Source organism: Micromonospora sp. Mcm103 (genome assembly GCF_024519755.1).
Lineage (GTDB): Bacteria > Actinomycetota > Actinomycetes > Mycobacteriales > Micromonosporaceae > Micromonospora > Micromonospora aurantiaca.
The window spans coordinates 171,044-217,542 of sequence record NZ_JALJRJ010000010.1 but is presented as its reverse complement, the minus strand read 5'-3'; the positions used below and the strand labels follow the sequence as shown (position 1 = coordinate 217,542).

Below are 46,499 nucleotides of genomic sequence, written 5' to 3'. Positions count from 1 at the left end.
CTGCCGTCGGGGTGTGCGTTTCATCCGCGGTGCCGGTGGGCCGACGTGAACGGCGGCCGGTCCCGTACCGAGGTGCCCGAGCTGCGGGAGGCCGGAGCGCCGGGTCACCTGGTCGCCTGCCATCTGTCGGCGGGGGATCGGGAGCGGATCTACCGCGACGAGGTGGCCCAGGTGGGGGTGGCCCGATGAGTACCGAGACCGAGCCGCTGCTGTCGGTGCGCGGCCTGACGAAGCACTTCCCCGTGCGGCAAGGGCTGCGCACCACTGGTGCGGTGCGGGCGGTGGACGGGCTGGACTTCGACGTGCGTCCCGGCGAGACGCTCGGGTTGGTGGGGGAGTCGGGGTGTGGGAAGACCACGACCGGGCGGATGCTGGTCCGGCTACTCGAACCCACCGCCGGCAGCATCGCGTTCGCGGGGCGGGACATCACCCACGCGAAACGGGGTGAGCTGCGGGGGCTGCGGCAGGACCTGCAGATCATCTTCCAGGACCCGTACGCGTCGCTGAATCCCCGCCACACGGTCGGGCGGATCGTGGCGATGCCGTTGCAGGTCAACCGGATCACCCCATCCGGCGGCGTCAAACACCGGGTGCAGGAGCTGCTGGAACTGGTCGGGTTGAATCCGGAGCACTACAACAGGTATCCGCACGAGTTCTCCGGCGGGCAGCGCCAGCGCATCGGCATCGCCCGCGCCCTGGCGTTGAAGCCGAAACTGATCGTGGCCGACGAACCCGTCTCGGCGCTGGACGTGTCCATCCAGGCGCAGGTCATCAACCTGCTGCGCAGCCTGCAACACGACCTCGACCTGGCGTTCGTGTTCATCGCCCACGACCTGGCCGTGGTGCGGCACTTCTGCCACCGCGTCGCCGTCATGTACCTCGGCAAGATCGTCGAGATCGGCGACCGCGACACCATCTACACCCGCCCCCAGCACCCCTACACCCGGGCACTGCTGTCCGCGATCCCCGACGTCACCACCCTCGGGCCCGCCGGACGGATCCGCCTCACCGGCGACGTGCCGACGCCACTCAACCCGCCGTCGGGCTGCCGCTTCCGCACCCGCTGCTGGAAAGCCACCGACCGGTGCGCCACCGAAGAGCCGGCGCTGACCACGCGGGACGACGGCCGGCAGCTCGCCGCCTGCCACTACCCGGAGAGCGGACCGGTCGGCGTGCCGACCGGCGAACCCGTGGAGGTGTCCCAATGAGCCTGTCGCCGGTCGAGGGCGTCGCGCTCGCCGAGATCGAGTCGCCCGGCGAGGGCGGCGAGAGCGGCAAGAAGGAGTTCGTCGGCCGGTCACCCGGCCAGCTCGCCCTCGCGCGGCTCAAGCGGGACCGCACCGCGCTGATCAGCGGCGGCCTGCTGGCGTTCTTCGTGCTCGTCGCGCTCGCCGTGCCGCTCATCGAGGCGCTGTACGGGGTGGGCCCGAAGGAGCAGTTCCAGAGTCGCCTCGACGGCTACGGCATGCCGTTGGGCTACGCCGGGGGCGTGACCGGTGAGCACTGGTTCGGGCTGGAACCCGGTCTCGGCCGGGACATCTTCATCCGGATGGTGCACGGGCTGCGGACGTCGCTGTTCATCGCGTTCGCCGCGGCCGTGCTGACCGCGGTGATCGGCGTGACGCTGGGAACGCTCGCCGGCTACCTGGGCGGCTGGCTGGACACGGTGATCAACTGGATCACCGACCTGACCCTGGCCATGCCGTTCCTGATCATCGCGCTGGCCCTGATGCCGACCGTCGCGCTGCGCTTCTACGGACAGCGCGAGGCCGTGCCGGCGTACTTCCAGATCGGTGTGCTCATCGCGATCTTCGCCCTCTTCGGCTGGACCGGTACGGCCCGGCTGGTCCGCGGGCAGATCATCGCGCTGCGGGAACGCGAGTTCGTGGAGGCGGCGCGGGCCAGCGGCGCGGGTCTCGGGCACATGCTGTTCCGCCAATTGCTGCCGAACGCCTGGGCGCCGATCCTGGTCGCCTTCTCGCTGGCGGTGCCGCAGTACATCACCAGCGAGGCCGCGCTGTCGTTCATCGGCGTCGGCCTCACCGACGAGACGCCGAGCTTCGGCCGCATGATCTACCGCAGCCTCGACTACCTGCAGACCGACCCGGCGTACGTCTTCTTCCCGGGCATCACCATCTTCGCGCTCGTGTTCGCCTTCAACCTCTTCGGTGACGCGCTGCGCGACGCGCTCGACCCGAAGTCGTCCCGGTAGGAGGCCGGTCCATGACGCGATTCCTCATCCGCCGGCTGCTGTCCGCCGCGCTCACGTTGTTCGCGGTGAGCGTGCTCAGCTTCCTGATGTTCTTCGCGCTGCCCCGGGACCCGGTCACCGGCATGTGCCCGAAGAACTGCAACCCGGAGCGACTGGAGCGGGTCCGCCAGGAACTGGGCCTGCGTGATCCGCTGATCAGCCAGTACGCCGGCTACATGAAGGGCATCTTCACCGGCCGGGACCTGGGCAGCGCCCAGGGCGGCCGGTGCGACGCCCCCTGCCTCGGCTGGTCGTACGTGTCGAACGAGGCGGTCTCGGACACCATCGCCCGGGTGCTGCCGGTGACGCTGAGCATCGTCATCCCGGCGGCGATCCTGTGGCTGCTGCTCGGCGTCGGCCTGGGCATGCTCTCGGCGCTGCGCCGGGGCAGCTGGCTGGACCGGGCCGCGATCGGCTTCTCGCTCACCGGCGCCTCGTTGCAGCTCTACTTCGTCGGCGCGGTGCTGCTCATCGTCTTCGTCTACAACCTGCGCCTGCTGCCGGTGCCGAGCTACACCTCGTTGTTCGACAATCCGTTGAAGTGGACGAGCGGGCTGGTGCTGGCCTGGGTGGCGCTGGCGTTCCTCTTCTCCGCGATCTACGCGCGACTGTCCCGGGCGCAGATGCTGGAGACACTCTCGGAGGACTTCGTCCGGACCGCGCGGGCGAAGGGCCTGGCCAAACGCAAGGTGTACGGCCGGCACGCGCTGCGCGCCGCGATCACACCGGTGGTGACGATCGCCGGTCTGGACGTGGGCGGGGCGCTGGGCGGCACGGTGATCACCGAGACGACATTCGGTCTGAACGGGATGGGGCGTACCGCTGTGGACGCGGTCCGCTCGGGCGACCTGCCGACGATCATGGCGACGGTGCTGATCGCGGCGGTCTTCGTGGTGCTGGCGAACGTGGTGGTGGACCTGCTCTACGCGGTGATCGACCCGCGGGTACGGCTCGGCTGAACCGCGACGAAATTTATCGACAACTGTTATCCAACTCGTAGCTTTTCTTCTTTACGATCCTCGGGACGTCGGCGGATGCGCTCGGCGCACGGGTGGAGGAGGTAGGACATGCGACCACGCGCAGCGGCCGCCGCTGGCGGCGCCATCGCACTGGTTGTGGCACTCGGTGCCTGCTCGGAGAACACGGGCGAGGGCACCAAGGTGGACGGCAACCGGCAGCAGACCGGGGTCATCGCGACCGACCCCAAGGACTCGCAGGGCCCGGCCGCCGAGATCGACGGCGCGGCCAAGGGCGGGACGTTCACCATCATCCGGGAGACCCCCATCTCCCACCTGGACCCGCAGCGGACGTACTCGTTCGCCGGCCTGATGGCCAACCCGCTCTTCGCCCGCTACCTGACCACCTGGAAGGACGACGGCAAGGGTGGCCTGGTCCTCGTGGGTGACCTGGCCGAGACGCCGGGCAAGAACGTCAACAACGACTGCAAGGTCTGGGAATTCACCATCAAGGACGGGGTGAAGTTCGAGGACGGCAGCCCGATCACCTCGAAGGAGATCGCGTACGGCATCGCCCGCTCCTTCGACCCGGACCTCACCGGCGGCCCCACCTACATCCAGGAGTGGCTTGCCGACACCGCGCAGTACGACACCAAGTGGGACTTCAAGAAGAACAAGACGTCGCTGCCGCCGGGCCTGACCACGCCGGACGACAAGACGCTGCGCTTCGAGTTCGCCAAGCCCCGCTGCGACCTGCCGTTCGCGGTCTCGCTGCCCACCACGGCGCCGCTCAAGCCGGAGAAGGACACCGGGGTCAACCTCGATCAGAAGCCGTTCTCGTCCGGCCCGTACAAGATCGCCAAGAACCAGGTCGGCGTCCAGCTCACGCTCGACCGCAACCCGAACTGGGACGCCAAGACCGACCCGGTGCGGCACCAGTACCCGGACCAGTTCGTCTGGACCTTCGGCCCGACCCAGGACGCCGCAAACAACCGGGTGATCGCGGACAACGGCGCCGACCAGAGCGCGCTCGCCTTCAACTCCGTTCCGCCCGCCCTCGTCGCGAAGGTGGCCGGTGACCCGGCGCTGAAGTCCCGGACCCTGCTGTCGCCGACCCCGAGCGCCAACCAGCTCGTGATCAACACCCAGCGCGTCAAGGACCTGAAGATCCGCCAGGCGCTCAACTACGCGATCGACCGCGAGGGCCTGATCAAGGCGCTCGGTGGCCAGACCGTCGCCCAGCCGATCACCACGCTGATGCCGCCGTCGACAATCGGCTACAAGGCGTACGACGCGTACCCGGCCGGCGCCACCGGCAACATGGAGAAGGCCAAGGAACTGCTCGGCGGCCAGACGCCCGAGCTGGTCTTCGGCGCCGCCGACAACACCGACGAACAGCAGATCGCGGTTCAGCTCAAGGGCAACCTGGAGCGCGCCGGCTTCAAGATCACGATCCGGAACATCCCGGACGACGCGAAGCTGGACGAGGTCAAGAAGAAGAACAACCCCTGGGACCTGTACATCGGCAACTGGGCGGCGGACTGGCCCAGCGGCGCGTCGATCCTGCCGGTGCTCTACGACGGCCGGACCATCAAGGCCGAGGGCAACAGCAACTCGTCCTACTTCAACGACGACGCGATCAACGCCGAGATGGACCGCATCCTGGCGCTGCCGCCGTCCGAGCAGGGCCCGGAGTGGGGCAAGCTCGACGAGCGGATCATGAAGGAGCACGCGCCGGTGGTGCCGCTCTACGTGGACGTGGCGTACAACGTGCACGGGTCCAAGGCGGGCGGGGTGTTCATCTCCTCCGTGTTCGGCTACCCGAACTTCGTCAACGCGTACGTCAAGCAGTAGCCCGTAGCTGAAGGAAGGGCCCCTTGTTGACGCCTCGCGTTAACAAGGGGCCCTTCCTCTACCGCAGGCGTTAAAAGGGGGCCCTTCCTTACAAGTAGCGGCGGAGGAAGTCCAGCTCCAGCCGGAGCAGGCGCTCGGACACCCCGCCGGCGGCCAGGTGGCTCGCGCCGGTCAGCGGCAGCACCGCGTGCGGGCGGCCCGTCGCCAGCAGCGCCGCCGACAGCCGCAGCGTGTGCGCGGCCAGCACGTTGTCGTCGGCCAGGCCGTGCACCAGCAGCATCGGCCGGGCCTGCGCCGGGTCGCCCAGCGGCTCGGCGGCCAGCTCGACCAGCGAGTGGTGGGCGTACACGTCCATCCCGTCTTCCGGCATGCCCAGGTAGCGCTCGCTGTACGCGGTGTCGTACAACGCCCAGTCGGTGACCGGCGCGCCCACGATCGCGCACTTGAACAACTCCGGGTGCCGCAGCACCGCGAGCCCGGCCAGCCAGCCGCCGAACGACCAGCCGCGCACCGCCACCCGTTCCAGGTCCAGATCCGGGTGCTTGTCGGCGAGCGCGGTGAGCGCGTCCACCTGGTCGGTGAGGATCACGTCGGCGACCCGCCTGTGGATCGCCTTCTCGAACGACGGCGCGATGCCCGGCGTACCCCGGTTGTCGATGGTGACCACCGCGAAGCCCTGCTCGGCCCACCACTGCCGTTCCAGCCAGACACTGCGGGCCGCCACCACCTCCTGGTGGCCGGGCCCGCCGTAGACGTCCAGCAGCACCGGCAACCGGGTGCCCTTGACGTGCTCGGCCGGGTAGAGCACCGCGCTGGGCAACCGCCTGTCGGTCACCCGGACCATCGTCGGCCGCGGCGCGTACGAGCAGGTGGCGGCGAACGAGCGCAACTCGCCCACCTCGCGGTCGCCGTGCCACACCCGCCAGCGGACCCCCGGGTGCTCCAGCGAGGCGATGCCCACCGCCAGCGTGGACCCGCCGATCGAGGCGGTGTGCCAGCCGGGGTCGCTGCCCATCCGGCGGGCGTCCACGCCGCCGCCGATGGTGGTCCGCACCCGGTAGAGGTGGCGCTGGCTCGGTTCTCCCTCGCTCGCCTCCACCAGCAGGTCCGCCGCCGCGTTCGGGCCGTTCGGCAGCCGTCCGACCACCCGCCGCACGTACAGCGAGGGTGGGGTGAGCAGGGTGCCGTCGGCGAACAGGCAGCGGGCGTCGTACCCGTCGTGGGCCAGCTCGCCGCCGACCAGCACCCGCCCGTCGGGCAGGTGCGCCGGGGTGCCGGGGATCGGCTCCACCCAGCGCGGGTCGGCCAGTTCGGCGTGCACCTGCGTCTCCCCGGTGCGCGGGTCCACCGCGAGCACCAGGCCGTGCTGCTGCGAGCGGCGCAGCACGGTGATGAGCGGCCCGCCCTCGGTCCAGTCCACCGAACTGAGGTACGGATAGGTCTCGCGGTCCCAGTGCACGTCGACCCAGCCGCCGTCGAGGTCGAGCAGGTGCAGGCTGACCTCCGCGTTCGGCCCACCCGCCACCGGGTACGCGAGCGACGTCGGCGGGGTCGCCGGGTCGGCCGGGTCGTGCAGGTACCAGCGTTCCAGGCGGGATTCGTCGACCCGGGCGGCCAGCACGCTGCGCCCGTCCGGCGCCCACCAGTAGCCCCGGTAGCGGTGGAACTCCTCGGCCGCGATGTGCTCGGCCAGCCCCCAGGTGACGCCGTGGTCCTCCCCGGCGAGCAGGTTGTCCGTGCCGTCCGGCTCGACCACCCGCAACTGGCCCCGGCGCACCCCCTCGGCGGCGTCGGTGACGTACGCGAGCCGCTCGCCGGCCGGATCGGGGCGCGGGTCGATCACCGGCCCGATCGCCGCCACCTCGATCACGTCGCCGTGCACCAGGTCGGCCCGGAACAGCCGCCCGGCCAGCGCGAACGCGGCGACCCGGCCGGCCGAGTCCAGCGCGTACGAGCCGATGCCGCCGGAGCTGAGCCGCAACCGCTCGCGTAGCGCCCGTTCGCCGGGGGCGAGGCGGGCCGGCTCGGCGTCGGTGCCCAGCAGCACCGCCGGGTCCGCTACCAGTCGTTCCTCGCCGCTGTCGACGTCGAGCAGCCAGAGCGCGTCGGCCGGGTCCTCCGGTCCCGCGGAACGCAGGAAGATCACCCGGGCGCCGTCGCCCGCGACGGTGACGGCACGCGGCGCCCCGTGGCTGAACCGACGGGTACGGGCGGCCAGCTCGGGAAAGTCCACGCCTGCAGAGTAGGCGGGCGCCGGAGGTGATGTGGCCGACCTGGGCGGACGCATCACCGTCGAGCGGGCAGGACCGCCGGTTAGAGTGACGGGCGTGACGACGCTGCCCGACCGACGCCTCCTGCTGGTCCACGCGCATCCGGACGACGAGTCGATCGGGACCGGCGCGACGATGGCGCACTACGCCGCCACCGGCGCCCACGTCACGCTCGTGACCTGCACGCTCGGTGAGGAGGGCGAGATCCACGTCCCGGCGCTGGCCCAGCTCTGCGCGGCCGAGGCGGACCAGCTCGGCGGCTACCGGATCGGCGAGCTGGCGGCCGCCTGCGCCGCGCTCGGCGTGACCGACCACCGGTTCCTCGGCGGCGCGGGCCGCTACCGCGACTCCGGCATGATGGGCCTGGCCACGAACGAGCACCCGCGGGCGTTCTGGCAGGCCGACCTGGACACCGCCGCCGGGTACCTGGTGGAGGTCATCCGCGAGGTCCGCCCCCAGGTGCTGGTCACGTACGACCCGGACGGCTTCTACGGCCACCCCGACCACATCCAGGCGCACCGGGTGGCGATGCGGGCGGTGGAACTGGCCGCGGCCGAGGGGATCGCCCCGGCGAAGGTCTACTGGACGGCGATGCCGCGCAGCGTGCTCGACGCGGGCCTGGAGACGTTCACCGAGTCGTCGGACAACCCGTTCGCCGGCATCGAGAGCGCCGACGAGCTGCCGTTCGGCACGCCTGACGCGGAGATCGCCGCCCGGATCGACGGCACCGACCGGCACGCCGCCAAGGAGGCGGCGATGCGCGCCCACGCCACCCAGATCCCGGCGAACTCGTGGCTCTACTCGATCGCCGGCAACTTCGGCGGCGAGTTCATGGGCGTCGAGTACTTCACGCTCGCGGTCGGCGAGAAGGGGCCGGGCACCGGCCCGTACGGCTGGGAGGACGACCTCTTCGCCGGCATCGCCCTGGACGACCCGCGGCGGTCCCCGGTCGCGGCGGCCGGTCTCCGGTGACGCTGCCGGCCGTACCCGTGTCGACACTCCCCGAGCAGCCGCCGACGGCCGCGACGCCGAGCCCGGCGGAGCGGGTGCTCGACCGCGCGCTGCGGGTGGCCGGCGGCGTCGTGACGGTCTGGGCCGGCGTCCTGCTGGCGCTGCTCGACCTGATCTTCGCGACCTGGGCCTGGGAGACCGTGCAGGGCCGCTCCGGCGGGCTGCGGGCGCTTCTCGGTATCGGCCTGGTGACCGCCGGCGTCGTCGCCGTGGTGGCGACGACTGTGCTGCTGGGCCGGTTCGCCCACCTGTCGACGGGTACGCGCTGGGCGGTGGCGCTCGGCGCGCTGCCGTGGTTCCTGGTGATCGTGGTGGGGGGTTTCCGGACCGTCGAGGGCGATCTGGCGCTCGCCGGTGACAACGTGCTCGGCCTCGCGCTGATCGTGGCCGGCGCGGTCACGTTCGCGGTGCTGGGCTTCCGGCACCTGGTGACGCCGCCCGACGCACGGTGAGGTGCTGACGCCGCACAGCTCGCGGTGGTAGACATTCCAGCCAAGAGGCCCGCCGAGGGAGCGGGCGGTACGGGCGGGAGGCGTGCGATGGGTCAGCGGTGGCGTGCGGTAGGCGTGCTGGCGGCCGCGTTGTTCGGGGTGAACGTGGTGGCCCGGCTGGTCATCAGATTCGCGTTCCCGGACGACGACACCGCGTCCGGCCGCGTCTCGCTCGCCATGTTCCTGGTCATCGGGCTGATCCTGGCCGGCACCGCGTTCCGGTGGGGTGCCGACCGGCCGCTGGGCCGCTGGGCCGGTGACCTGGCCGCCGCGGTCGCGGTCGCGCTGGCGCTCACCGTGTTCGTCGGTCCGCTGCTGGTCGGGGAGAACCCGTTCGGCGGCGGCGCGGGCCTGTTCTTCGCCCAGATCTGGCTCTATCTCGCGGCCACCGCGGCGGGCGTGCTCGTCGGCTACCTGATCCTGACCGCGCTGGGCCGGGACTACCGGTCCCGCCAGCTCAAGCGGTACGCCGAGATGAAGCGCACCCGGCCTCGCAAGATCGTCCGGCGCTGACCGCTCCGCCGCTCAGGCCGCCGGGGCGACCCGGGTCAGGTAGGTGTGGTGGGTGGTGAAGCCGAGCCCCCGGTAGAGCGCCACGGCGCCGGTGTTGCTCTGCTCGACCTGGAGGAACGCGTGGGTGGCGCCCTCGGCGGCGCCCCACCCGGCCAGGGCGCGTACGACAGCGGCGGCAAGCCCTCGGCGGCGCGCCTGCGGCACCGTCTCCAGCAGGCTGACGCCGAGCCAGCGGCCCCCGCCGGTCACCGTGCCCCGCCCGACCGCGAGCAGCCGGCCGTCCTCGCGCAGCTCGGCGAAGCGGACCCGGGGCGTGCCGGTGAGCACCTGCCGGGCGGCGTCCGGCAGCCCGCCCTTGCGACCGGCGGCGATCGCCAGCCAGTCGTCGGCGGGCGCGTCCGCCAGCGTCACCGGCGGCACCCCGGCGGCGTCGGCCGGCGGCGGTGCAGCGGTCAGGGTGCGCAGCGGGACGGTCTGCACCAGCACCGGCGGCCGGGACGTCCAGCCGCGCGCGTCCAGCTCCGCCCCGACCGGGGCGGCGAGCGGCAGCGGGGTGTTCACCAGGGCGGGCCCGCCGCGCTCGGCGTACCAGCGCTGCACCGCGTCCAGCGCGGCGGGCAGCGGCCGGTCCGGGTCGCCCACCGGCAACGCGCTGTTGGCCCGGCCGGTCCAGCCGCCGGCCCAGCGCAGCCGCCAGTCGCCGAGCCGTCCGCGTACCGGCGCGGGCCACGCCTCGTCGGCGGCCAGCTCCAGCGCCACCACGGCGGCGGCGGTGGGCCGCCGGGCCGGCGGCACCCGCTTGGCCCGGTGCACCTCGGCCACCGGTACGCGCAGCGGCCCGGCGTCGGTGGACAGAGTGATGTGGGTCTCGCTCAGCTCCACGAGCTCACCGAGCGCGTCGGAGAACAGCGTGCGGCCCTCGCGAATCCCCACAATCCGGCGGACCACGATCCGGTGTCCCACGTCCTGCTGTCGGAGCACGATCGACCCCCTCCCCGGCGAGATACTAGGCTCTTACCGTTGCGGTTGATCGCGACGAGTCTTGCGGAGGAGAAGACCGGTGACCTACATCATCGCCGAGCCGTGCGTGGATGTGCTCGACAAGGCATGCATCGAGGAGTGCCCGGTCGACTGCATCTACGAGGGCAACCGGATGCTCTACATCCACCCCGACGAGTGCGTCGACTGTGGTGCCTGTGAGCCGGTCTGCCCGGTGGAAGCGATCTTCTACGAGGACGACGTCCCGGAGCAGTGGAAGGACTACACCGGGGCCAACTACGAGTTCTTCGAGGACCTGGGCTCGCCCGGTGGCGCCTCGAAGATCGGCAAGGTGGAGAAGGACGCCACCTTCGTCGCCGCGCAGCCGCCGCGCGGCGAGGGCCACTGAACCGGCGCTCGCCGGTCTCGGCACGGCTGCCCGACTTCACCTGGGACACCCTGGACGCCGCGGCCGCCACGGCCGCGGCGCACCCGGGCGGTCCCATCAACCTGTCGATGGGCACGCCGGTCGACCCGGTGCCAGAGCTGATCCGCCAGGCCCTGGCCGACGCGTCGAACGCGCCGGGCTACCCGCTGACCGCCGGTACGCCCGCTCTGCGGGACGCGATCGCGGCGTGGGTCGCGCGGGCCTGCGGCGCGGGCGTCGACGGCCTGGGTGTGCTGCCGACGATCGGCTCCAAGGAGCTGGTGGCCTGGCTGCCCACGCTGCTCGGGCTCGGCCCCGGTGACGTGGTGGTGGTGCCGTCGGTGGCCTACCCGACCTACGAGGACGGGGCCCGCCTGGCCGGCGCGACGACGGTACGCACCGACTCGCTGACCGCGCTGGGCCCGGATCCCCGGGTCCGCCTGGTCTGGGTCAACTCGCCCGGTAACCCGACCGGCCGGGTGCTGCCCGCCGCCCACCTGCGCAAGGTGGTCGAGTGGGCGCGCGAGCGCGGCGCGGTGGTCGCCAGCGACGAGTGCTACCTGCCGCTGGGCTGGGACGCCGAGCCCGTCTCGGTGCTCTCGCCCGAGGTGTGCGGCGGCTCGTACGACGGCGTGCTGGCGGTGCACTCGCTGTCCAAGCGCTCCAACCTGGCCGGCTACCGGGCCGGGTTCGTCGCCGGTGACCCGGCGCTGGTGGCCGAGCTGCTCAAGATCCGCAAGCACGCGGGTCTGATCGTGCCCGCGCCCGTGCAGGCCGCGATGGTGGCCGCGCTCGGCGACCAGGAGCACGCCGACGCCCAGCGGGAGCGCTACCGCGTCCGGCGGGAGAAGCTGCGCGCGGCGTTCACCGCCGCCGGCTTCACCGTCGAGCACTCCGAGGCCGGGCTCTACCTCTGGCTCACCCGGGACGAGGACTGCTGGGAGACCGTGGACTGGCTGGCCCGCCGCGGCATCCTGGTGGCCGCCGGTGTCTTCTACGGTCCGGCCGGCGCCCGGCACGTCCGGGTGGCCCTCACCGAGTCCGACGAGCACGTGGACGCGGTGGCCGGGCGGCTCGCCGAGGCCTGACGTGGCGGGCGGGCTGGCGCGGGCGGCGGTGGTCGGCACCGGGCTGATCGGCGGTTCGGTGCTGCTGCGGCTGCACTCCGCCGGGCTCGACGTCGCCGGTTGGGATCCCGATCCGGCGGCCCGCCGGCTGGTACGCGACCGGGGCGTCGACGCGCCCGACACGCTCGAGGAGGCGGTCACCGGCCGGGACGTGGTGTTCCTCTGCGGCCCGCTGCCCACGCTGCCGGCGACACTGGCCCGGGTCGCCGCGGTGACCGACGACGACTGCGTGCTCACCGATGTGGGCAGCGTCAAGGCCGAGGTGAGCACCGCCGCCATAGTGCAAGGGCTCGGGCACCGGTTCGTGCCGGGGCACCCGATGGCCGGCGCGGACCGGGCCGGAGCGGGCGCGGCCGGCCCGGACCTGCTCGACGGCGCCGCCTGGGTGCTCTGCCCGGGGCCGGCCGGCCTGGGCGCGTTCCGGCGGCTGGCGGTGCTGCTGGTGGACGCCTTCCACGCCCGGGTGGTGCCGATGTCCGCCCCGGAACACGACGGCGCCGCCGCGCTCGCCTCGCACGTACCGCACGTGCTGGCGGGAGCGCTGGCCGGCACCGTGCAGCGGTCGGCGTTGCGGGACGCGGTGCTGACGCTCGCCGCCGGCAGCTTCTCCGACGGCACCCGGGTCGCCGGCGGACCGCCCGAACGGACCGCGAACATGCTGCTCGGCAACCGGGACCGCGTCCTCGCCGAGCTGGACGCGCTCGGCGCGTTCCTGAGCGAGCTGACCGAGGCGCTGCGCGGTGGCGACGCCGGTGCGCTGACGGACCGGTTCGCCGAGGGGCGGGACGTCCGCGCGACGCTGCGGGCGCGTACGTTCACCACGCACCGGCGGGAGTTCCCGGCCGCCGCCGACCACGCCGGCGAGCTGGCGTACCTGCGGGAGCTGGGCGCGGCGGGCGGTCACCTGAGCGGGGTACGGGAGACGGCCGGCGCGGTCACCTACATGGGGCACCTGCCGGCCACCCCGCCGTTAGGCTGAGCGGCATGGCTGACGCACCGGTCGTGGCGGTACGCGGTGAGGCGTACCGGGAGGTGGCTCCCGAGTTGGCCCGGTTCACTGTGACGGCGACGGCGCGCGACCGGGACCGGGAGACCACGCTGACCCGGCTGGCCGAACGGGCCGCCGCGGTGCGCGCGCTGCTCGACGGGGCCGGGCCCGTGGTGGAGCGCCGGGAGACCGGCCAGGTCCACGTCCGGCCGGTGACGAAGCGCGCCGGCGAGCGGGTGGTGGCCTATCAGGGCAGCGTGAGCACCACCGTGACGACCACCGACTTCACCGCGCTCGGCGAGCTGATGCTCCGCCTGGCCGACCAGGAGCAGGTCGAGGTGGCCGGGCCGGTGTGGTCGCTGCGGCCGGACAGCCCGGCCTACCGGGAGGCGCGGCAGGCCGCCATCGCCGACGCGCTGGTCCGGGCCCGGGAGTACGCCGAGGCGCTCGGCGCCCGGGTGGTCGCGTTGCGCGAGCTGTCCGACACCGGGATGAGCGCCGCCCCGCCGATGATGGTCAAGGCGGCGTACGCGCGCTCCGGCGAGCCGGAGCGCGAACTGGAGCTGGACCCGGCGCCGCAGCCGGTGCACGCGGCGGTCGAGGCGCGGTTCACCATCAGCGAGCCGGTGCTGGGCTGATGCCGGCGGCGGAGGTGCTCGGGCTCGACGACCTGGTCGCCCGGGCGCGTGCGCTGGCCGAGGCCGGACCGCGTCAGCTGCTCGGCATCGCCGGCGCGCCCGGGGCGGGCAAGTCCACCCTGGCGGAACGGATCGTGGCCGCACTCGGCCCGGTCGCCCGGCTGGTCCCGATGGACGGCTTCCACCTGGCCGGGTCCGCGTTGGCGCGGCTGGGCCGGGCGGGGCGCAAGGGCGCGCCGGACACGTTCGACGTCAACGGCTTCGTCTCCGTGCTGCGCCGGTTGCGCCGGCTGGAACCGACGTCGGTGTGGGCGCCGGAGTTCCGCCGGGACCTGGAGGAGCCGGTCGCCGGGGCGATCGAGGTGCCGCCCGAGGTGCGCCTGGTGGTCACCGAGGGCAACTACCTGCTGCTGCGGGACGACCCGTGGGAGGAGGTGCGCACGCTCGTACACCAGATCTGGTTCCTGGATCTGGACGCGGAGCTGCGGCTGCACCGGCTCACCGCGCGCCACGAGGCGTACGGGAAGTCGCCGGAGCAGGCCCGCGCCTGGGCGCTCGGCAGCGACGAGGAGAACGCCCGGCGGGTGGCCGGCACGGCCGAGCACGCCGACCTGGTGGTACGCCTGGCCGATCCGCCGCAGGCGTGAGGCCGGGCGAGGTCAGCCGCCGGTCCGCTGGCGTGGTGACGGCACGGTGCGGCGCAGCAGCCGGGACACCACCGCGCGCTCGCGGGTGAACTCCACCGACTCGGGATAACCGCTGTGGCTGCGGATGGGCGGGTCGGCCACCTCGCCGCCGGACGGGTGCAGCGCTTCCGGGTCGGCCACCGGCACGTCCCGCTGACCGGCGCTGACCTGCCAGCCCAGCGGGTCGGTGTCCCGCCAGAAGTTCGTCCAGGCCACGTGCCCGCCGGGCCAGGTGAGCGCGCCGGCCAGCGCCCGCAGCCGTTCCGGCCCGAAGTAGGACGGGAAGACCCGCCCGTAGAGCCGGGTGAGCTGGCAGCCGTAGGAGAAGAACCAGGTCCGTAGCCGCCACCGGCGGGGCAGTTGCAGCAGTACCGCGGCGCAGATGACGGTGCCCTGGCTGTGCCCGGAGAGGATGACGCCGTCCATCCGGTCGCCGTGGTGCGGCGGCAGTGCCAGCAGTCCCGCCACCCGGGTCTGGAGTTCCGGTACGGCGCGTTCGGCGTAGCTGGGCGGCGCGAGCGGATGCGCGGCCCGGGGCCAGAACGTGCACACGTCCCAGATCACGCCGACCGAGCGGCGTACCGAGTCGGTGCGGTAGACGAGCAGCCCGAGCGCCGCCATCACCACCGGCAGCCAGCCGAGCAGCGTGTCGCCGCGCTCGGCGGTCCAGTGGATGGCGTTCTGCCAGCCGGACGGGGACAGCGGGCTGGGCCGCTCGCCGGACAGCGCGGCGGCGCAGCAGAGGGTGACCAGGAGGGCGCAGAACGCGGCGTAGCAGCCCAGCAGCCGTACCGCGTGCTCGCCGATCAGCCGGTGCAGCGCCCGGTAGGTGCTGACGTCGCGGCAGCGCCGCAGGTCGTGTGCGGACAGGCCGGGGGTGGCGGCCAGCCGGGCGTACTCCACCCGGCGCAGCCGGTGCAGCAGGACGACGGCCCGGATCAGCATCCCGATCAGCGCGGCCAGGCCGATCGCGCAGGCCAGCCCGGCCCAGAAGACGGCCAGCGGCGGCACGACCCGGCTCGGGCCGCTCGGTTCGGCCGACGCGTCGAGCCGGTCGCTGACCCAGTAGAGCAGCCCGGCGCAGTACGCCACCGCCATCATCCAGCCGAACCCGGCGATGACCGCCGGGGCGCAGCCGCGCCAGGCGAGATCGGTGTACGCGCCGAGCGGCTGGGTCGGCACCGCCGGCCGCAGGCGGGGCAGGAACAGTCCGGCGGCGGCCAGCGCGACGGCCGGACCGACGAGCATCCAGGTGCGCAGCTCGCCCGGCGCGGCGGGCAGCACGGGCAGCCCGCGTTCGATCCACGTCGCGCCGAGCGGCAGCAGCACCATGCCGGCGACGGGGCCGATCAGCGCCCGGCGGCCGGAGCGGTTCGCCGCGGCGATGGCGAGCAGCAACAGCACCTGGTACGCGAGCAGCCACGCGACAGCCGTGTCGTACCCGGGCAGCGACCTGTCGGTGCGGCAGCCGGCGGTGGCCGGCTGCGCCGTGCACCCGTCCGGCGGCCGGTACGCCGACAGCGGCTGCCCGGCCACCCCCTCGGGGAGCAGCAGCAGGGTGAACGCCCCGGCCAGTCCGAGCGCGGTGAGCGCCACGACCGCCGCGCTCCACCGTCCGAGCGGGGTGGCGCCCTGCCGCCGGCTCAGCCACGGCCGGGCGACAGCGATCACGGCGATCACCACCACGGCGGCGAGCAGCGCCACTGTGGGCCAGGCGACGGCGGCCCGCACACCACGCGGCGGGTCCATGATCATCACGGCGGTGACCGGCACGGCGGCGGCGCTGACCGCCCCGGCGCACAGGTGCAGTACGGCGGCCCGGCGCAGTTGCCCCTCCCCGTTCCAGAACGTCGGGTCCTGGAGCGGGTTCCGCAGCGGCTCACCCGGGTCCGGCCGTCCGTCCGGCTCGCCGTCCTCCCGGGCCGGCGCGTGGTGGTGCGGGTCCGCGGGCATCTGCGCCTCGTACTGGTAGGTGCGGAATGCGACGAGCCCGATCCCGGCCAGCACGAGCAGTGGCAGCAGCAGGCCGAGCGCGAGCGTCCGGGTGCCCTCGCGCCACCAGGGGTCGCCGAGGAACTCCCACGGCCCGGGTATCCGGCCGAGGCAGTCCGCCTCGACGCACTGCCAGGCGATGAGGTCCACGCCCACGCCGGTCACCGTGACGACGAGCGTGCAGGTCAGGCTCAGGCAGAACAGACGGATGAGCCAGGCGGTGATGCCGGACCGGCTGGCCCATCGTTCCTGGTCCGGGTCGGGCGGGATGTCGGCGCGGGCGTGCAGCGCGACGTTCGCCAGCGCGAACGGGAGCATCAGCGTCCACAGCGCCCGTTCCACGTCCCGCCGGGTCCGCGCGCCGGAGGTCAACTGCCCCCAGCTGTACGCCTCGACGGTGATCGGGTCGTCCCGGCCCGCCGCGCTGGACCGGTAGAAGCCGGTGGTCTGACCGCCGGCGACAAGTGTTGGTTGCGCACCGTCACCGTTGGTGCCTGCGGTCAGGCCGAGCAGCTGATCCGGCGGGGTGTTGGAGACCCCGTGCACCCGCAGTTCGAGGACCCGTTCCATTGTGCCTCCCGGTAAACGCACTACTACCCAGAGTGCGCGAGAGGGCGGGAATCCGCATCCGCTGGAACGGTTGTTTCCGCAGCTCAGGACGGCTGTCCCAGGCTCCTGATCGGGCGAGCGGGGTTACCCACCGCCACCACGTTCGCCGGCAGGTCGCGCGTCACCACCGCGCCGGCGCCGACCACCGTGTTCTCACCGATGGTCACTCCGGCCAGCACGATCACCCCGCCGCCGAGCCAGACGTTGTCACCGATGGTGATCGGTTTCGCGGACTCCCACTTGGCCCGGCGCGCCTCCGGTTCCACCGGGTGGGTGGCGGTGAGCAGTTGCACGTTCGGTCCGATCTGGACGTCAGTGCCGATGGTGATGCGGGCGACGTCGAGGAACACCGCGTTGAAGTTGACGAACGTGCGCGCGCCGATGTGCGTCTGGTGTCCGTAGTCGCAGTACAGCGGCGGCCGGACCCAGGCGTCCTCGCCGAGCGAGCCGAGCAGTTCGCGCAGCGCGGCGAGGCGGCCCGCCGGATCGTCGGCGGAGCTGCGGTTGAAGCGTTCACTGAGCCGGGCCGCGCGCTCCAGGTCGGCGATGATCGCGGGATCGTCGGCGATGTACTGCTCGCCGGCGAGCATCCGGTCCTTCATGGCGGTCATCGTCCGATCGTCCCGGCCCGCTCCGGTGGGTGGTGGCGGTTCCGTCGGATCGGCGACTTCCCGATGCATACGCGGTATGTAATCCTGATACCCGCGTCGATGTGTCTCTCATCGATGAAACGTTCGACGAAGGAGGAAGGTTGCTCCGGAACCGCAGAAAGCTGACGGCGTTCGGCCTCGGCCTGACGCTGGCGCTCGGCCTGCCGGTGCCCGCGCTGGCCGCCGCGCCCACCGCGCCGACCGGCCCGTCCGCCCGAACCGGGCCGTCCGCCCCGGCCGGCGTCCACCCGGTCACCGTCACCCTGATCACCGGCGACCGGGTCACCGTCGCCTCGGGCGGCCGTGCCGCGGTACGCCCCGGCGCCGGCCGCGCCGGCATCCAGTTCCTGGTCGGACGCGAGCGCGACCGGCTCACCGTGATGCCGCAGGACGCGCTCCCGCTGGTCCGCGCCGGCAAGCTCGACCGGCGCCTGTTCGACGTGAGCGGGCTGATCGAGGCCGGGTACGACGACGCGCGGCGCGGCAGCGTACCGCTGCTCGTGACGTACCGGCCGGGGACGGCCCGGCGGACGGCGACCCCGCTCGCCGGCGCGCGGGTGACCCGCGACCTGCCGGCGATCGCCGGCGCGGCGGTCGTCGCCGACAAGGGTGACACCGGCGCGCTCTGGAAGGCGGTCAGCGCCGACCGCTCCGGTGCCCGGCTCGACGCGGCGGGGGGTGTCGACCGGATCTGGCTGGACGGCCGGCGGCGGCTGACACTCGACCACAGCGTGCCGCAGATCGGCGCGCCGACCGCCTGGGCGGCCGGCTGGACCGGTAAGGGCGTGCGGGTCGCGGTGCTCGACACCGGCGTCGACCTCAGCCACCCGGACCTGGCCGGCAAGGTCGCCGAGTCGCGCAACTTCACCGAGGAGGCGGACCCGGACGACATCGTCGGGCACGGCACGCACGTCGCCTCCACCATCGCCGGCAGCGGCGCCGCCTCGGGCGGGAAGTACCGGGGCGTGGCGCCCGACGCCACGCTGCTGTCCGGGAAGGTCTGCGAGGTCTACGGCTGCACCGAGTCGGCCATCCTGGCCGGCATGCAGTGGGCCGCTGCCGAGCAGCACGCCACAGTGGTCAACATGAGCCTCAGCGGCGGCGACACCCCGGATGTGGACCCGCTGGAGGAGGCGGTCGGGACGCTCACCGAGCAGCACGGGACGCTGTTCGTGATCTCCGCCGGCAATGACGGCGTAGACGGTTCGGTCGGCTCGCCGGCCACCGCCGACGCCGCGCTCGCGGTCGGCGCGGTCGACCGGGACGACGCGCTCGCCGACTTCTCCAGCCGCGGTCCCCGGGTCGGCGACGGGGCGATCAAGCCGGACATCACCGCGCCGGGTGTGGAGATCGTGGCCGCGCGGGCCGCGCACGGCCAGATCGGCGACCCGGTGGGGGACCGGTACGCCTCGCTGTCCGGCACGTCGATGGCCGCCCCGCACGTGGCCGGCGCGGTCGCGCTGCTCGCCCAGCAGCACCCCGGCTGGACGCCCGAGCGCTACAAGGCGACGCTGATGGCCTCGGCGAAGCCGCACCCGGAGCAGACCGCGTTCCAGCAGGGCGCGGGCCGGGTCGACGTCGCCCGGGCGATCACCCAGCAGGTGACGAGCGAACCGGCCTCCGTCTCGTTCGGTGTGGCGGCCTGGCCGCACACCGACGACAAGCCGATCAGCCGGACGGTCACCTACCGCAACGGCGGGACCGCCCCGCTCACGCTCGACCTGAGCACGCAGTTCACCGGACCGGGCGGGCGGACCGCGCCGGCCGGCATGCTGACTCTCAGCGCCTCCCGGCTCACCGTTCCGGCGGGCGGCAGCGCCCAGGTGACGGTGGTGATCGACACCCGGCTCGGCGGCGCCGACGGCTACTGGACCGGCCGCCTGCTCGCCCGCGCCGGCGACGCGGTGGCGGTGACCCCGCTCGCTGTCGACCGCGAGGTGGAGAGCTATGACCTGACCGTGACCCACCGCAACCGCTCCGGCGCCCTGACCGACGGCTACTACACCGTTCTGCTGGGGCTCGACGGCGGCAGCTACCGGGACGTCTACGGCGCCGGCGGCGAGACCCGGATCCGGGTGCCGAAGGGCCGGTACGGCGCGCAGAGCCTGATCTTCGTCGACGGTGACCAGGGCTGGTCGGAGGTCTCCTTCCTCGCCCAGCCGGAACTGGTGGTGGCCGGGAACCAGCGGCTCACGCTGGACGCCCGGCGGGCGAAGCCGATCCGCACCACGGTGCCGCAGCGCGGCGCGGCACCACTGCTGATCGACCTCACCGCGGCCTGGGGATTCGGCGACTACTACAACAGCTTCGGGCTGTGGACCGACCGGTTCGAGGGCCTCTACTCGGCCCAGATCGGCCGCACCGTCTCCGACAAGGTCTTCGTCGGCGCGCTCGCCAGCCAGTGGGCCGAGCCGACAGCGCCGGAGCGCAGTCCGTACTTCTACGGCCTGAACGACCTGTTCCCGGGCCGCTTCCCGACCGGCTTCGTCCGGAACTACCGGACCGCCGACCTGGCCACCGTCGCCAACCGGTTCGCCGCCGGCTACAGCGGGATGGACAACGAGCTGGTCGTCTACGCGGAGCCCGACTACAACATGGGCGGCTCGGCGGTCATCCTGCCCGTACAGGTGCCCGGCAAGCGGATCGACCACCTCAGCGTCACCCGGACCCGCTGGAGCGCCGAGCTGGCCTTCGGTGAGCGCTCCGAGGAGGGCTGGCTGGAGCCGCGGGCGGCGCTGGAACGAGTGCCGACCCGCTACCGGGCCGGGCACAGCTACCGCGACGAGTGGAACAAGGCCCCGTTCGGCCCGTCGTTCCCGCAGCCGCAGTGGCCGGAACAGGGGATCACGCGGACCGGCGACACCGTCATCGTCTCGCTGCCGGTGCACAGCGACGCGGCCGGGCACCCGGGCGGCTCGCTCAACGACACCGAGCACACCCGGCTCTACCGCAACGGCAAGCTGGTCGACGAGTCGCCCTACCCGGGGTACGGCGAGTTCACCGTGCCGCCGGGAACGGCGGACTACCGGGTGGAGACCGTGGCGACGCGCGGCTTCACCGACCTGAGCACCGAGGTCTCGGCGAGCTGGACGTTCCGCTCCAAGCGGGTACCGGGTGACGTGCCGGCCCGGCTGCCGGCCATGGCGGTCCGGTTCACCCCGCCGCTGGCGGTGGACAGCTCCGCCCCGGCGGGCCGGACGTTCACCGTGCCGGTGACGGTGCAGCGTCAGCCCGGCGCGCCGTCCGGCCGGGTCGTGGCGCTCACCGTCGACGTCTCCTACGACGGTGGCAAGACCTGGCAGAAGGCGGCACTGAAGAAGCAGGGCGGGGCGTGGACGGCCACCGTCCGGCACCCGGCCGGCCCGGGGTACGCGTCGCTGCGGGCCACCGCCCGTGACGACGCCGGCAACACCGTGACCCAGCGGATCATCCAGGCGTACCGCCTGCGGTGAGCCGGCCGTCCGGGTCCGCGCGGCGGTCGCCGTCGCGGACCCGGACGGGGGTACGGCTCAGTCGTTGGCGTGCAGCGCCGCGTTGAGCGTGATGCCCTGGCCGGTACGGGGCTTCGCCTCCAGCGCGCCGGTCACCGAGTTGCGCCAGAACAGCAGCCCGTCGACGCCGGACAACTCGCGGGCCTTGACCGTCCGGCCGTCCGGCAGGGTGATCTTCGAGGCGGCGGTGATGTAGCAGCCGGCCTCCACCACACAGTCGTCGCCCAGCGTGATGCCGACACCGGCGTTCGCGCCGACCAGGCTCCGCTCACCGATGCGCACCTTCTCCGTGCCACCGCCGGAGAGCGTGCCCATGATCGAGGCGCCGCCGCCGATGTCGGAGCCGTCGCCGACCACCACGCCCTGCACGATCCGGCCCTCGACCATCGAGGTGCCCAGCGTGCCGGCGTTGAAGTTGACGAAGCCCTCGTGCATCACAGTGGTGCCGGAGGACAGGTACGCGCCCAGCCGGACCCGGTCCGCGTCCGCGATCCGCACCCCGGACGGCACCACGTAGTCGGTCATCCGCGGGAACTTGTCCACGCCGTAGACGGACAGGTGACGACCGGCGGCCCGCTCGATGACACGCAGCTCGTCCACCCGCTCCGGCGGGCACGGCCCGGCCGACGTCCAGGCCACGTTCGCCAGCTTGCCGAAGATGCCGTCGAGGTTCAGCTCGTTCGGCCGCACCAGGCGGTGGGAGAGCAGGTGCAACCGCAGGTACGCGTCGGCGGCGTCCTTGATCGGGTCGTCCAGCGAGCCGATCAGCGTGGTCACCTCGACAGTGCGCAACCCGGGCAGCGTCCGCTCGCCGATCGCGCCCGGCGGCAGGTCGAGCACGTCGGCCCGGTCCTCGCCGGGCACCAGCGGCAGCTCGCCCAGGCCCAGCTTGCCGGTCGGGTACCAGGTGTCGAGCACCTGGTCCTGCGCGGTGACGGTGGCCAGGCCGATACCCCAGGCGGATGGTGCGGACGTCACGGTGACACCTCTCTGCTCCGGCGGCGGCGTCCGCCGCTGCTCGCGGCCGGGGGCGCGGCACGTGTCCCTCGCGCCCACCGAGGATGACGGTACCGTGCGAGACATGCAGAACCCGTTGACCCCCGAGGTCCTGGCCGATCCGGTGGCGCTGACCCGCGCCCTGGTCGACATCGAGTCGGTATCCCTCAACGAGAAGGCCATCGCCGACTGCGTGGAGGAGGTGCTGCGCGGTGTGCCGCACCTGACCACCTACCGGCACTCGAACACCGTGATGGCCCGTACCGACCTGGGCCGGGCACAGCGCGTGGTGCTCGCCGGCCACCTGGACACCGTTCCGCTCAACGGCAACTTCCCCTCGACCATGCGCGGCGACCTGATGTACGGCTGCGGCACCTCCGACATGAAGTCCGGGGTGGCGTTCGCGCTGCACCTGGCGGTGACGCTGCCCGACCCGCGCTACGACGTCACGTACTTCTTCTACGAGGCCGAGGAGATCGAGTCGAAGTACAACGGCCTCACCCTGGTCGCGCAGAGCCACCCCGAGTGGCTGGAGGCCGACTTCGCGGTGCTGCTGGAGCCGACGTACGGGATCGTCGAGGCGGGCTGCCAGGGCACCATGCGGGCGGTGGTCACCACGCACGGCGAGCGGGCCCACGCGGCGCGCTCCTGGCACGGGGTGAACGCCATCCACGGCGCGAGCGAGGTGCTGCGGCGGCTGACCACGTACGAGGCCCGCCGGGTGACGATCGAGGGCTGCGACTACCGCGAGGGTCTCAACGCGGTGCGGATCACCGGCGGCGTCGCCGGCAACGTCATCCCCGACCGCTGCGAGATCGAGATCAACTACCGGTACGCCCCGGACCGCGACCCGGCGGGCGCCGAGGCGCACCTGCGCGAGGTCTTCGCCGGCTTCGAGCTGGAGGTCACCGACGCGGCGGCCGGCGCCCCGCCCGGGCTGGAGAGCCCGGCGGCACAGGAGTTCCTGGCGGCCGTCGGTGCCGCGCCGATCGGCAAGCTGGGCTGGACGGACGTGGCGCGGTTCGCGGCCATGGGCATCCCGGCGCTGAACTTCGGCCCCGGCGACCCGAACCTGGCGCACCACAAGGACGAGCACGTCGAACTGACCAAGATCCGGGACGGTGCGGCGACGCTGCACCGCTGGCTGGCCCCGGCCTGACGCGCTGCGATCACCGGGCCCGCACCCGCCGCGCGGGCCCCGGTGATCGTCAGACGGTAGTCGTCAGGGGTGCTTCCGCCTCGCCGGTCTCGCCGGTCAGGTCGGACCGGTGGGTCTCCATCATCCGGGCGCGGCGGCGCTCGGCCACCACGTCACGGATCCGCCGCTGCATCTGACGGCGGATCCGGATCATCTCGCTGTTACTGATCAACGCTGGCTCCTCCCCCGAAGGCGCGTCGCCCGGGGTATACCGGGTATGTGAATAGTAAGACGTACGTGCGACCGAATTAGTTGCCCGGATCCCAAAGATTTCTCCGGCTCCCGGGCCTGCGCGCCGGGCCGGAGCCGCTCCACTACGGTGACCCCATGGGCGAGAGCAGGGGAATGTCGGCCGGGGACGGCCGACGGGAGGAGCGGAACCGGGGGGAACGGCACCGCGGCGCGGTGACGCTGCGCAATCGGGCGATTCCGACGAGTACGGCCGACCAGCGGCTGCTCGACTCCCGGGGCCGCAGCGACTGGAAGACCAAGGACGCCTGGCGCGCGCTGCGGATCCTCTCCGAATTCGTCGAGGGCTTCGACACCCTCGCCGACCTGCCCCCGGCGGTCAGCGTCTTCGGCTCCGCCCGCAGCAAACCGGACAGCCCGGAGTGCCGGATGGCCGAGGAGCTGGGCGGTGCCCTCGCCCGCGCCGGGTACGCGGTGATCACCGGCGGCGGTCCCGGCGTGATGGAGGCCGCCAACCGGGGCGCCGGTGAGGCCGGCGGCCTCTCCGTCGGGCTCGGCATCGAGCTGCCGTTCGAGCAGGGCCTCAACGACTGGGTCGACCTGGCCATCGACTTCCGCTACTTCTTCGCCCGCAAGACCATGTTCGTCAAGTACGCCCAGGCGTTCGTGGTGCTCCCCGGCGGCTTCGGCACCCTGGACGAGCTGTTCGAGGCGCTCACCCTGGTGCAGACCGGCAAGGTGACCCGCTTCCCGGTCGTGCTGATGGGCACCGACTACTGGCGGGGGCTGCTCGACTGGCTGCGCGCCACCATGGCCGCCGAGGGCAAGATCGGCCCGGCCGACCTCGACCTGATCCGGCTCACCGACGACGTCAACGAGGCGGTCCGGCACATCGTCGAGGCCGAGGCGGTGCTCTCCGCCGAGCAGGAGGCGGTCCGCGAGGAGGCGGTCGCCCGGCTGGCCGACGACCAGCGCGCCGCCGCCGAGGCCGCCCCCGAGGGCCCGGCGGGACGGAGCTGACCCGTGGCGAACGTCTGTGTCTTCTGCGCGTCCTCCCGAACTCTCGACGCCCGCTGGCTGGCGCTCGCCACCGAGACCGGTGAGGAACTGGCCCGGCGCGGCCACACGCTGGTCAGCGGCGGTGGCTGCGTCGGGATGATGGGCGCCGTGGTGCAGGGCGCGCGGGCGGCCGGCGGTCGCACCGTCGGCGTCATCCCGCAGTCCCTGGTCGACCTGGAGGTCGCCGACCTGGACTCCGACGAGCTGCTGGTCACCGACAGCCTGGCCAGCCGCAAGACGCTGATGGACGAGAAGTCCGACGCGTTCGTGGCGCTGCCCGGCGGTCTCGGCACGCTCGACGAGCTGTTCGAGGTCTGGACCACCGCCACCCTGGCCCTGCACGCCAAGCCGATGGTGATCGTCGACGTGGACGGCTTCTACCGGCCGCTGCTCGACTGGATCCGCGGGCTCGGCGAGCAGCAGTTCCTCAAGCCGGCCGCGCTGGACCTGCTGCTGGTCGCCGACAGCGTCCCCGCCGCCCTGGACCTGATCGACACCCGTCTCACCTGACGCGCGCCCGGGTCGGCCCGTCCTTGTTCACCACCGTCTCGGCGGGCTTGATCGACACCGCTTGGGGGCTTGATCGACACCATTTCGGGGAGGTGGTGGTGTCCGGGCTGGTGTGATGTGGCCACTTCCCCGAGGTGGTGTTGATCTAGGGGTGGGATGCCGCCACTACGCCGAGGTGGCGTGAACGCCTGAGAGACGGGTGTGTGGCAGAGCCGGGCAGTGGTGCACGCCGCGGTCAGGTGAGCCGGTGACGGGCGGGCCGGCGGTCGGTTTCCGGGTGTCGTACCGGCGTGGTGGGATGTCGGTGATGCAGGCGTACCGGTTGGTGCGCCGGCCCGGCGGCGCGGGGGCGGGGGTCACCCATGACGCCGGGGCGGGGCAGGGGGTGGGTCGGTCCGGTGGATCGGCCGATGCGGAGCCGCGATCCGGGGGGTCGGCGGGCGATGCCGCGCACCCGAAGACCGCCGCGCCGCCCGAAGGCGCTTCGCCGCAGAACGAGACCGGCGCGTCGCCACCGTCGGCTGCTTCGGCGGGGATCGGGGCCGGGGAGGGCACGAACGTTTCGCGCCCGGCCGATCCGGTGCAGGCCGAGGTGGTCGCGCACACCGACGGGCCGATGCTCGTCGTGGGCGGTCCCGGCACCGGCAAAACGACGACGCTCGTCGAGGCGGTCGCCGCCCGGGTGGCCGAGGGCGTCGACCCGGAGCGGATCCTCGTGCTCACCTTCGGCCGGCGCGGCGCCACCGAACTGCGCCGCCGGATCGAGGCACGGATCGCCGGCGACGGACATCGCGTCGTCCGGGAGCCGCTGGTGCGTACGTTCCCGGCGTACGCCTTCGGGCTGCTGCGCCGCGCGGCGGCCGAACGCGGCGAGCCCTCGCCCCGGCTGCTCACCGGCCCCGAGCAGGATCTGATCATCCGGGAACTGCTCGACGTGGTCGGAGAGGAACCCGGCGACGACCCGGTCGGCTGGCCGGAGGATCTGCGCCCCGCGCTGCGTACCCGGGCTTTCGCCCAGCAGCTCCGCGACCTGCTGATGCGTGCCGCGGAGCGCGGCGTCGGCCCGGTCGAGCTGGCCCGGCTGGGCGAGAAGCTGGGCCGCGCCGACTGGCCGGCCGCCGCGCGCTTCCTGCGGGAGTACGTCGCCGTGCTCGCCCTGCGCGACGTGAGCAACCGGGGCTCGGTGGCGTACGACCCGGCGGAGCTGGTGCGTGCCGCCACCGGCATGCTGCTCGACGACCCCGAGCTGCTCGCCGCCGAGCGCCGCCGCCTGACCCACGTCTACGTCGACGAACTGGCCGACACCGACCCGGCCCAGCTCGACCTGCTCGCCGTGGTGGCCGGCGGCGGGCGGTCCCTCGTCGCGTTCGCCGACCCGGACTCGTCCACGTACGCGTTCCGCGGCGCCGACCCGGCGGGCGTCGCCACGTTCCCGCACCGCTTCCGGACCGCCTCCGGTGCGCCGGCAGCCCAGGTCACGCTGACCACCTCGTACCGGGCCGGGCCGGAACTGCTCGCGGCCACCGCCCGGCTGGCCCGCCGGCTGCGCGGCCCGGCGGCGCACCGGCGGCTGCGCCCGCTTCCCGGCGCACCGGCCGGAACGGTGGAGGTACGCACGTTCCGGTCCGCCACCAGCGAGTCGGCGTGGCTGGCGCACGCGTTGCGCGAGGCGCACCTGCTCGACGGCGTGCCGTGGTCCCGGATGGCGGTGCTGGTCCGTTCCACCGGCCGGCAACTGCCGTCGCTGCGGCGCGCCCTGCACACCGCCGGCGTGCCGACCGTCGTGCACGGCGAGGACCTGCCCCTGCACCTCCAGCCGGCGGTCGCCCCGCTGCTGCTCCTGCTGCGCTGCGCGCTCGAACCCGACCGGCTGGACGAGGAGGCTGCGGTCGCGTTGCTGCACTCGCCGCTGGGCGGCGCCGACCCGCTGGCCGAACGGCGGCTGCGCCAGGGGTTGCGGGCGCTGGCGCTGGCCGGCGGTGACCGCCGCCCGTCCGGCGAGCTGCTGGTGGAGGCGCTGCGCGAGCCGGCCGAACTGGCCACCATCGAGCGTCGGTGGGCGGCGCCCGCGCAGGCCGTGGCGCACCTGCTCGCGACCGCCCGGGAGACGGCCGGCCGGCCCGGCGCCACAGTCGAGGACGTGCTCTGGGCGGTGTGGCGGGAGAGCGGGCTGGCCGAACGCTGGGCCGGGGCGATCACCAGGGGGCGGGCGGCCACCGGCGAGCACGAGACCGCCCAGCGCTGGCGGGCCGAGGCGGCCGACCGTGACCTGGACGCCGTACTCGTCCTCTTCGACGCGGCGGCCCGGTTCACCGACCGGCTGCCGGGCGCGCGTACCGAGGTGTTCCTCGACCACGTCCTCGGGCAGGAGCTGCCCGCCGACACGCTCGCCGCCGCCGCCGACCGGGGTGACGCGGTACGCCTGCTCACCGCGCACGCCGCCAAGGGGCTGGAGTGGGATCTGGTCGCGGTGGCCGGGGTGCAGGAGGGCGTCTGGCCGGACCTGCGCCTGCGCGGCAGCCTGCTCGGCTCGGAGCGGCTCGTCGACGTGCTCGCCGGTCGCGCCGACGGCGCCGGGCTGCGGGCCAGCCTGGTCGGGCAGACGTCGGCGCTGCTGGACGAGGAGCGGCGGCTGTTCCACGTGGCGATCAGCCGGGCCCGGCGGCGGCTGCTGGTCACCGCTGTCGCGTCCGCCGCCGTCGGCGGGGACGACCACGAGGAGCAGCCGAGCCGCTTCCTGCACGAAATCGCAGCCGCCGACCCACCCGCCACCGGCGGAACCGGCCCGAACCCGACGGGGCACGGACCGACCGGGAACGGCTCGAACGGCCCGAACCCGGCCGGTCCGGAGCGCGACGCGCCGGACGGCTCGGCTCCGACCGGCCCGGCCCTGACCGGGAACGGCCCAACAGGTACGGCCACGCGCGGGGGCGCCGCGGACGGGCCGGTGCCGCACGGGGACGAGCACCCGCAGGACGGGCCGTCCGCCGCGCTCCCGGTCACCCTGCCGCCGCGTGGGCTCACCCTGTCCGCGCTGGTGGCGGAACTGCGTACCGCCGTCACCGACCCGGCCACGCCGATCACCCGGCGGCACGCGGCGGCGGGTGAGCTGGCGCGGCTGGCCGCCGCCGGGGTGCCCGGCGCGCACCCGGACGACTGGTGGGGGTTGCGCGGCCTGTCCGACGACCGGCCGCTTGTCGACGAGGGCGAGCCGGTGCGGGTCACCCCGTCGGCGATGGAGAGCGCATTGCGGTGCAGCCTGCGCTGGCTGCTGGAACGGCACGGCGGCAGCGGGCCGGCGAGCGCCGCGCAGGGTGTCGGCAACCTGGTGCACGCCGCGGCGATGCTCGCGGAGGACGCGAGCGTCGACCGGGAGGCGTTGCTGGAGTACGTGGCCGCCCGGTTCGACGCGATCGAGCTGGCCGCCCGGTGGATGGCCGGTCCGGAGCGGCAGCGCGCCGAGGCGATGGTGGACAAGCTGCTGCGCTGGCTGGCCGGCAACCCGCGCCGGCTGCTCGCGATCGAGCACGAGTTCGCGGTCCGCCTCGACGACCCGTCCCGCCCGATCGAGCTGACCGGCCGGGTCGACCGGCTGGAGGTCGACGACGAGGGGCGGCTCGTGGTGATCGACCTGAAGACCGGCAAGTCGACGGCGGTCACCGAGCGGGAGGTGGCCGAGCATCCGCAGCTCGGCGCGTACCAGGCGGCCGTGGAGGCGGGCGGGTTCGCCGAGTTCGGCGAGGAGCCGGGCGGGGCCGCGCTGGTGCAGCTCGGCACCGGCGCGCGGGACGCCAAGGAGCAGACCCAGGCCGCCGCCGGGGAGGGTCCGGAGGCCGGGTGGGCCACCGCGCTGGTACGCCGTACCGCGGACACGATGGCCGCCTCGACGTTCGCCGCCGTGGCCAACTCCAAGTGCCGGGTCTGCCCGGTGCGCACCAGCTGCCCGGTCTCCGGCCAGGGCCGCCAGGTGGTCGAACCGCCACCGGAGGGCTCGTGAGCGTTCAGCCGGCGCTGTTCGGCGCCTCCGCCACGCCCGCGCCGCGCACCGCCGACGCGGGGCCCCGCTACACGCCCGTCGAGCTGGCCCGGCTGCTGCGGCTGCCGGCGCCCACCCGCGAGCAGGCCGCGATCATCGCCGCGCCGGTGGAGCCGCTGCTGGTGGTGGCGGGTGCCGGCTCCGGCAAGACCGAGACGATGGCCGCGCGGGTGATGTGGCTGGTCGCCAACTCCTACGTACGCCCCGAGCACATCCTCGGCCTCACCTTCACCCGTAAGGCGGCCGGCGAGCTGGCGCACCGGGTCCGGACCCGGCTCGACCAGCTCATCCGGCGGCTCGGCCGGCAGGGGCGGGACCCGCACGACGACCCGCTGGCGGGCGAGCCGACCGTGTCCACGTACCACTCGTACGCCGGGCGGATCGTCACCGAGCACGGGCTGCGCGCCGGGTACGAGCCGACCACCCGGCTGCTCACCGAGGCGTCCCGCTGGCAGCTCGTCGACCTGCTGGTGCGCAACTACGACGGCGACATGTCCGAGGTGGACCGGATGCCGTCGACCATCACCGACGCCGTGCTGGCGCTCGCCGGTGAGCTGGACGAGCACCTGGTCGACCCGGACGAGCTGGCCGCCTGGACCGGCCGGTTCTTCGCCGACGTGCAGTCCCGGCCGGGCCGCGTCTACGCCGACGTGCGCAAGGCGCTCCAGCTCCAGCGGACCCGGCTGAAGCTGCTGCCGCTGGTGCGCGCGTACGCCCGGCGCAAGGACGACTTCGAGGCGATGGACTTCGCCGACCAGCTCGCCCGCGCGGCCCGGGTGGCCCGCGACCACCCCGGCGTGGGCGTGATCGAGCGGGACCGGTTCCGGGTGGTGCTGCTCGACGAGTACCAGGACACCAGCCACGCCCAGGTGGTGCTGCTCAACGCGCTGTTCGGCGGCGGCCACCCGGTCACCGCCGTCGGCGACCCGTGCCAGTCCATCTACGGCTGGCGCGGGGCCAGCGCCGGCACGCTCGACCGGTTCCCGGCCGAGTTCGCCCGTACCGACGGCAGCCCGGCCGACGTGCTCAGCCTTACTACGAGCTGGCGTAACCGGCCGGAGATCCTCGGCGTCGCCAACACGCTGTCGGTGCCGCTGCGGGCGGCCGGCGCACGGGTGCCGGAACTGCACGCCGCGCTCAGCGTCCGCGACCCGATCCCGCACCGCACGCCGGGCGGGCAGGCCGGCGGCACCGTGCACTGCGCGCTGCTGGAGACGTACGCCGACGAGGCCGACTGGATCGCGGACAGCGTGCTGGCGGCCTGGCGGGGCGCGGCCGGGATGCCCGGCGCGCTGCCCGAGCACATCCCGGCCGACCGCCGCCCGACCACTGCGGTGCTGGTGCGGCTGCGCAGCCAGATCCCGGCGATCGAGGCGGCGTTGCGCGCTCGCGGGCTGCCTGTCGACGTGGTCGGCCTGGGTGGGCTGCTGGACACCCCCGAGGTACGGGACGTGGTGTGCACGCTGCGCGTGCTCGCCGACCCGACCGACGGGGCGGCGCTGCTGCGGCTGCTCACCGGCGCGCGCTGGCGGATCGGCCCGCGTGACCTGGTCGCCCTGCACCGCCGGGCCCGCGCGATCGCCCGCAGCCGCCGGGAGCTGACCGGCGACGAGGGCCCGGAGATCACCGTGGACGCGCTGGACGAGGCCACGCTGGTCGAGGCGCTGGCGGATCTGGGGCCGGCGCAGGCGTACTCCGCCGAGGGCTACGCGCGGCTGCGCTCGTACGGGATGGAGCTGGCGCTGCTGCGCTACCGGCTGGACCAGTCGCTGCCGGAGCTGATCGCGGACATCGAGCGGACCATCGGCCTCGACGTGGAGGTGGCGGTCCGGGCCGGGCGGGACGGCGCGGGCGACGCCGGGCTGGCCCGCGCCCACCTGGACGCGCTCGGCGACGTGGCGGCCCGGTTCAGCGGCGAGACGCCCGGCGCCACGCTCGCCGGTTTCCTCGCCTACCTGGCCGCCGCCGAGGACGAGGAGCGCGGGCTGGCGCCCGGCGAGGTCGAGGTGGTGGCCGGCGCGGTGCAGGTGCTCACCGCGCACGCCGCGAAGGGCCTGGAGTGGGACGTGGTGGCGGTGGCCGGGATGACCCGGGGCGTCTGGCCGGGGCCGGTCCGCAACTCCGACCACTGGCTGGGCGGGCTGGGCGTGCTGCCGTTCCCGTTGCGCGGCGACGCGGACGGGCTGCCCGAACTGGGCCTGCCGGAGGCGGAGGACCAGCGTGGCGTGGCTCGGGCGCTGACCGACTTCACCGACGCCTGGCGGGCGCACGACGAGCGGGAGGAGCGCCGGCTGGCGTACGTGGCGGTGACCCGCCCCCGCCGGCTGCTGCTCTGCTCCGGCTACTGGTGGGGGGAGGGGACCAAGCGGTTCCGCGGCCCGTCGGTGTTCCTGCGGGAGGTGCACGACGCCTGCCTGGCCGGCGCGGACGGGCACGTGGTGGACGCGTGGACGCCCGAGCCGGCCGGTGACGCGGTGAACCCGACCACTGAGACGGTGCTGCGGGCCGAATGGCCGGCCGACCCGCTGGGCGCCCGCCGGCCGGCGCTGACCGAGGCGGCGGCGCTGGTCCGCCGGCACCTGGCCGACCCGGAGACGGCCCGCCGCGAGGCGGCAGTGCTCGCCACCACGGGAGCGGCGGAGGACGCCGAGGTGGCCCGCTGGCGGCGTGAGGCCGATCTGCTGCTCGCCGAGCGGGCGGAGCTGGCCCGGCAGGCCGAGGCGGTCGAGGTCGAACTACCCGGCCAGATGTCGGTGACCCAGCTCGTGGCGCTGCGCCGCGACCCGGAGGCGCTGGCCCGGACGCTGCGCCGACCGATGCCCACCGAGCCGAACCCGTACGCCCGGCGCGGTACCGCGTTCCACGCCTGGCTGGAGCAGCGCTTCGGCGCGGATCGGCTGCTCGACGTGGACGAGCTGCCCGGCGCGGCGGACGAGGACGCGGCCCCGGACGAGGCGCTGGTCGAGTTGCAGGAGCGCTTCCTCGCCAGCGAGTGGGCCGACCGGGTGCCGGTGGAGGTGGAGGTGCCGTTCGCCACCGTCGTCGCCGGCGTCGTGGTCCGGGGCCGGATGGACGCCGTGTTCGCCCGCCCGGGCGGGCGCTACGACGTGGTCGACTGGAAGACCGGGCGGCAGCCGTCCGGCCGGGAGGCCGACGCGGCGGCGGTGCAGCTGGCGGTCTACCGGCTGGCCTGGGCGGAGCTGGCCGGGGTGCCGGTGGAGCGGGTGGGCGCCGCGTTCCACTACGTGCGGGACTCCGCCACCGTCCGCCCGGCCGACCTGCTCGACGCGGAGGGACTGGCCGGTCTGGTGGCCGCCGTGCCGGAAATCCCGGGGGATCTCCCGCAGCGCACGAATCCGTGATACGTTGGCCGGGTTGCAGTTTTGGTTTCCAGAGACTCTGTGTGCGCCTGGCGGATTGTGGCCCCAGGCGCTCTTTGTTGTGTCCGGAGTTCTCCGGGCGGGGCGACCAGCAGCGACAGGCACGCCGCGTATTCCACGCGCGGGGTGCTCCTCTCCGGCCCGCAACACGTGCGGGCCGACCGTTCCGTCAAGGAGACGAAACACATGGCAATTGGCACCGTCAAGTGGTTCAACGCTGACAAGGGCTTCGGCTTCATCACCCCGGACGACGGCGGCGCCGACGTCTTCGCCCACTTCTCGGCGATCCAGACCTCCGGCTACCGGAGCCTGGACGAGAACCAGCGGGTCGAGTTCGAGGTGACCCAGGGCCAGAAGGGCCCGCAGGCGGAGAACATCCGCCCGCTCTGATCTTCGGATCAACCGGCACCACCACCGCGCCCTCTCGGGCGCGGTGCACGGGCCGGCCCGCCTCTGCCGGGCCGGCCCGTCCCTTCGGTTCGTGCTTGTGACCACCGGTTACGCCGGTGACGCGCCGTCTTCCGGCGCCCTTCCTCGACACGTGCCGCCTCGAGGAAGGCTTTCCGCATGACCACGACCCTGCCCACGTTCGCCGCCACCGGCCTGGCTCCGGCGCTCATCTCCGAGCTGGCCGCGCAGGGCATCTCCGCGCCGTTCCCGATCCAGGCGGCCACGATCCCGGACTCGCTGGCCGGTCGCGACGTGCTCGGCCGGGGCCGGACCGGCTCCGGCAAGACGCTCGCGTTCGGGTTGCCGCTGCTGCACCGTACGGCCGGTCGCCGGGCCCGCCCGGGCCGCCCGCTCGCGCTGGTGCTCGTACCGACCCGGGAACTGGCCGCGCAGGTGACCGACGCGCTCGCACCGTACGCCGCCACGCTCGGCCTGCGCTGCGCCACAGTGGTCGGCGGGCTCTCGCTGGGCCGCCAGGCGGCCGCGCTGCGCGCCGGCGCCGAGGTGCTGGTGGCCACGCCGGGCCGGCTGCACGACCTGATCGACAGGGGGGACGCGCGGCTCGACCAGGTGGCCATCACCGTGCTGGACGAGGCCGACCAGATGGCCGACATGGGCTTCCTGCCGCAGGTGACGAAGCTGCTGGAGCAGGTCGCGCCGGGCGGGCAGCGGATGCTGTTCTCGGCCACCCTGGACCGCGGCGTGGACCGGCTGGTCCGCCGCTTCCTGACCGACCCGGTGACGCACTCCGTCGACCCGGGCACCGCCACCGTCACCGCGATGACGCACCACGTGCTTCACCTGGAGGCGGAGGACAAGCCGGCCGCGCTGGCGCACATCGCCGCCCGCGAGGGCCGCACGATCGTGTTCATCGCCACCAAGCACCGCGCCGACCGGGTGGCCCGCCAGTTGCTCGCCAAGGGCGTACGCGCGGCGGCGCTGCACGGCGGCAAGTCGCAGCCGCAGCGCACCCGCATCCTGGAGCAGTTCCGCACCGGCCAGGTCACCGCGCTGGTGGCGACCGACGTGGCGGCCCGTGGCATCCACGTCGACGGGCTGGACCTGGTCGTCAACGCCGACCCGCCCACCGAGGCCAAGGACTACCTGCACCGGGGCGGCCGGACCGCGCGGGCCGGCGAGTCGGGCACCGTGGTGACGCTCGTCCTGCCGGACCAGCGCCGCGACGTGGCCCGGCTGATGAGCACCGCGGGCATCAACCCCAAGACCACGCGGGTACGCGCCGGCGACGGCGAGCTGAGCCGGCTCACCGGCGCCCGGGAGCCGTCCGGCGTGCCGGTGACCATCACCGCGCCCGCCGCCGCGCACCCCGCCCCGGGAACCCGTCCCCGCCGGCGCCCGCGCCGCCGCTGACCGCGGCCCGCGCGTGACCGGCTCGTCTCCGGACGGGCGGAGCGTTCGCTCCTGAGTCGGGAATCAGTCGATGTTCGGTCGGCTGCCCGACTGCGCGACCGGACCCCGGCGGTGATGCTGCTGCGCGGGGGACCGGTCGGGGGGTCGGCCGGACGCGGAGGGAGCGGTTCATGGCGGGGGAAGCCGGATCGGGCGGAGCGCGGGAAGTGGTGCTGGTGCTCGCGGTGGCGGGGGCCGGCCTGGCGCTCGCCGCGGTGGCCGCGTTCGGGCCGTGGCAGCCCGCCGACGGCGGCTCGCCGGATCGCGGCGCCGCCCGCAGCTTCACCCCCGGGATGAGCGCCCCGCACACTCAGTAGACGCCCCGAAAAGGGGGCGATGCCGGAACGGCCGGCCGCCTACGATGCGGCGGTGGACCCGTCGGTGACCGTTCGCAAGGCCCGGGCCGAGGACGCCGCCCATATGGCACGCGTGCATGTCCGGTGCTGGCAGGAGACGTACCGCGGGCTCATGCCGGACACGGTGCTCGACGACCCGGACCTCCCGGCCTTCCGGGAGCGGTTCTGGACCGCCGCGTTGACCGACGAGCGCTATCGGGAGAACCGGGCGGCGGTGGCCGAGCGGGGAGGCGAACTGGTCGGGATCGCGATGTCGGGCCCGCCGCTCGATGCCGAGGCGGCGTGGGCGCGCCAGCTGTACGTCCTCTACGTGCACGCGGCCGATCACGGCACCGGCGCCGGGCCGGCGTTGTTGCGGGCCGTCCTCGACCCGGCGGAGCCGGCGGCGCTGTGGGTCGCCGATCCCAACCCTCGTGCCCAGGCGTTCTACCGCCGGCACGGCTTCGAAGCCGACGGTACGACGCAGGTCCAGGACGGCGTATGCGAGATCCGCATGGTCCGCGACGGGCAGGTACGGCCGCCGACGTCGTGACCGGACGCGCGTCAGGGTGCCGTGGCCCGGTCGCTCAGCAGGTCGGTGAGTGTGGTCCGGTCCACGACCAGGGCGATCGCGCCGTCCACCGCCAGCCACACGTCCCGCAGGCCGGTGGCCACGCCGTGGTAGCCGGCCCGGTCGGCGGGGATGCCCCGGACGCTGGTGATCGCGCCACCGACAGCGCGCAGCACGTCACCGACGCTGATCTCGTCCGGTGGGCGGGTCAGCGCGTACCCGCCCTCGGTGCCGCGGTGGCTGTGCAGCAGCCCGGCCCGCCGCAGGTCGAGCAGGATCCCCTGGAGGAAGCTGAGCGGGATGTCCTGGCTCTCGGCCAGGCTCGCCGCCTTGACCAGCTCGCCGCCGCCGGCCGCCGGGTCGCCGCTGGTGACGGCGGCGTCGGCGACGGCGAGCATGGCCCGGAGCGCGTAGTCGGCGCGCGCGGAGATGTACACGACGTCAGTTGCCGGCCTGGTCCAGCACGCCCCAGCGGCGGCGGATCGCCTTGTCGGCGGCCCCGAACGCGGTGTCCACGAGCAGGCCCACCACCAGGATGACGATCATGATGGCCATCAGGCGTGGCGCCTCGCTCAGCTCGCGTGCGTACGTGAGCTGCGCGCCGATCGAGGTGCGGGTGGCGATGACCACCAGCAGCTCACCGGCCATCAGGCTGCGCCAGGCGAACGCCCAGCCCTGCTTGAGCCCGGCCACGATGGCGGGCAGCGCGGCCGGCGCGATCACGTACCGGTAGAGGTTGAGCCCCCGGGCGCCGAGGTTGCGGCCGGCGCGGACCAGCAGCGGCGGCACGTAGTCCACGCCGTGGATGACGCCGTTGGCGACCGACGGCGCGGCGCCGAGCACCACCACGAAGAAGATCGCCTGCTCGCTGAGCTGGAACAGCAGGATGGCCAGCGGGAACCAGGCGATCGACGGCATGGTCTGCAACGCGGTGATCATCGAGCCGAGCGCGGCCCGGAGCACCTTGACCCGGGCCACGCCCAGGCCGAGCAGCAGGCCGACCGCGACCGCGGCGGCGAACCCGACCGCCGCGCGCCGGGCGGTGGTCGCAAGGCCCTCCCACAGCGCCGAGCTGAGCAGGTAGTCCCCGAGGTCGCCGAAGACCACCGCCGGGCCGGGCAGCGCCCACGGTTCCTTCCACCCGGACCAGACCACCGCCTGCCAGATGGCGACGGCCAGCGCGAGCGCGGCGAACTTGGGCCAGGTGGCCGACCACAGGCGGCGTACCCGGGACGGGCCCTTCTCCCGGCCGGCGATCTCCAGGGCGTCGAGTCCGGAGATCTCCGCGTCGGTACGCGCCGACCCGGCGAGGGTGTCACTGGCCATGCCGGCCCACCTCCTTGCGCAGCCGGTCGGTGACCTCGGCGGCGATGGCCGAGACCTCCGGCGAGTCGATCCGCCGGGGGCGCGGCACGGCGACCTCGGTGGAGTAGATGATCCGGCCGGGGCGGCTGGAGAGCAGCACGATGCGGTCGGCGAGCCGTGCCGCCTCGCGGACGTTGTGCGTGACGAACAGGACGGTGAGCTTGCGCTCGGTCCAGATCCGCTCCAGCTCGTCGTGCAGGATGTCGCGGGTCATCGCGTCCAGCGCGCCGAACGGCTCGTCCATCAGCAGCACCGGCGTCTCCAGCGCGAGCGTCCGGGCCAGCGCCACCCGCTGCCGCATGCCGCCGGAGAGCTGGTGCGGCCGCTTACGACCGAACTCGGACAGGTGGACCGTGCGCAGCAGCTCGGCCACCCGCTCCTTGCGCTGGTCACGGGGGAGCCCGCGCAGCTTCAGCGGCACCTCGACGTTGCCCTCGACGGTCAGCCAGGGGAACAGCGCCGGCTCCTGGAACATGAGTCCCGGGTTGACGCCCTCGCCCAGTTCGATCGTGCCGCCGCTGGCCCGGTCCAGCCCGGCGACCAGGTTGAGCAGCGTGCTCTTGCCGCAGCCGGACGCGCCGACCATGCAGACGAACTCACCCGGGGCGACATCGAGCGACAGCCCGTCCAGCGCCAGGACCGCCTGCTCGCCCTGGCCGTACACCTTCGTCACGCCGCGCAGCGCGACCGAGCCGGTCGCGCTGCGCGGGGTCGTGCCGGTCGTCGTCACGGCTGGCTGACCTCGGGCTTGCCCTGCGTCTTGAGCACCTCGTTGAGGTACTTCAGGTCGTAGAGGCCGTTCAGGTCGACCGGCTGGGTCAGCCCGACCGCGACCGCGTGGTCCAGACCGGTCTTCAGCGACGACGGGATCGGGTCGTTCGTGAACTCCAGCGTCGGCCAGGCCTGCTTGATCAGCTTGAGGTCCAGCGGCTTGCCGGTGATCTTGCCGATGTGGTCGGAGATGGCCTGCTGTGCCTCGTCCGGCTTGGTGTTGACGAACTCGTTCGCCGCGACCTGGCCCTCGACCAGCTTCTTCACCACGTCCGGGTGCGCCTTGAGGAACTTGGTGCTGACCAGCAGGTTGGTGATGACGAACTTCTTGTCCGGCCACAGGTCGCGCTCGTCGACGAGCACCTTGCCGCCGGCGTTGACCAGCCGGGAGACGAACGGCTCGGGCACCCAGGCGCCGTCGATGGCGCCGCTGCCGAACGTCTCGACCGTCTGCGCGTTCTCCTGCGGCACGATCTTGACGTCGCCGCCGCCCTCCTTGGTGGTCTCCAGGCCCTTCTCCTTGAGCCAGAAGCGCAGCGCCACGTCCTGGGTGTTGCCGAGCTGCGGGGTGGCGATCTTCTTGCCGCGCAGCTGCTCCACCGAGGTGATGCCGGGCTTGACCACGAGCGCGACGCCGCCGGACGCGGCGCCGGAGATGACCCGGACCGCCTCGCCCTTGGACTTGGAGAAGGCGTTCACCGTCGGGTTCGGGCCGATGTACGTGGCGTCGAGCGCGCCGGAGAAGACGGCCTCGATGGCGGCCGGGCCGGCGTTGAACGTCTTGGTGTCCAGCTCGACGTCGCTGCCGAGCTTCTCGGCGAAGATCCCCTTCTCCACGCCGACCACGGCCGGGGCGTGCGTGATGTTGGGGAAGTAGCCCAGGCGCAGCGTCACCGGGCCGGACCCGGCGGCGGCGTCGCTGTCCTCGCCGCAGGCGGCGGTGGTGCCGAGCGTGGCCGCGCCGACCGCGGCCAGGGTCGCCAGGGTGACCAGGCGGCGCAGGGGAAGCCCTCTCATCGAATGTCCAATCCGCAGTATTCCTATTTAGTTGGTAGGAAGAGTGGGGCAAGCGGCCGTCGGCGTCAAGACCCGTCCCGCAACAGTCCACCGTTCGGCCAGGGCACACCGGCGATAGAGCCGGTGCCGAGGCGCTAGTGTCGATCTCGTGCCGACGCGGAGAGCGAAGATCCCAGCGACGAAGTACCCGGTCGAACGGTTCACCCTCGACAACGGCCTGCGCGTGGTGCTCACGCCGGACCGCAGCGCCCCGGTCATCGGGGTAGCGGTGGTCTACGACGTCGGCATCCGCTCCGAGCCCGAGGGACGCACCGGGTTCGCCCACCTCTTCGAGCACCTGATGTTCCAGGGCTCGGAGAACCTGGAGAAGCTGGCCCACTTCCGGCACGTCCAGGGCGCGGGCGGGACGTTCAACGGCTCCACCCACCTGGACTACACCGACTATTTCGAGACGCTTCCCGCGAACGCCCTGGAACGGGCGCTGTTCCTGGAGGCCGACCGGATGCGCGGCCCCCGGCTGACCGAGGAGAACCTGCGCAACCAGGTCGACGTGGTCAAGGAGGAGATCCGGGTCAACGTGCTGAACCGGCCGTACGGCGGGTTCCCCTGGCTGACGCTGCCCCCGGTGATGTTCGACACCTTCCCCAACGCGCACGACGGCTACGGCTCCTTCGTCGACCTGGAGTCGGCGACAGTGGCCGACGCCGCCGACTTCTTCCGCCGCTACTACGCCAGCGGCAACGCCGTACTCGCGGTCAGCGGCGACATCGACGTGGCCGAGGCGACCACGCTGATCGAGCGGCACTTCGGGGACGTGCCGGCCCGGCCCGCCCCGCAGCGGCCCGACTTCGCCGAGCCCGACCTGACCACCGAGCGACGCAGCACGTACACCGACGCGCTGGCCCCGCTCCCGGCGGTGGCCGGCGCGTGGCGGGTGCCCGACCCGGTCAGCGACTTCGCCGGTTATCTGCCGTACGTGGTGCTGGCCGAGGTGCTCACCGACGGCGACGCCTCCCGGCTGGTCGAGCGGCTGGTGCAGCGCGACCGGTCGGTCACCAGCCTCGGCGGGTACCTCGGCTTCATGGGCGACCCGTTCGACGTCCGCGACCCCACCGCGCTGCTGCTCCAGGCGCACCTGCCGCCCGGCGGTGACGTGGACAAGGTGCTGCGCACCATCGACGAGGAACTGGACCGGCTGGCGACCGGCGGGCTGACCGAGGGGGAGCTGGCGCGTACCCAGGCCCGGATGGCCACCCACCTGCTGCGCGACACGGACGCGGTGCTCGGCCGCGCGTTGCGGATGGCGGTGCTGGAACAGCAACGTGGCGAACCCGGCCTGCTCAACGACCTTCCCCGGCTGGTCGGCGAGGTGACCGAGGAACAGGTCCGCGCCGCCGCCGCCACCCTGCGGCCCGAGCGCCGCGCGGCAGTCGAGGTCATCGCGGGAGGTGCTCGATGAGCACGGGTACGACCACCGCCACCACCGTCCGGCCGCTGCCGGCGCTCGGTCCGAACCGCCGCCTCAAGGTGCCCAAGCAGGCCGAGCGCACGCTTGCCAACGGCCTCACCGTGATCGCGGTACGCCGATCCTCCGTACCGCTGGTCGAGCTGCGACTGTGGATGCCGTTCGGGCGCACCCACCTGGCCCGCGGCGCGATGCTGGCGCAGACCATGCTCTCCGGCACGGAGGCGCACAGCGCCACCGAGCTGGCGGCCGAGTTGCAGAAGGTCGGCGGCGGACTGACCGCCGGCCTCGACCCGGACCGGCTGATGCTCTCCGGCGCGGGCCTGGTCACCGGCCTGGACCGGATGCTGGAACTGCTCGCCGAGGTGCTCACCGGCGCCACCTACCCGGCCGACTGGGTGGAGACCGAGCGGGACCGCCTGGTCGACCGCATCCAGGTCGCCCAGAGCCAGCCGTCGCACCTGGCCCGCACCGCGCTGCTCAAGCGGGTGTACGGCCGGCACCCGTACGCGGAGCAGACGCCCGACCCGGACCAGGTCCGGGCGGTCCGCCCGGCCGCGTTGCGCCGGCTGCACGCCGAGCGGGTGCATCCGGCCGGCGCGGTGCTGGTGCTCGTCGGCGACGTGGCCCCGGAGCGGGCGCTGGACGCGGCCGAGAAGGCGCTCGCCGGGTGGCGCGGTGACGGACACGTCGCCGAGCTGCCCCCGGCGCCGCCGCTGGAACCCGGGCCGTTGCTGCTGGTCGACCGGCCCGGCTCGGTGCAGTCCTCGGTACGCCTCGCGCTGCCGGCGGTGCCCCGCACCCACCCGGACCACGCCGCGTTGCAGCTCGCCAACCTGATCTTCGGCGGCTACTTCTCCTCCCGCTGGGTGGAGAACATCCGCGAGGACAAGGGCTACACGTACGGGCCGCACTCGCTCGTCGAGCACTCGGTGGCCGGTTCGCTGCTCGTCGCCGGCGCCGAGGTGGCCACCGAGGTGACAGCGGCGGCGCTGGTGGAGACGACCTACGAGCTGGGCCGCCTGGCGACGGTGCCGCCGAAGACCGACGAGCTGGAGCAGGCCCGTCAGTACGCGCGCGGCACCCTTCAGCTCGGCATGTCCACCCAGGCCGGTCTCGCGTCGCTGACCAGCGCGTACGCCGGCAACGGGCTGCGGCTGGACTTCCTCGCCGAGTACGCCGCCCGGCTGGCCGCCACGACAGTGGACGACGTGGCCGAGGTGGCCGCCCGCTACCTGGCCCCGGCGCGCGCGGTCACCGTCGTGCTCGGCGACGCGGCGCGGGTGGCCGAGTCGCTCGCCGCGCTGACACCGGTGCGTACGGAATCGGCATGAGCGGCGAACCCGCCCCGCCGCTGGCCCGGTCGACGCTCGACCGGGCCGCGCACCGGCGTGGCGATCCGGCCTGGCTGACCGAGGCGTGGGAACGGGCAAGGGTGCTGGTGCTCGATTCCGCCGCCGAGGGGCGGGCGCTGGTCCGGGGCGCGTCGACCCCGCCGGAGCTGGTCCTGGTCGGCCCCGGTGAGCTGCCCGAGGTGCCCCGGTCGGTGCCGATGTTCCTCGGCGTCGAGCCGGACGGCGTGCCGGTGTTCGCGGTGGACGGGCCGCTGCCGGCGCTGCCGGACACCCGTCCGGCCCACCTGCGCGAGGTCGGTCACCTGATGACCGACCGGGACGCGGGCCTGTTCACCACCGCGCTGGCGCTGCTCAACTGGCACCTGCGGCACGGCTACTCGTCGACGACCGGCAAGGCGACGAGCGCCGACGAGGCCGGCTGGTCGCGGATCGACCCGGACGGCGGCCGCGTCTGGCCGCGTACCGATCCGGCCATGATCGTGCTGGTGCACGACGGGATGGACGGCCCGGACGGCCGCTGCCTGCTCGGCAACAACGCGGCCTGGCCGCGCACCCCGGGACAGCGCCGCTACTCCTGCCTGGCCGGATATGTCGAGCCCGGCGAGTCGGCCGAGGCCGCCGTGCTGCGCGAGGTCCGCGAGGAGGTGGGCGTCCCGGTCGAGGAGATCGTGTACGTGGGCAGCCAGTCCTGGCCGTTCCCCGGCTCGCTGATGCTCGGTTTCCTGGCCCGCGCCGACGCGGACGCGCCGATCCGGGTCGACCTGGCCGAGATCGCGCACGCGCGCTGGTTCACCCGCCGGGAGATCGGCGCGGCGCTGGCGGGCGAGCCGGTGCCGGTGGGCGGGGGAGACCGGCTGGTCCTGCCGCCGCCGTCGTCGATCGCGTTGTTCCTGGTGCACCGCTGGCTCGACGGCCACTGCTGACCCGCACTGGTTCCGCCCGCCCGCCCGTCGGGTTGGGGTGTTTCGGGCTGGTGGGTGGCGCCAGTTCGGGGAAGTGGCGTGGTCGGGGGCGGTGGGATGCAGCCACCTCCCCGAACTGGCGAGGCCGGGCGGACTCGGGCCGGGTGGGCCTGGGGCGGGGACGCGGCCCCGACCCGGACCGTCGTTGCCGCGACGGTCGCGGGCCGGGAACACGTGCCGTCGAGGCCGGGTGAGGCGGGAAACGGCGGGGGAGGCCGGTCCGGCCACGACGGACGTCAGCGTCCGGTCATCCACCGTCCCAGCGGTACGGGTGCCCGGGGGTGGGTTCCGCGATCGGCAGCACCTTGACCCGGTGCCGGCCCGCGCGTACCGCACCGACGGCGGACAGTGCGCGGGCGAGCAGGAGTGCGGCGTCCCGGTCCTCGGCGTGGACGACCTGGCGGCGGGGTTCGGGCGTGCACGTCTCGTCCCGCAGGCGGCCTCCGCCGGCCCAGGCGGCGGCGATGTCGGCGTCGGCGGCGGTGCGGATCTCGGTGCGGACGATCAGGAACCGCATGGTGTCCCCCGGACAATCGGCGGTTACACGCTGGAACTTCCACGTCACTCCCGCGTCATGTTACGCCGATGTGTCCGCCCGGCAAGGGGAACGCGCCAGCTCGACCGATCGGGGGATCCCAGGTCAGCACCGTTGTCGGGGATGGACGCGCGAGGGGCCGCCGGCTCGCGCCGACGGCCCCCCGTGATTCGCCGGATCAGTCCAGATCGAACTGACCGCTCTTCGTGCCGGCGAGGAAGCCGAGCCAACCGGCCCGGTCGAACAGCAGGACCGGTCCGCTCGGGTCCTTGCTGTCCCGCAGCGCCACGGTGCCCGGCCCGGAGCCGAGCGGTGCGACCTCCACGCAGTTGGAGGTCTGGCTGCGGGTGCTCTTGCGCCAGGCGGCGCCGGCGAGCCGTCCCGAGCGGGCGGTCGTGCTGGTGTGGATCTCGTTCATGGTGCTTGCTCCTGGTGAGGTGCTCCGATGGGACCGAGCGACGCCGGAGCGCGGGCGGTGTCCGTGCCGGATCACCGTTCCGTGGTGAGGCGCCCCGAGTCCCGGCGACGCTGGGCCGGCGCCGTTGCCGGCCCGTACGCCACCGAGGACTCGACTGCCGTGCCGGTCAGCCGTCCCGTCGCCTCGATCAACCAGGAGAGGGTGTCCGATGCGGAGAGTGCCGACGAGCATAGCCACTCGAACACCACTTTATAGCGATTTAGGGTGTTTGCCTCGGTCGACATGACGTCGGTGAACCCACCTTCGATGGCGAGTGTCTCCGGATCGAGGGGATCGGCGAACCGGTAGACCGAGAACGCGGTCGGCGGAAGGTACCAGTCACCGACCCGGGTGTCCCGCAGCAGCAGACGCAGCGTCACGTTCGGCAGCAGCGCCATCTCGCACAGGTGGACGAGCTGTTCGTGCAGCACCTCCGGCGGCCCGGCCCGGCGGCCGAGCGCCGCCTCCTCCAGCACCGCCGTGTAGCGGGGCACGTCGGGGGAGCGGGTCAGCAGCGACTGGCGGGCCTGCCGCGCGCGTACCTCGGTCTCGGGATCCTCTGTCTCCGGGTCGCCGGCCTCGGCGGCGACCTGCGCGGCGGACATGATCCGGTGCCGGGCGTACCCGGGCGTCTGCAACAGACCCGGCACCAGCACCGGGTTGTACTCGGAGATCTCCGCGCAACCCGCCTCCAGCTCGGCGAAGGCGCGCTGCTGCTGGGTCATCACCGGGAAGTTGCGCAGCCAGCCGCGCATGTCGCCGGCCTCGTGGGTGATCCCGGTCAGCTCCGCGCGCTGCTCCTCGTCGGCGCCGTAGAGCGTCAGCAACACGTCCACGTCGTCCGGGTCGGGGCGGCTGCGGCCGTTCTCCAGACGGGACAACTTGGATGCGGATGCCCAGCCGATCCGCTCGATGACCTGGTCACCGGTCAGACCGGCCTGTTCGCGAAGCCGACGCAGCTCGATGCCGAGTCGACGACGGCGCAGAATCGGGCCTGGTGCGGCAGGAGGCACGGCGTCCTCTTTCCCGTCGACCGTCGCTTGACGCGACGGTAACTGTATGAAATTCGCCCCCCACGGTCAGTATGGACGGCGCGACCGGCGTCGGAGGCTCCGGCACGGGCGTGTCACGAGACAAAAAGAGGACCGTGGAGGGACCTGATGCGCACCGTCCTGCGCCGCCCCGACTTCCGTCTCCTGTTCGCCGCGCTCGTCGCGAGCATGGCCGCGGAGTCGGTCCTGCTGCTCGCCCTGGCCGTCTGGGTCAAGGACCTGACCGGCTCGGACAGCATGGCCGGGGCGACCATCTTCGCGGTCATCGCGCCGATGGCGCTCGCCCCGCTGGTCGGCTGGGTGGTCGACCGCTACCGCAGGCGGCAGTTCTTCATCGCCGCCAACCTGGTCGCGGCAGTGCTGCTCGGCCCGCTGCTCACGGTCCGGGACAGGTCCGACGTCTGGGTGATCTACGTGGTCGCCGCGCTCTACGGGCTGTCGTACATCACGCTCACCGCCGTACTCAACGGACTGATCCGGCACCTGGTTCCGCCCGACCTGCTCGCCGACGCGAACGGGCTGCTCCAGACCGTCCGGCAGGGCCTGCGGCTGATCGGGCCGCTGGCCGGGGCGGGCGTGTACGCCGCCGTGGGCGGCTGGCTGCTGGTCCTGCTCGCCATGACCGGCTTCGTCACCGCGGCGGCGGTGGTCGCGCGGCTGCGCGTGGAGGAGGGCACGCCGGCACGGCCCGATCGGCGCGGGCCGTCCGAACTGGGTGCGGGGCTGCGCCACCTGACCGGCGAACCGGCGCTGCGCCGGGCGCTGCTCGGGTACGGGCTGGGCTCGCTGGTGATGGGTTTCACCGAGTCGCTGATCTTCGCGTACGTCGATCTGGGCCTGCACCGCGACGCCGCGTTCGTCGGCGTGCTGGTCATGGTGCAGGGCGTCGGCGGGCTGGTCGGCGGCCTGTTCTCGGCCGCAGTGGTCCGCCGGTTCGGCGAGGTCGGCGCGCTCGCGGCGGGCGTGACGTTCTTCGGACCGGCCGCGCTGGCGCTGGCGTACCCCCGGTTGTGGCTCGGGGTGGTGGCGCTGCTGCTGGCCGGCCTGTCGCTGCCGCTGACCATGGTGGGGTTGAACACGCTGATCCAGCGGCGGACGCCGCCGCGGCTGCTCGGCCGGGTCACCGCCGCGTCCGAGGCCCTGGTCAGCGGGCCGCAGGCGCTCTCCATCGGCACCGGCGCGCTGCTCGTCGGCGTGTTCGACTACCGGCTGCTGTTCGCCCTCGTCGGTGCCGTCACCACGGCAGCCGGCCTCTACCTGTGGCGGGGCCGCGGACTGACCGCGCCGGTCGCCGTGCCGGTACGGATCCCGTCACCACGCCGGCCGGCCGACGACGGGGTGCTCAGCCGCGGAGGCTCCTGACCGACGGCGAACGGCCGCACCCGGACCGGGTACGGCCGCTCGTGGTGTCGCGGGAGATCAGCCGGGCAGCGCCGCGAGGTGCTGCTTGACCTGGGTGATCGAGGGGTTGGTCAGGGCGCTGCCGTCGGCGAAGCGCAGCGTCGGGACGGTCTGGTTGCCGCCGTTGACGCTCATCACGAAGTCCGCGGCCGCCGGGTCCTGCTCGATGTCGACCACCTCGTACGCGATGCCCTCCCGGTCGAGCTGCGACTTCAGCCGGTGGCAGTAGCCGCACCACGGGGTGGAATACATCGTCAGCATGGTCTGATCCTCCAAGGGGTGACTCGCGCCCGGTCCGATCAGGCCAGGCTAACCGCTGCAACGTCACACGATGCTGGGATGATTCCCTGCTGTGGGCGTTCACTCAGCGGCGGAACGGGTGCTGGCCGGGCTGGATCCGGAGCAGCGCTCAGCGGTGACCGCCCCGGCCGGCCCGGTCTGCATCCTCGCCGGCGCCGGCACCGGCAAGACCCGGGCGGTGACCTCGCGGATCGCGTACCGGGCGCTGACCGGCGACATCGCCGGCCGGCACGTGCTGGCGGTCACGTTCACCGCCCGCGCCGCCGCCGAGATGCGCAGCCGGCTCGGCGTGCTCGGGGTGCAGGGGGTGCAGGCGCGCACCTTCCACGCCGCGGCGCTGCGGCAGGTCCGCTACTTCGCGCCCCGGCTGCTGGCCGGGCGGGCCATGCCGGAGCTGCTGGACAGCAAGGTGCGGGTGGTCACGCTCGCCGCCGCCAAGGTCGGCCTGCGCGCCGACCGGGCCGCCGCGCGGGACCTGTCCGCCGAGATCGAGTGGGCCAAGTCGTCGCTTGTCGAGCCCGGGGAATACGTGGTCGCCGCGGCCAAGGCGCTGCGCGAGACGCCGTACGAGCCGGCCCGGGTGGCGGACGTGTTCGACGCGTACGAGCGGCTCAAGCGCGGCAACGGGGTGATCGACTTCGAGGACATGCTGCGCGCCGCCGTCTGGGGCATCGAGGAGCACCCGGACGTCGCCGAGCAGGTGCGCAACCAGTACCGGCACTTCGTGGTCGACGAGTACCAGGACGTCAACCC

General features: G+C 73.6%; 41 protein-coding genes and 1 pseudogene (1 of these 42 cut by a window edge). 28 read left to right on the top strand and 14 right to left on the bottom strand.

The window, feature by feature from the left end:
- The 5 genes and pseudogenes from OC439_RS15380 to OC439_RS15360 form a co-directional block, all read left to right on the top strand.
- Positions 1 to 189: pseudogene (locus OC439_RS15380) on the top strand (ABC transporter ATP-binding protein); the annotation flags it as partial.
- Positions 186 to 1,208, top strand: a complete 1,023-nt coding sequence (locus tag OC439_RS15375; protein WP_262013997.1) for an ABC transporter ATP-binding protein — start codon at positions 186 to 188, stop codon at positions 1,206 to 1,208. The pseudogene OC439_RS15380 and the gene OC439_RS15375, both read left to right, overlap by 4 nt.
- Positions 1,205 to 2,212: an ABC transporter permease gene (locus OC439_RS15370; RefSeq protein WP_262013996.1), complete on the top strand. Its 1,008-nt coding sequence runs from the start codon at positions 1,205 to 1,207 to the stop codon at positions 2,210 to 2,212. The genes OC439_RS15375 and OC439_RS15370 overlap by 4 nt, the downstream gene beginning before the upstream one ends.
- Positions 2,213 to 2,223: 11 nt before the next feature.
- Complete coding sequence (locus OC439_RS15365) at positions 2,224 to 3,210, top strand: ABC transporter permease (protein ID WP_013288442.1); 987 nt, start codon at positions 2,224 to 2,226, stop codon at positions 3,208 to 3,210.
- Positions 3,211 to 3,318: 108 nt separating this feature from the next.
- Positions 3,319 to 5,061 (top strand): ABC transporter substrate-binding protein, encoded by a 1,743-nt coding sequence (locus OC439_RS15360; RefSeq protein WP_262013995.1) that lies wholly within the window; start codon positions 3,319 to 3,321, stop codon positions 5,059 to 5,061.
- Between the two features lie 88 nt (positions 5,062 to 5,149).
- Here the strand turns inward: OC439_RS15360 and OC439_RS15355 are convergent, their stop codons facing one another.
- Entirely contained in the window at positions 5,150 to 7,294 is a 2,145-nt protein-coding gene (locus OC439_RS15355; RefSeq protein WP_262013994.1) for a S9 family peptidase, read from the bottom strand.
- A gap of 85 nt (positions 7,295 to 7,379) precedes the next feature.
- Here OC439_RS15355 and mshB point away from each other — a divergent pair, with 85 nt between their 5' ends.
- The 3 genes from mshB to OC439_RS15340 all read left to right on the top strand — a co-directional run bounded on the left by mshB (position 7,380) and on the right by OC439_RS15340 (position 9,346).
- The gene (mshB, locus tag OC439_RS15350; protein ID WP_262013993.1) at positions 7,380 to 8,303 is read left to right on the top strand and encodes an N-acetyl-1-D-myo-inositol-2-amino-2-deoxy-alpha-D-glucopyranoside deacetylase; all 924 of its coding nucleotides are present in this window, start codon (positions 7,380 to 7,382) and stop codon (positions 8,301 to 8,303) included.
- A 17-nt stretch (positions 8,304 to 8,320) separates the two neighbouring features.
- The gene (locus tag OC439_RS15345; RefSeq protein WP_410054927.1) at positions 8,321 to 8,794 is read left to right on the top strand and encodes a hypothetical protein; all 474 of its coding nucleotides are present in this window, start codon (positions 8,321 to 8,323) and stop codon (positions 8,792 to 8,794) included.
- An 87-nt stretch (positions 8,795 to 8,881) separates the two neighbouring features.
- Positions 8,882 to 9,346: a hypothetical protein gene (locus OC439_RS15340; RefSeq protein WP_262013992.1), complete on the top strand. Its 465-nt coding sequence runs from the start codon at positions 8,882 to 8,884 to the stop codon at positions 9,344 to 9,346.
- A 12-nt stretch (positions 9,347 to 9,358) separates the two neighbouring features.
- Here the strand turns inward: OC439_RS15340 and OC439_RS15335 are convergent, their stop codons facing one another.
- Positions 9,359 to 10,327: a GNAT family N-acetyltransferase gene (locus OC439_RS15335; protein WP_262013991.1), complete on the bottom strand. Its 969-nt coding sequence runs from the start codon at positions 10,325 to 10,327 to the stop codon at positions 9,359 to 9,361.
- 79 nt (positions 10,328 to 10,406) lie between these two features.
- Here OC439_RS15335 and fdxA point away from each other — a divergent pair, with 79 nt between their 5' ends.
- The 5 genes from fdxA to OC439_RS15310 are packed head-to-tail and all read left to right on the top strand — an operon-like array spanning position 10,407 to position 14,151.
- Positions 10,407 to 10,733 (top strand): ferredoxin, encoded by a 327-nt coding sequence (fdxA, locus tag OC439_RS15330; RefSeq protein ID WP_007464872.1) that lies wholly within the window; start codon positions 10,407 to 10,409, stop codon positions 10,731 to 10,733.
- Positions 10,730 to 11,839 carry a succinyldiaminopimelate transaminase gene (gene dapC, locus OC439_RS15325; RefSeq protein WP_315985937.1) on the top strand — a complete coding sequence of 370 codons (1,110 nt, stop codon included), beginning with the start codon at positions 10,730 to 10,732 and terminating at the stop codon, positions 11,837 to 11,839. The genes fdxA and dapC overlap by 4 nt, the downstream gene beginning before the upstream one ends.
- 1 nt (position 11,840) lies before the next feature.
- Complete coding sequence (locus tag OC439_RS15320; RefSeq protein ID WP_262013990.1) at positions 11,841 to 12,857, top strand: prephenate dehydrogenase; 1,017 nt, start codon at positions 11,841 to 11,843, stop codon at positions 12,855 to 12,857.
- A 5-nt stretch (positions 12,858 to 12,862) separates the two neighbouring features.
- Entirely contained in the window at positions 12,863 to 13,504 is a 642-nt protein-coding gene (locus tag OC439_RS15315) for an SIMPL domain-containing protein (protein WP_262013989.1), read from the top strand.
- Positions 13,504 to 14,151, top strand: a complete 648-nt coding sequence (locus tag OC439_RS15310; RefSeq protein ID WP_262013988.1) for a nucleoside/nucleotide kinase family protein — start codon at positions 13,504 to 13,506, stop codon at positions 14,149 to 14,151. Before OC439_RS15315 ends, OC439_RS15310 begins: the two co-directional genes overlap by 1 nt.
- Before the next feature lie 12 nt (positions 14,152 to 14,163).
- On the opposite strand, the gene OC439_RS15305 is transcribed toward OC439_RS15310, so the two are convergent.
- Both OC439_RS15305 and OC439_RS15300 read right to left on the bottom strand, forming a co-directional pair.
- On the bottom strand, positions 14,164 to 16,752 hold the full coding sequence (locus tag OC439_RS15305) for a hypothetical protein (protein WP_262013987.1): 2,589 nt from the start codon (positions 16,750 to 16,752) through the stop codon (positions 14,164 to 14,166).
- Between the two features lie 83 nt (positions 16,753 to 16,835).
- Entirely contained in the window at positions 16,836 to 17,402 is a 567-nt protein-coding gene (locus OC439_RS15300) for a sugar O-acetyltransferase (protein WP_262013986.1), read from the bottom strand.
- A gap of 140 nt (positions 17,403 to 17,542) precedes the next feature.
- Here OC439_RS15300 and OC439_RS15295 point away from each other — a divergent pair, with 140 nt between their 5' ends.
- Positions 17,543 to 20,893: a S8 family serine peptidase gene (locus OC439_RS15295; RefSeq protein ID WP_262013985.1), complete on the top strand. Its 3,351-nt coding sequence runs from the start codon at positions 17,543 to 17,545 to the stop codon at positions 20,891 to 20,893.
- A 57-nt stretch (positions 20,894 to 20,950) separates the two neighbouring features.
- Here the strand turns inward: OC439_RS15295 and dapD are convergent, their stop codons facing one another.
- On the bottom strand, positions 20,951 to 21,910 hold the full coding sequence (gene dapD, locus OC439_RS15290) for a 2,3,4,5-tetrahydropyridine-2,6-dicarboxylate N-succinyltransferase (protein WP_262013984.1): 960 nt from the start codon (positions 21,908 to 21,910) through the stop codon (positions 20,951 to 20,953).
- Positions 21,911 to 22,013: 103 nt separating this feature from the next.
- Between dapD and dapE the strand changes: the two genes are divergently transcribed.
- The gene (dapE, locus tag OC439_RS15285) at positions 22,014 to 23,087 is read left to right on the top strand and encodes a succinyl-diaminopimelate desuccinylase (protein WP_030273854.1); all 1,074 of its coding nucleotides are present in this window, start codon (positions 22,014 to 22,016) and stop codon (positions 23,085 to 23,087) included.
- A gap of 49 nt (positions 23,088 to 23,136) precedes the next feature.
- Here the strand turns inward: dapE and OC439_RS15280 are convergent, their stop codons facing one another.
- Positions 23,137 to 23,298, bottom strand: a complete 162-nt coding sequence (locus OC439_RS15280; protein WP_013288426.1) for a hypothetical protein — start codon at positions 23,296 to 23,298, stop codon at positions 23,137 to 23,139.
- Positions 23,299 to 23,471: 173 nt separating this feature from the next.
- Between OC439_RS15280 and OC439_RS15275 the strand changes: the two genes are divergently transcribed.
- From OC439_RS15275 to OC439_RS15240, 8 genes are all read left to right on the top strand, one after another.
- Positions 23,472 to 24,335, top strand: a complete 864-nt coding sequence (locus OC439_RS15275) for a TIGR00730 family Rossman fold protein (protein WP_402807964.1) — start codon at positions 23,472 to 23,474, stop codon at positions 24,333 to 24,335.
- A gap of 3 nt (positions 24,336 to 24,338) precedes the next feature.
- The gene (locus tag OC439_RS15270) at positions 24,339 to 24,884 is read left to right on the top strand and encodes a TIGR00730 family Rossman fold protein (protein WP_262013982.1); all 546 of its coding nucleotides are present in this window, start codon (positions 24,339 to 24,341) and stop codon (positions 24,882 to 24,884) included.
- 307 nt (positions 24,885 to 25,191) lie between these two features.
- The gene (locus OC439_RS15265; protein ID WP_262014007.1) at positions 25,192 to 28,881 is read left to right on the top strand and encodes an ATP-dependent helicase; all 3,690 of its coding nucleotides are present in this window, start codon (positions 25,192 to 25,194) and stop codon (positions 28,879 to 28,881) included.
- Positions 28,878 to 32,282 carry an ATP-dependent helicase gene (locus OC439_RS15260; RefSeq protein ID WP_262013981.1) on the top strand — a complete coding sequence of 1,135 codons (3,405 nt, stop codon included), beginning with the start codon at positions 28,878 to 28,880 and terminating at the stop codon, positions 32,280 to 32,282. Before OC439_RS15265 ends, OC439_RS15260 begins: the two co-directional genes overlap by 4 nt.
- A gap of 204 nt (positions 32,283 to 32,486) precedes the next feature.
- A complete protein-coding gene (locus OC439_RS15255) occupies positions 32,487 to 32,690 on the top strand; it encodes a cold-shock protein (protein ID WP_013288421.1) in 204 nt (67 codons plus the stop codon).
- Between the two features lie 177 nt (positions 32,691 to 32,867).
- The gene (locus OC439_RS15250; RefSeq protein WP_262013980.1) at positions 32,868 to 34,121 is read left to right on the top strand and encodes a DEAD/DEAH box helicase; all 1,254 of its coding nucleotides are present in this window, start codon (positions 32,868 to 32,870) and stop codon (positions 34,119 to 34,121) included.
- Between the two features lie 170 nt (positions 34,122 to 34,291).
- Positions 34,292 to 34,477, top strand: coding sequence for a hypothetical protein (locus tag OC439_RS15245; protein WP_262013979.1), 186 nt, complete (start codon positions 34,292 to 34,294; stop codon positions 34,475 to 34,477).
- A 52-nt stretch (positions 34,478 to 34,529) separates the two neighbouring features.
- Complete coding sequence (locus OC439_RS15240; protein ID WP_262013978.1) at positions 34,530 to 35,048, top strand: GNAT family N-acetyltransferase; 519 nt, start codon at positions 34,530 to 34,532, stop codon at positions 35,046 to 35,048.
- Positions 35,049 to 35,059: 11 nt separating this feature from the next.
- Here OC439_RS15240 and OC439_RS15235 read toward each other — a convergent pair whose 3' ends face one another.
- The 4 genes from OC439_RS15235 to OC439_RS15220 are packed head-to-tail and all read right to left on the bottom strand — an operon-like array spanning position 35,060 to position 38,219.
- On the bottom strand, positions 35,060 to 35,503 hold the full coding sequence (locus OC439_RS15235; protein WP_262013977.1) for an RrF2 family transcriptional regulator: 444 nt from the start codon (positions 35,501 to 35,503) through the stop codon (positions 35,060 to 35,062).
- 4 nt (positions 35,504 to 35,507) lie between these two features.
- A complete protein-coding gene (locus OC439_RS15230) occupies positions 35,508 to 36,392 on the bottom strand; it encodes an ABC transporter permease (protein WP_262013976.1) in 885 nt (294 codons plus the stop codon).
- Positions 36,382 to 37,161, bottom strand: a complete 780-nt coding sequence (locus OC439_RS15225) for an ABC transporter ATP-binding protein (RefSeq protein ID WP_262013975.1) — start codon at positions 37,159 to 37,161, stop codon at positions 36,382 to 36,384. The genes OC439_RS15230 and OC439_RS15225 overlap by 11 nt, the downstream gene beginning before the upstream one ends.
- Positions 37,158 to 38,219, bottom strand: a complete 1,062-nt coding sequence (locus OC439_RS15220; RefSeq protein WP_262013974.1) for an ABC transporter substrate-binding protein — start codon at positions 38,217 to 38,219, stop codon at positions 37,158 to 37,160. Before OC439_RS15220 ends, OC439_RS15225 begins: the two co-directional genes overlap by 4 nt.
- A gap of 148 nt (positions 38,220 to 38,367) precedes the next feature.
- Between OC439_RS15220 and OC439_RS15215 the strand changes: the two genes are divergently transcribed.
- The 3 genes from OC439_RS15215 to nudC are packed head-to-tail and all read left to right on the top strand — an operon-like array spanning position 38,368 to position 41,962.
- Complete coding sequence (locus OC439_RS15215) at positions 38,368 to 39,678, top strand: M16 family metallopeptidase (RefSeq protein ID WP_262013973.1); 1,311 nt, start codon at positions 38,368 to 38,370, stop codon at positions 39,676 to 39,678.
- A complete protein-coding gene (locus OC439_RS15210) occupies positions 39,675 to 41,018 on the top strand; it encodes a M16 family metallopeptidase (RefSeq protein WP_262013972.1) in 1,344 nt (447 codons plus the stop codon). Before OC439_RS15215 ends, OC439_RS15210 begins: the two co-directional genes overlap by 4 nt.
- Entirely contained in the window at positions 41,015 to 41,962 is a 948-nt protein-coding gene (gene nudC, locus OC439_RS15205; protein ID WP_262013971.1) for an NAD(+) diphosphatase, read from the top strand. Before OC439_RS15210 ends, nudC begins: the two co-directional genes overlap by 4 nt.
- 286 nt (positions 41,963 to 42,248) lie before the next feature.
- Here the strand turns inward: nudC and OC439_RS15200 are convergent, their stop codons facing one another.
- The 3 genes from OC439_RS15200 to OC439_RS15190 all read right to left on the bottom strand — a co-directional run bounded on the left by OC439_RS15200 (position 42,249) and on the right by OC439_RS15190 (position 44,006).
- A complete protein-coding gene (locus OC439_RS15200; RefSeq protein WP_262013970.1) occupies positions 42,249 to 42,518 on the bottom strand; it encodes a hypothetical protein in 270 nt (89 codons plus the stop codon).
- A 196-nt stretch (positions 42,519 to 42,714) separates the two neighbouring features.
- On the bottom strand, positions 42,715 to 42,954 hold the full coding sequence (locus OC439_RS15195) for a DUF397 domain-containing protein (RefSeq protein WP_194800470.1): 240 nt from the start codon (positions 42,952 to 42,954) through the stop codon (positions 42,715 to 42,717).
- Positions 42,955 to 43,025: 71 nt separating this feature from the next.
- Entirely contained in the window at positions 43,026 to 44,006 is a 981-nt protein-coding gene (locus OC439_RS15190; RefSeq protein ID WP_262013969.1) for a helix-turn-helix domain-containing protein, read from the bottom strand.
- A 42-nt stretch (positions 44,007 to 44,048) separates the two neighbouring features.
- On the opposite strand from OC439_RS15190, the gene OC439_RS15185 reads away from it, so the two are divergent.
- Positions 44,049 to 45,407, top strand: coding sequence for an MFS transporter (locus OC439_RS15185; protein WP_315985936.1), 1,359 nt, complete (start codon positions 44,049 to 44,051; stop codon positions 45,405 to 45,407).
- 57 nt (positions 45,408 to 45,464) lie between these two features.
- Here the strand turns inward: OC439_RS15185 and OC439_RS15180 are convergent, their stop codons facing one another.
- On the bottom strand, positions 45,465 to 45,707 hold the full coding sequence (locus OC439_RS15180) for a mycoredoxin (protein WP_091422205.1): 243 nt from the start codon (positions 45,705 to 45,707) through the stop codon (positions 45,465 to 45,467).
- A 91-nt stretch (positions 45,708 to 45,798) separates the two neighbouring features.
- On the opposite strand from OC439_RS15180, the gene OC439_RS15175 reads away from it, so the two are divergent.
- On the top strand, positions 45,799 to 46,499 hold the start of the coding sequence (locus OC439_RS15175) for an ATP-dependent DNA helicase UvrD2 (RefSeq protein WP_262013968.1). It continues 1,423 nt past the right edge of the window; 701 of the gene's 2,124 nt are visible here — the first part of the coding sequence; its start codon is at positions 45,799 to 45,801; its stop codon lies beyond the right edge, outside the window.

Excerpts from the sequence above, each read along its gene's own strand:
- OC439_RS15375 (WP_262013997.1), top strand. The coding sequence starts at position 186 with ATGAGTACCGAGACCGAGCCGCTGCTGTCGGTGCGCGGCCTGACGAAG.
- OC439_RS15370 (WP_262013996.1), top strand. The coding sequence starts at position 1,205 with ATGAGCCTGTCGCCGGTCGAGGGCGTCGCGCTCGCCGAGATCGAGTCG.
- OC439_RS15365 (WP_013288442.1), top strand. The coding sequence starts at position 2,224 with ATGACGCGATTCCTCATCCGCCGGCTGCTGTCCGCCGCGCTCACGTTG.
- OC439_RS15360 (WP_262013995.1), top strand. The coding sequence starts at position 3,319 with ATGCGACCACGCGCAGCGGCCGCCGCTGGCGGCGCCATCGCACTGGTT.
- OC439_RS15340 (WP_262013992.1), top strand. The coding sequence starts at position 8,882 with ATGGGTCAGCGGTGGCGTGCGGTAGGCGTGCTGGCGGCCGCGTTGTTC.
- OC439_RS15315 (WP_262013989.1), top strand. The coding sequence starts at position 12,863 with ATGGCTGACGCACCGGTCGTGGCGGTACGCGGTGAGGCGTACCGGGAG.
- OC439_RS15310 (WP_262013988.1), top strand. The coding sequence starts at position 13,504 with ATGCCGGCGGCGGAGGTGCTCGGGCTCGACGACCTGGTCGCCCGGGCG.
- OC439_RS15305 (WP_262013987.1), bottom strand. The coding sequence starts at position 16,752 with ATGGAACGGGTCCTCGAACTGCGGGTGCACGGGGTCTCCAACACCCCG.
- OC439_RS15300 (WP_262013986.1), bottom strand. The coding sequence starts at position 17,402 with ATGACCGCCATGAAGGACCGGATGCTCGCCGGCGAGCAGTACATCGCC.
- dapE (WP_030273854.1), top strand. The coding sequence starts at position 22,014 with ATGCAGAACCCGTTGACCCCCGAGGTCCTGGCCGATCCGGTGGCGCTG.
- OC439_RS15275 (WP_402807964.1), top strand. The coding sequence starts at position 23,472 with ATGTCGGCCGGGGACGGCCGACGGGAGGAGCGGAACCGGGGGGAACGG.
- OC439_RS15265 (WP_262014007.1), top strand. The coding sequence starts at position 25,192 with ATGCAGGCGTACCGGTTGGTGCGCCGGCCCGGCGGCGCGGGGGCGGGG.
- OC439_RS15255 (WP_013288421.1), top strand. The coding sequence starts at position 32,487 with ATGGCAATTGGCACCGTCAAGTGGTTCAACGCTGACAAGGGCTTCGGC.
- OC439_RS15250 (WP_262013980.1), top strand. The coding sequence starts at position 32,868 with ATGACCACGACCCTGCCCACGTTCGCCGCCACCGGCCTGGCTCCGGCG.
- OC439_RS15245 (WP_262013979.1), top strand. The coding sequence starts at position 34,292 with ATGGCGGGGGAAGCCGGATCGGGCGGAGCGCGGGAAGTGGTGCTGGTG.
- OC439_RS15230 (WP_262013976.1), bottom strand. The coding sequence starts at position 36,392 with ATGGCCAGTGACACCCTCGCCGGGTCGGCGCGTACCGACGCGGAGATC.
- OC439_RS15220 (WP_262013974.1), bottom strand. The coding sequence starts at position 38,219 with ATGAGAGGGCTTCCCCTGCGCCGCCTGGTCACCCTGGCGACCCTGGCC.
- OC439_RS15210 (WP_262013972.1), top strand. The coding sequence starts at position 39,675 with ATGAGCACGGGTACGACCACCGCCACCACCGTCCGGCCGCTGCCGGCG.
- nudC (WP_262013971.1), top strand. The coding sequence starts at position 41,015 with ATGAGCGGCGAACCCGCCCCGCCGCTGGCCCGGTCGACGCTCGACCGG.
- OC439_RS15200 (WP_262013970.1), bottom strand. The coding sequence starts at position 42,518 with ATGCGGTTCCTGATCGTCCGCACCGAGATCCGCACCGCCGCCGACGCC.
- OC439_RS15195 (WP_194800470.1), bottom strand. The coding sequence starts at position 42,954 with ATGAACGAGATCCACACCAGCACGACCGCCCGCTCGGGACGGCTCGCC.
- OC439_RS15180 (WP_091422205.1), bottom strand. The coding sequence starts at position 45,707 with ATGCTGACGATGTATTCCACCCCGTGGTGCGGCTACTGCCACCGGCTG.